At 42.5% G+C, this 56003-nt stretch carries 66 protein-coding genes and 1 pseudogene (2 of these 67 cut by a window edge); 15 read left to right on the forward strand and 52 right to left on the reverse strand.

Going from position 1 to position 56003, the window contains the following annotated elements; all coding sequences use genetic code 11:
• Together asnB and ACXAEY_RS14125 are read right to left on the reverse strand one after the other, a co-directional pair.
• Positions 1–952, reverse strand: partial view of an asparagine synthase (glutamine-hydrolyzing) gene (asnB, locus tag ACXAEY_RS14120; RefSeq protein ID WP_474812684.1) — the start only. Its footprint begins 962 nt before the window's first position; the window shows 952 of its 1914 coding nt (coding positions 1–952); it begins with the start codon at positions 950–952; the stop codon falls past the left edge of the window.
• A gap of 384 nt (positions 953–1336) precedes the next feature.
• On the reverse strand, positions 1337–1927 hold the full coding sequence (locus tag ACXAEY_RS14125; RefSeq protein ID WP_474812686.1) for a peroxiredoxin: 591 nt from the start codon (positions 1925–1927) through the stop codon (positions 1337–1339).
• A 181-nt stretch (positions 1928–2108) separates the two neighbouring features.
• Here ACXAEY_RS14125 and ACXAEY_RS14130 point away from each other — a divergent pair, with 181 nt between their 5' ends.
• Together ACXAEY_RS14130 and ACXAEY_RS14135 are read left to right on the forward strand one after the other, a co-directional pair.
• Entirely contained in the window at positions 2109–2387 is a 279-nt protein-coding gene (locus ACXAEY_RS14130) for a hypothetical protein (protein ID WP_270181399.1), read from the forward strand.
• 258 nt (positions 2388–2645) lie between these two features.
• Positions 2646–2822: a hypothetical protein gene (locus ACXAEY_RS14135; RefSeq protein WP_270181398.1), complete on the forward strand. Its 177-nt coding sequence runs from the start codon at positions 2646–2648 to the stop codon at positions 2820–2822.
• Positions 2823–2852: 30 nt separating this feature from the next.
• On the opposite strand, the gene ACXAEY_RS14140 is transcribed toward ACXAEY_RS14135, so the two are convergent.
• Both ACXAEY_RS14140 and ACXAEY_RS14145 read right to left on the reverse strand, forming a co-directional pair.
• Positions 2853–3068: a hypothetical protein gene (locus tag ACXAEY_RS14140; protein WP_474812688.1), complete on the reverse strand. Its 216-nt coding sequence runs from the start codon at positions 3066–3068 to the stop codon at positions 2853–2855.
• A 146-nt stretch (positions 3069–3214) separates the two neighbouring features.
• Positions 3215–4318, reverse strand: coding sequence for a histidine kinase N-terminal domain-containing protein (locus ACXAEY_RS14145; protein WP_474812690.1), 1104 nt, complete (start codon positions 4316–4318; stop codon positions 3215–3217).
• Positions 4319–4774: 456 nt separating this feature from the next.
• On the opposite strand from ACXAEY_RS14145, the gene ACXAEY_RS14150 reads away from it, so the two are divergent.
• Positions 4775–5179 carry a TipAS antibiotic-recognition domain-containing protein gene (locus ACXAEY_RS14150; RefSeq protein WP_474812692.1) on the forward strand — a complete coding sequence of 135 codons (405 nt, stop codon included), beginning with the start codon at positions 4775–4777 and terminating at the stop codon, positions 5177–5179.
• A 379-nt stretch (positions 5180–5558) separates the two neighbouring features.
• On the opposite strand, the pseudogene ACXAEY_RS14155 reads toward ACXAEY_RS14150, so the two are convergent.
• Positions 5559–6449: pseudogene (locus tag ACXAEY_RS14155) on the reverse strand (alpha/beta hydrolase); the annotation flags it as partial.
• A gap of 141 nt (positions 6450–6590) precedes the next feature.
• Entirely contained in the window at positions 6591–7016 is a 426-nt protein-coding gene (locus ACXAEY_RS14160) for a GNAT family N-acetyltransferase (protein WP_474812694.1), read from the reverse strand.
• 120 nt (positions 7017–7136) lie between these two features.
• Between ACXAEY_RS14160 and guaC the strand changes: the two genes are divergently transcribed.
• Positions 7137–8120: a GMP reductase gene (gene guaC / locus ACXAEY_RS14165; RefSeq protein ID WP_474812696.1), complete on the forward strand. Its 984-nt coding sequence runs from the start codon at positions 7137–7139 to the stop codon at positions 8118–8120.
• An 86-nt stretch (positions 8121–8206) separates the two neighbouring features.
• Here the strand turns inward: guaC and ACXAEY_RS14170 are convergent, their stop codons facing one another.
• Positions 8207–8671, reverse strand: a complete 465-nt coding sequence (locus ACXAEY_RS14170; RefSeq protein ID WP_474812697.1) for a hypothetical protein — start codon at positions 8669–8671, stop codon at positions 8207–8209.
• Between the two features lie 280 nt (positions 8672–8951).
• Between ACXAEY_RS14170 and ACXAEY_RS14175 the strand changes: the two genes are divergently transcribed.
• On the forward strand, positions 8952–10466 hold the full coding sequence (locus tag ACXAEY_RS14175) for an esterase/lipase family protein (protein ID WP_474812701.1): 1515 nt from the start codon (positions 8952–8954) through the stop codon (positions 10464–10466).
• A gap of 36 nt (positions 10467–10502) precedes the next feature.
• Here ACXAEY_RS14175 and ACXAEY_RS14180 read toward each other — a convergent pair whose 3' ends face one another.
• Complete coding sequence (locus ACXAEY_RS14180; protein ID WP_474812703.1) at positions 10503–10874, reverse strand: MarR family winged helix-turn-helix transcriptional regulator; 372 nt, start codon at positions 10872–10874, stop codon at positions 10503–10505.
• Between the two features lie 234 nt (positions 10875–11108).
• Here ACXAEY_RS14180 and ACXAEY_RS14185 point away from each other — a divergent pair, with 234 nt between their 5' ends.
• Positions 11109–11531, forward strand: a complete 423-nt coding sequence (locus tag ACXAEY_RS14185; RefSeq protein ID WP_474812705.1) for an organic hydroperoxide resistance protein — start codon at positions 11109–11111, stop codon at positions 11529–11531.
• A gap of 179 nt (positions 11532–11710) precedes the next feature.
• On the forward strand, positions 11711–13147 hold the full coding sequence (locus ACXAEY_RS14190; protein WP_474812707.1) for an MDR family MFS transporter: 1437 nt from the start codon (positions 11711–11713) through the stop codon (positions 13145–13147).
• Between the two features lie 28 nt (positions 13148–13175).
• On the opposite strand, the gene ACXAEY_RS14195 is transcribed toward ACXAEY_RS14190, so the two are convergent.
• Positions 13176–13568, reverse strand: a complete 393-nt coding sequence (locus ACXAEY_RS14195) for a VOC family protein (protein WP_474812709.1) — start codon at positions 13566–13568, stop codon at positions 13176–13178.
• Between the two features lie 14 nt (positions 13569–13582).
• Positions 13583–13966, reverse strand: a complete 384-nt coding sequence (locus ACXAEY_RS14200) for a VOC family protein (protein WP_474812711.1) — start codon at positions 13964–13966, stop codon at positions 13583–13585.
• Positions 13967–14129: 163 nt separating this feature from the next.
• Here ACXAEY_RS14200 and ACXAEY_RS14205 point away from each other — a divergent pair, with 163 nt between their 5' ends.
• Positions 14130–14339 carry a DUF2642 domain-containing protein gene (locus ACXAEY_RS14205; protein WP_474812713.1) on the forward strand — a complete coding sequence of 70 codons (210 nt, stop codon included), beginning with the start codon at positions 14130–14132 and terminating at the stop codon, positions 14337–14339.
• Positions 14340–14373: 34 nt separating this feature from the next.
• On the opposite strand, the gene ACXAEY_RS14210 is transcribed toward ACXAEY_RS14205, so the two are convergent.
• The 3 genes from ACXAEY_RS14210 to ACXAEY_RS14220 all read right to left on the reverse strand — a co-directional run bounded on the left by ACXAEY_RS14210 (position 14374) and on the right by ACXAEY_RS14220 (position 17297).
• Positions 14374–15576 carry an alanyl-tRNA editing protein gene (locus tag ACXAEY_RS14210; RefSeq protein WP_474812715.1) on the reverse strand — a complete coding sequence of 401 codons (1203 nt, stop codon included), beginning with the start codon at positions 15574–15576 and terminating at the stop codon, positions 14374–14376.
• Positions 15577–15862: 286 nt separating this feature from the next.
• Positions 15863–16057 (reverse strand): hypothetical protein, encoded by a 195-nt coding sequence (locus ACXAEY_RS14215; RefSeq protein ID WP_270181386.1) that lies wholly within the window; start codon positions 16055–16057, stop codon positions 15863–15865.
• A gap of 19 nt (positions 16058–16076) precedes the next feature.
• A complete protein-coding gene (locus ACXAEY_RS14220; protein ID WP_474812717.1) occupies positions 16077–17297 on the reverse strand; it encodes a GrpB family protein in 1221 nt (406 codons plus the stop codon).
• A 351-nt stretch (positions 17298–17648) separates the two neighbouring features.
• Between ACXAEY_RS14220 and ACXAEY_RS14225 the strand changes: the two genes are divergently transcribed.
• The gene (locus tag ACXAEY_RS14225) at positions 17649–18977 is read left to right on the forward strand and encodes a hypothetical protein (RefSeq protein ID WP_474812718.1); all 1329 of its coding nucleotides are present in this window, start codon (positions 17649–17651) and stop codon (positions 18975–18977) included.
• A gap of 161 nt (positions 18978–19138) precedes the next feature.
• Positions 19139–19750 (forward strand): acetate uptake transporter, encoded by a 612-nt coding sequence (locus tag ACXAEY_RS14230; RefSeq protein ID WP_442865184.1) that lies wholly within the window; start codon positions 19139–19141, stop codon positions 19748–19750.
• Positions 19751–19835: 85 nt separating this feature from the next.
• Here ACXAEY_RS14230 and ACXAEY_RS14235 read toward each other — a convergent pair whose 3' ends face one another.
• Together ACXAEY_RS14235 and ACXAEY_RS14240 are read right to left on the reverse strand one after the other, a co-directional pair.
• On the reverse strand, positions 19836–20798 hold the full coding sequence (locus ACXAEY_RS14235) for a ring-cleaving dioxygenase (RefSeq protein ID WP_474812720.1): 963 nt from the start codon (positions 20796–20798) through the stop codon (positions 19836–19838).
• 72 nt (positions 20799–20870) lie between these two features.
• Complete coding sequence (locus tag ACXAEY_RS14240; protein WP_474812722.1) at positions 20871–21650, reverse strand: GNAT family N-acetyltransferase; 780 nt, start codon at positions 21648–21650, stop codon at positions 20871–20873.
• A gap of 113 nt (positions 21651–21763) precedes the next feature.
• Here ACXAEY_RS14240 and ACXAEY_RS14245 point away from each other — a divergent pair, with 113 nt between their 5' ends.
• Both ACXAEY_RS14245 and ACXAEY_RS14250 read left to right on the forward strand, forming a co-directional pair.
• A complete protein-coding gene (locus tag ACXAEY_RS14245) occupies positions 21764–21967 on the forward strand; it encodes a hypothetical protein (protein WP_474812724.1) in 204 nt (67 codons plus the stop codon).
• A gap of 6 nt (positions 21968–21973) precedes the next feature.
• Positions 21974–22609, forward strand: coding sequence for an STAS domain-containing protein (locus tag ACXAEY_RS14250; protein ID WP_474814843.1), 636 nt, complete (start codon positions 21974–21976; stop codon positions 22607–22609).
• 32 nt (positions 22610–22641) lie between these two features.
• Here the strand turns inward: ACXAEY_RS14250 and ACXAEY_RS14255 are convergent, their stop codons facing one another.
• The 5 genes from ACXAEY_RS14255 to ACXAEY_RS14275 all read right to left on the reverse strand — a co-directional run bounded on the left by ACXAEY_RS14255 (position 22642) and on the right by ACXAEY_RS14275 (position 27701).
• Positions 22642–24558: an FtsX-like permease family protein gene (locus ACXAEY_RS14255; protein ID WP_474812725.1), complete on the reverse strand. Its 1917-nt coding sequence runs from the start codon at positions 24556–24558 to the stop codon at positions 22642–22644.
• Positions 24548–25309 carry an ABC transporter ATP-binding protein gene (locus tag ACXAEY_RS14260; RefSeq protein ID WP_474812727.1) on the reverse strand — a complete coding sequence of 254 codons (762 nt, stop codon included), beginning with the start codon at positions 25307–25309 and terminating at the stop codon, positions 24548–24550. Before ACXAEY_RS14260 ends, ACXAEY_RS14255 begins: the two co-directional genes overlap by 11 nt.
• A gap of 99 nt (positions 25310–25408) precedes the next feature.
• Positions 25409–26413, reverse strand: coding sequence for a sensor histidine kinase (locus tag ACXAEY_RS14265; RefSeq protein WP_474812729.1), 1005 nt, complete (start codon positions 26411–26413; stop codon positions 25409–25411).
• Positions 26413–27096, reverse strand: a complete 684-nt coding sequence (locus ACXAEY_RS14270; RefSeq protein WP_474812730.1) for a response regulator — start codon at positions 27094–27096, stop codon at positions 26413–26415. The genes ACXAEY_RS14265 and ACXAEY_RS14270 overlap by 1 nt, the downstream gene beginning before the upstream one ends.
• A 68-nt stretch (positions 27097–27164) precedes the next feature.
• Positions 27165–27701, reverse strand: a complete 537-nt coding sequence (locus ACXAEY_RS14275) for a DJ-1/PfpI family protein (protein ID WP_474812732.1) — start codon at positions 27699–27701, stop codon at positions 27165–27167.
• 214 nt (positions 27702–27915) lie between these two features.
• Between ACXAEY_RS14275 and ACXAEY_RS14280 the strand changes: the two genes are divergently transcribed.
• Entirely contained in the window at positions 27916–28599 is a 684-nt protein-coding gene (locus ACXAEY_RS14280; RefSeq protein WP_474812734.1) for a bacteriorhodopsin, read from the forward strand.
• A gap of 63 nt (positions 28600–28662) precedes the next feature.
• On the opposite strand, the gene ACXAEY_RS14285 is transcribed toward ACXAEY_RS14280, so the two are convergent.
• The 9 genes from ACXAEY_RS14285 to ACXAEY_RS14325 form a co-directional block, all read right to left on the reverse strand.
• Entirely contained in the window at positions 28663–29583 is a 921-nt protein-coding gene (locus ACXAEY_RS14285; protein ID WP_474812736.1) for a type II secretion system F family protein, read from the reverse strand.
• Between the two features lie 3 nt (positions 29584–29586).
• The gene (locus ACXAEY_RS14290) at positions 29587–30546 is read right to left on the reverse strand and encodes a type II secretion system F family protein (protein ID WP_474812738.1); all 960 of its coding nucleotides are present in this window, start codon (positions 30544–30546) and stop codon (positions 29587–29589) included.
• 1 nt (position 30547) lies between these two features.
• On the reverse strand, positions 30548–31879 hold the full coding sequence (locus ACXAEY_RS14295; RefSeq protein ID WP_474812740.1) for a CpaF family protein: 1332 nt from the start codon (positions 31877–31879) through the stop codon (positions 30548–30550).
• Positions 31880–31892: 13 nt separating this feature from the next.
• On the reverse strand, positions 31893–33089 hold the full coding sequence (locus ACXAEY_RS14300; RefSeq protein ID WP_474812741.1) for a CpaE/TadZ family protein: 1197 nt from the start codon (positions 33087–33089) through the stop codon (positions 31893–31895).
• On the reverse strand, positions 33086–33676 hold the full coding sequence (cpaB, locus tag ACXAEY_RS14305; protein WP_270181370.1) for a Flp pilus assembly protein CpaB: 591 nt from the start codon (positions 33674–33676) through the stop codon (positions 33086–33088). Before cpaB ends, ACXAEY_RS14300 begins: the two co-directional genes overlap by 4 nt.
• A gap of 26 nt (positions 33677–33702) precedes the next feature.
• Positions 33703–34602, reverse strand: coding sequence for a pilus assembly protein TadG-related protein (locus tag ACXAEY_RS14310; protein ID WP_474812743.1), 900 nt, complete (start codon positions 34600–34602; stop codon positions 33703–33705).
• Positions 34602–34976, reverse strand: a complete 375-nt coding sequence (locus ACXAEY_RS14315; protein ID WP_270181368.1) for a TadE family protein — start codon at positions 34974–34976, stop codon at positions 34602–34604. Before ACXAEY_RS14315 ends, ACXAEY_RS14310 begins: the two co-directional genes overlap by 1 nt.
• Entirely contained in the window at positions 34973–35470 is a 498-nt protein-coding gene (locus ACXAEY_RS14320) for an A24 family peptidase (RefSeq protein WP_474812745.1), read from the reverse strand. The genes ACXAEY_RS14315 and ACXAEY_RS14320 overlap by 4 nt, the downstream gene beginning before the upstream one ends.
• Before the next feature lie 72 nt (positions 35471–35542).
• The gene (locus tag ACXAEY_RS14325; RefSeq protein ID WP_474812747.1) at positions 35543–35707 is read right to left on the reverse strand and encodes a Flp family type IVb pilin; all 165 of its coding nucleotides are present in this window, start codon (positions 35705–35707) and stop codon (positions 35543–35545) included.
• A 483-nt stretch (positions 35708–36190) separates the two neighbouring features.
• Here ACXAEY_RS14325 and ACXAEY_RS14330 point away from each other — a divergent pair, with 483 nt between their 5' ends.
• Positions 36191–36442 (forward strand): DUF192 domain-containing protein, encoded by a 252-nt coding sequence (locus ACXAEY_RS14330; RefSeq protein WP_474814845.1) that lies wholly within the window; start codon positions 36191–36193, stop codon positions 36440–36442.
• 49 nt (positions 36443–36491) lie between these two features.
• Here ACXAEY_RS14330 and ACXAEY_RS14335 read toward each other — a convergent pair whose 3' ends face one another.
• From ACXAEY_RS14335 to ACXAEY_RS14415, 17 genes are all read right to left on the reverse strand, one after another.
• Complete coding sequence (locus ACXAEY_RS14335) at positions 36492–37571, reverse strand: AI-2E family transporter (protein WP_474812748.1); 1080 nt, start codon at positions 37569–37571, stop codon at positions 36492–36494.
• Positions 37572–37644: 73 nt separating this feature from the next.
• Positions 37645–38214 carry a nucleotidyltransferase family protein gene (locus tag ACXAEY_RS14340; protein ID WP_474812750.1) on the reverse strand — a complete coding sequence of 190 codons (570 nt, stop codon included), beginning with the start codon at positions 38212–38214 and terminating at the stop codon, positions 37645–37647.
• A gap of 115 nt (positions 38215–38329) precedes the next feature.
• Entirely contained in the window at positions 38330–39664 is a 1335-nt protein-coding gene (locus ACXAEY_RS14345) for an FAD-binding oxidoreductase (protein ID WP_474812753.1), read from the reverse strand.
• Between the two features lie 118 nt (positions 39665–39782).
• Positions 39783–40823, reverse strand: a complete 1041-nt coding sequence (locus tag ACXAEY_RS14350) for a zinc-binding dehydrogenase (RefSeq protein WP_474812755.1) — start codon at positions 40821–40823, stop codon at positions 39783–39785.
• 138 nt (positions 40824–40961) lie between these two features.
• Positions 40962–41519 carry an MEDS domain-containing protein gene (locus tag ACXAEY_RS14355; RefSeq protein WP_474812756.1) on the reverse strand — a complete coding sequence of 186 codons (558 nt, stop codon included), beginning with the start codon at positions 41517–41519 and terminating at the stop codon, positions 40962–40964.
• Positions 41520–41834: 315 nt separating this feature from the next.
• A complete protein-coding gene (locus ACXAEY_RS14360) occupies positions 41835–42542 on the reverse strand; it encodes an alpha/beta hydrolase (RefSeq protein WP_474812758.1) in 708 nt (235 codons plus the stop codon).
• Between the two features lie 59 nt (positions 42543–42601).
• Positions 42602–42802, reverse strand: coding sequence for a hypothetical protein (locus ACXAEY_RS14365; protein ID WP_474812760.1), 201 nt, complete (start codon positions 42800–42802; stop codon positions 42602–42604).
• A gap of 23 nt (positions 42803–42825) precedes the next feature.
• Entirely contained in the window at positions 42826–43401 is a 576-nt protein-coding gene (locus tag ACXAEY_RS14370; RefSeq protein ID WP_474812762.1) for a histidine phosphatase family protein, read from the reverse strand.
• A gap of 34 nt (positions 43402–43435) precedes the next feature.
• The gene (locus ACXAEY_RS14375; protein ID WP_474812763.1) at positions 43436–44449 is read right to left on the reverse strand and encodes a serine hydrolase domain-containing protein; all 1014 of its coding nucleotides are present in this window, start codon (positions 44447–44449) and stop codon (positions 43436–43438) included.
• Between the two features lie 140 nt (positions 44450–44589).
• Entirely contained in the window at positions 44590–45141 is a 552-nt protein-coding gene (locus ACXAEY_RS14380; RefSeq protein WP_474812765.1) for a DUF4269 domain-containing protein, read from the reverse strand.
• Positions 45134–45880, reverse strand: coding sequence for an SDR family NAD(P)-dependent oxidoreductase (locus tag ACXAEY_RS14385; RefSeq protein ID WP_474812767.1), 747 nt, complete (start codon positions 45878–45880; stop codon positions 45134–45136). The genes ACXAEY_RS14380 and ACXAEY_RS14385 overlap by 8 nt, the downstream gene beginning before the upstream one ends.
• 28 nt (positions 45881–45908) lie before the next feature.
• On the reverse strand, positions 45909–46490 hold the full coding sequence (locus ACXAEY_RS14390) for a sugar O-acetyltransferase (protein ID WP_270182027.1): 582 nt from the start codon (positions 46488–46490) through the stop codon (positions 45909–45911).
• 47 nt (positions 46491–46537) lie between these two features.
• A complete protein-coding gene (locus tag ACXAEY_RS14395; protein ID WP_474812769.1) occupies positions 46538–47281 on the reverse strand; it encodes an alpha/beta fold hydrolase in 744 nt (247 codons plus the stop codon).
• A gap of 117 nt (positions 47282–47398) precedes the next feature.
• On the reverse strand, positions 47399–47527 hold the full coding sequence (locus ACXAEY_RS14400) for a VOC family protein (RefSeq protein WP_270181351.1): 129 nt from the start codon (positions 47525–47527) through the stop codon (positions 47399–47401).
• Between the two features lie 134 nt (positions 47528–47661).
• Positions 47662–48006, reverse strand: coding sequence for a VOC family protein (locus ACXAEY_RS14405; RefSeq protein WP_474812771.1), 345 nt, complete (start codon positions 48004–48006; stop codon positions 47662–47664).
• Positions 48006–48815, reverse strand: coding sequence for an aminoglycoside adenylyltransferase domain-containing protein (locus tag ACXAEY_RS14410; protein WP_474812773.1), 810 nt, complete (start codon positions 48813–48815; stop codon positions 48006–48008). The genes ACXAEY_RS14405 and ACXAEY_RS14410 overlap by 1 nt, the downstream gene beginning before the upstream one ends.
• A 125-nt stretch (positions 48816–48940) precedes the next feature.
• On the reverse strand, positions 48941–49876 hold the full coding sequence (locus ACXAEY_RS14415; RefSeq protein ID WP_474812775.1) for a sigma-70 family RNA polymerase sigma factor: 936 nt from the start codon (positions 49874–49876) through the stop codon (positions 48941–48943).
• Between the two features lie 244 nt (positions 49877–50120).
• Here ACXAEY_RS14415 and ACXAEY_RS14420 point away from each other — a divergent pair, with 244 nt between their 5' ends.
• Complete coding sequence (locus tag ACXAEY_RS14420; protein WP_474812777.1) at positions 50121–51488, forward strand: AMP-binding protein; 1368 nt, start codon at positions 50121–50123, stop codon at positions 51486–51488.
• A 49-nt stretch (positions 51489–51537) separates the two neighbouring features.
• On the opposite strand, the gene ACXAEY_RS14425 is transcribed toward ACXAEY_RS14420, so the two are convergent.
• From ACXAEY_RS14425 to ACXAEY_RS14450, 6 genes are all read right to left on the reverse strand, one after another.
• A complete protein-coding gene (locus tag ACXAEY_RS14425) occupies positions 51538–51909 on the reverse strand; it encodes an iron chaperone (protein WP_270181346.1) in 372 nt (123 codons plus the stop codon).
• 28 nt (positions 51910–51937) lie between these two features.
• Positions 51938–52495: a DJ-1/PfpI family protein gene (locus ACXAEY_RS14430; protein WP_474812779.1), complete on the reverse strand. Its 558-nt coding sequence runs from the start codon at positions 52493–52495 to the stop codon at positions 51938–51940.
• Between the two features lie 4 nt (positions 52496–52499).
• On the reverse strand, positions 52500–53747 hold the full coding sequence (locus ACXAEY_RS14435) for a SecD/SecF family protein translocase subunit (protein ID WP_474812781.1): 1248 nt from the start codon (positions 53745–53747) through the stop codon (positions 52500–52502).
• 18 nt (positions 53748–53765) lie between these two features.
• Positions 53766–54581 (reverse strand): hypothetical protein, encoded by an 816-nt coding sequence (locus ACXAEY_RS14440; RefSeq protein WP_474812783.1) that lies wholly within the window; start codon positions 54579–54581, stop codon positions 53766–53768.
• Positions 54582–54946: 365 nt separating this feature from the next.
• On the reverse strand, positions 54947–55576 hold the full coding sequence (locus ACXAEY_RS14445; protein WP_474812785.1) for a DUF6944 family repetitive protein: 630 nt from the start codon (positions 55574–55576) through the stop codon (positions 54947–54949).
• A gap of 110 nt (positions 55577–55686) precedes the next feature.
• Positions 55687–56003, reverse strand: partial view of a glycine betaine ABC transporter substrate-binding protein gene (locus ACXAEY_RS14450; protein ID WP_474812787.1) — the 3' end only. It continues 592 nt past the right edge of the window; the window shows 317 of its 909 coding nt (coding positions 593–909); its start codon lies off the right edge, out of view; the stop codon is at positions 55687–55689.

Genomic DNA, 56003 nt, shown 5'->3' on the forward strand with positions numbered 1-56003 from the left:
TCATGTAGGAATAATTGTCTACATTCAACTTGTTTGCCGTTTCCTTCGCAACATCTACTTCTGAATACCCATCTCTTTCAAACCCAACAGAAAACGTCTTGATGTTCGGATTAACTCGTTTCGCCAGTGACACAATAATGGAAGAGTCGATACCACCAGAAAGGAACGAACCTACTGGCACATCACTTCTCATATGTACATTCACCGAATCGATGAGGACATCTTGAATACGTTTCGTCCACTCTTTCTCATCCGTGTTGAGAATTGGGTTGAATGTCGCATGAAAATAGCGATGAAACTGAAGAGGTCTATTCAATTCTTTTACGAAATAATGACCTGGCTCGACCTTCTTTATTCCGTCGGTGAGTGTCATTGGCTCCGGAGAGTACTGAAAACTTAAATAGTGTTGAAGTGCTATTGGATCCACTTCTTCAAATTCTTGAAGAAGCGTTATGCTTTTCTTTTCAGAAGCAAAGATTACATCATGATCCTTTTCTTTATAGTAAAGAGGTTTTATTCCAAACGGATCTCTGGCACCAAAAAGGGTATCTTCATGTTTGTCCCATATCAATATAGAGAACATTCCGCGCAAATCAGCGAACGAATCTACACCTTTTTCTGAGAATAACGCGATGATTACTTCTGTATCAGATTCCGTTTGAAACGTTTTGCCTTGCTTTTTTAACTGCTCACGAAGCTCTACATAGTTGTAGATCTCCCCGTTAAAAACCATCCAATACCGTTCGTTTTCGTAGTGATAAGGCTGATGTCCAGATTCAATATCGATGATGCTTAGTCTCCTGAACCCTAACGAAACATGGTCATCGGTATAATAGCCTTCATCATCAGGGCCTCTATGAGTAATGACCTGGTTCATTTTAACTAGATCAGATTGTGATTGATATTTTGATTTTTCTGGTTCCGTACGTAGAACACCTATAAAACCACACATAACTATAGCCACACTTTCTTTGGGATAGTAATACAATTGTAACATTTAAGTAATAGTTACGTAACAGTTGAGTGAATATTTTGGTAAAGCAGTTCTATTTATACTGTAGAATCGATTGCGTCATAACAGCACATAATCAAAGAGGTGTATGTAATAGAATAATCGTTGTTTGAAGATTGCTGCATCTTTCAATTCCAATTTCAGTAATGATTATCCATTGATATTCCAACTATTACTTCTATTAAAGCACATTCGAGCCGTAAATTGTCCCTACTTTTGACCCAAACCACAGTATTAGGAAGATAGTCTTATCTAATCCGTTCGATCTTTTCACACTCTCTTCACATAATAAAACGAAAAAAGCAGCAAAATAGTTCGCTACTTTTATTGTTGACCAATATTTTGTGTTGTGATCGTTATTCCCTCTTGACCAGGCGTCCAATTTGCAGGGACACCTTTTCCCGTTTTTTTATGGTACTGAAGAGCATGAATAAGTCTTACTAACTCGAATGAATTCCGGCCTACCTCTGGAGGATAGACCATTTTCGAACGAATCATACCAACAGGATCGATGATCACTGTTCCACGTAAAGCTGTTCCTGTCTGTTCTTCTAAAACGCGATATGATTTGCTTATTTGATGATTCCGGTCACTGACAAGGGGATATCGGACTTTTGCCGCTAAAGGAGAAACTTCTGTAAAAACTTTGTGAGAATAAACACTATCGGTACTAATTCCTAGTACATTCGTGTTGATCGCTTTTAATTCAGGATAACTAGCAGCGACCGCTGCTAACTCTGTTGGTCAAACAAATGTGAAATCACTGGGATAGAAAAATAGGATGACCCAGCTACCGCGATAATCTTCTAGACTAACCTGTACGATTTCTTTTTTGATGGGATCGTAAGCAGTTGCTCGAAATAATGGCGCAACATCGTTCGTTTGTGCGCAAAACGGCAGGCTCTCCTCTGACATATCCACTCTCCACCTCTTTTCACATGCCCTATATCATATGAGAACCTTACTTAAATCATTCGTTTCTTTGAATGATCAAAGAGATTGTGATTGACAATAATATCCTGCTTTTTTTAAGAGTAAAATCTTTTTCTCTGGTGATATTAAGAATCGATTCCATCAAATTTAAGGAGGAAAAGATATGAAGAAGAAAGCATTAGTATTAACGATGGTAGCTGCTCTTTCTACAGGCTCATTAGCAGCTTGTACGCCAGAGCAAGACGATATGAATCAACAGCCTGAAGATGTGAATTACGATCCAGTTCGTTACGACAACAACAGAGATGACGACATGGACAGACGCCACATTCGTCAGCCGGGCGAACGTGATACTCCAAACAATATGGATGAAGAAGAGCCAGATTTGGATGAAGAACCGTCCGAGCAAAGACGCCAGGACAGACGTGACCGTAACTACTAGAACTCACAGCAGCTTCTGTACATGAGTGCAGAAGCTTTTGCATGTTATTTTTCTACATAAAAAGCCCCTCTAAACGAGGGGGGAGAGAATAGGCTATTGTTCATTATATGATCGGTGTGATCTATGTATTCCTCTAAAAGATGCAAGCGCTATCTAACCTGTCATTATCAATAAAGGGTAATTTTCCCTGATTATTAGGAATGCGAAATAATTTATGTTATCATAGTATCTACTCTAAATGGAAAAGAGGGGTTTTACGTGGAGGTAGAGAACGATATTATACTCCCAGAAATCGGTAGTGACGTACAAATAGGTAGCCGTAAAGCTAAGGTTATCAGCATCTTAAACAACACGATCGTAGCCGAATGGCATGAAGTATCTGAAGACGAAGAAAAACGTGTTGTTGCGAAGCACGACGAATATACGATTCTCTAAATTCTAAAAGGACAGGCTCTGCCTGTCCTTTCAGTTTGTCCTGTCAGCGTCCTCTTTCAGCTCTTCATACGCTTTTTCAAATTCTAGATACGTACTCTTCCCATAGGCATTCTGGTCGTTATCGAACAGTTCCTTAAATGTGAATGCTTTTGCTTCGTCTATCGTGAACCCCCTGGCATTCATCACTAGGTTGAAATAAGATACGAAATAATGCTTTCTCATCTTTCCTGCATTTTTAGTGATCATCGTTTCCTCCGGTACCTTTACGATTAAATTCGAAGGGTTCGAATTTAATCCCCTCTTCTATAAATAAAATACCCGGTCATCCTTATCTCCACACGAAGAAAAGCCATTTACTTATCACCAGTAAATGACATCTTTTTCACGTTAGCTTAACAAAGAGGTAACGTAATGGTAAACGTTGTTTCATCTTGATCTGATTTACATGAGATCTGACCGTTATGGTTCTGAATGATCTTTTGACAAACATAGAGACCGATTCCTGTGCCAAGCTCCTTCGTCGTATAAAACGGCTCAAAGATCGTATCGAGTTTTTTCTCAGGGATCGCTGGTCCGTTGTTGGAAATATGAAGCTTCATCTCACCCTTTAGCTTCTCACCGAAAAGATTGATCTTCCGGTTTCTTTGGATTTCCTTAAGCGCATCGATTGAGTTCATTACGATATTTAAAAGAACTTGACGGATCTTATCTTTTTGCCCGAAAATCCGTAACCCTTTAGGTATGTTATTCGAAATGTGAACATCCACGTCCACTACGCTTGGGTAAATGAAGTCGATCATATCATTGAAGACTTCCCCCACTTCAAACTCTTCCTCTTCCACCCCATCGATTTCCTTCTTCGATACGTGGAGGAACTGAGAAATGCGAAAGTTCAGCTGTTTCAATTCATGCTCAATCACATCAAGATACTTCATTTCGGGATTTTCTTTCCTAAGGATGGCCACGAAACCCATGATCGCTGTTAATGGATTTCTAAATTCATGAACAAAACTTGAAGACATCTGTCCCAAAATCGATAGCTTTTCTTGATGAGTTTCATCTATGTATGAAATCTTCTCCTGTAACTCATCACTTTTGATCTTCGTATATTCCGTTACCGCATGATAGGCAAACGTGTCGAACAAGTCATTAAACGACTGAAGGATCGGCTGAAGATCATCAGAAGAAACTTCCGATCGCGTCATATGGTCAAATAACACACTTCTCCCTAAGTTTACATTATAAATAAAATCCCCGATGTTGATATTCGCTTCAACTCGTTCCCTCGCTATTTGCTTCGCAAGTTCAGCGATTTTATTTTCATCGATCGGATCAACGATATTGGTTCTAACAAGTTGATACATTAATTTTCCATTCGCGACTACCTTATCCTTATAAATATCATCGTCAGAGATTCTAACTCGACGTTTCCAGCTATTAAGATATTCGTCTAGGTTTTGGTCGAGGTAGTCTACTAATTGACTTTGTGCAATCATAACCTCATCCCTCATTTATTTATAGTAAAAGACGAAAATATACAGAACTTTCTTACTAGTATAACAATGATACCGAAATGTTGAAATGATCAACTCAACTTAGGCTTTTAATACGATCATGAACATCATTTTGTACACAAAAGCATTTTCGCCTCAGCTTACACGATACTCTTACTATTCGTAAAAGCTCATTCAACCCCAGACCATGTTTAGCCTAACACTTCTGTATACCATAACAATCGTCTGGAATAAAAAACGATGTCATTACTGAAGTTATTACAATCGACAAGCTATCATAATAAGTTTACATTAATTCTGAAAAGAAATCTGTGCATTTCCGAAAATTTTATTCGCGAACGTACCAGCCGTGATTCAGAAAGTCATACTCCCTGATTCCCTAGAATATATTTTAAAATAACATTCCCCTTCTCCTTAAGGATGGAAGGAGGTCGTATTATGGATAAAAAGGGAAGGTTTGAAGCGATTGCGTTCTTCCGCAGCCAGTATGCAAGCCAGAAGATGAGGAAAGCTCGCATGAGTCAGTTGAACCATTTATCAAATGAAGAAAAGAAAGAATTGCAAACTTCACTCGAAACCATTTACAGAAAGATCGCTAGTCTAACGTCGATTCCCCCACATTCGATCGAAACACAGAGCATCATCGATGAATGGTATCATTTCTTATGCGATTATTTTAACGGTTCGTATACTCTTGAGGAATTCTATCGACTTGGAGATCTTTATGTGAAGGACGCTCGATTCAAACGTAACATCGACAAATATGGAGCAGGCCTCGCTGAGTATATGCGTAAAGGGATCGCATGTTATATCGGCGTTGAACCAAATGAAACAACGGGATAATCCGTTGTTTCATTTTGCGTTATGGAATTTAAAGTGTGAGCAATGCATTCACAGGAATAGGATCTTTCGAACTGACGTGTATACGACTCTCCGTTCTCTTCCCTTTCTTAATGAGGAGATATTCCACATCTCGTAGCTCGTGAGGCACAAAGTTAACCGTGTACGTACGTAGAAACTCTTGAGAAACGACTAGGCAAGACATTTGTTTAATCCGAACGACGGACATATGGTGTTCGATCGACGTCGATGTGTCTGGCCTCAACAAATGACTAATGTGTTCAGTCTTCTCTTTCAGCTTAATGTGCCCTTTCCCTTTCAAGATGATCAGTGAATAATCATTGAAAGATGGATATGGCTTCTCTTCCCCACATGATCGTCCAAGTTTTTTTGCAAGAAGCGGCAAGCTCTTATACAGCACTTCGTTATGACTACCTTGAAAGATGTGTTTATCACCTTCGAGCGAAAACACGCTACTCAGCGTCGCATTTCCATCTCCAAGCTCTGTTTTCAACGAATTCGTCACTTCTCCATCTATCCAGATATCAGGTGAATCAGACGGTTCAACTTCCAAATACCGTATGGTTTCTTCACCGATGCCTCCGATCAGTGTGATTGGAATATGTCTTTTCTTCATCACTTCTCTCTTATTGTTTAAGCCATCAAGGAAGTTGTTCTTCGTATTCATCGTTTGATATGGGACGACACCAAATTCTCCATCGTTATTTTTCATAAAAAGGTAATTCCCGTAAGCAGCCCCTGGCGTAATATCTTTCAATCCTTTAAAAAATTCATGAATCGCATCAACTCTACTCATGTTGGTCACCCTCGGTAGAAGCCAGAGGTAAGCATCCATATAAAGGCGGACAAGGTTAACTTTCTCCCCTGATTCGCCAGGTAATGACCCACCGGTCCAATAACTAAAATTAGGAGGTGAGCCAGCATTCGGTGTACACATCATGATAAGCTGACTTACATCGAATTTGTAGTAGTTGCTTTCGACATAGGAGCGACTCACTAATCCGCCCATACTATGACTTATGATGACAACCTTTTTCTTGCCCGTTATTTTCTTCGCATGCTGGATCGTATCGTATAAATACCGCCTCGCTGAATGCTCGATCGGTTTCCGCCAATCGTAATAGGAGACGAAGAAATTTTCTCCTTCTTTTAGACCAAGTTCTCTTTCAAGTAACTTTACGAAAGGTTTGTACACAATTCCTGCGAGGCCAAAGTGCCAGTCTCCTGTGCCTGGAATGATCTCGTCACCCATCGAACCAAATAACCCAGGTACAAACACTACCGGAAAATCACCTATCGACTGCTGTTGAATAGCCGTCCTCTCCCTTCAAGCAGGACTCGTAGCGAATACTAGTAAACTATATTCGGTTTGGACGAGAATAATAACTTGCCTCTAGAGCTTTTTATAAAATCCCGTTGCACTTCCTACAAACCCACACCGCTCATAAAACGCATGAGCATCGATTCGTTCAGGACGGTTACCGCTATTCAACGTAACCAACGATGCTCCGTTCTCTTCCGCCCAAGATTCTGCAAAGTGTAGAAGGGATTTTCCGATACCTTTTCCTCGAGCATGTGAGTCCACGACAAAACCGTTTATCCTAATATACGAGTCGCTACTTTCATACCGATAGCAATGCATAAAACCGATCATCCCTACTACCACATCACCATCAACATAAACATAAGTCTGGTAGTACTGGTTCTCAAAGATAATGCACATTCTTTTTTCCATTTCCTCAACACTCGTCGGATACCCGAGTTCTCCCATCAAATGTGCGAGTCCTTTCACATCACGACTGTTTGCTTCTCTAATCACAATAATTCCTCCAATCGTTGAAATAAGTTTTGACATGGAAACCTTTGTCATGTACATTAAGTAATAGACGAACAATATTTTAACACTATCAAAGATTATTCGTATTTAGGGGTGTGTATTATGGAAAACGTGTTTGATTATGAAGATATTCAATTAATTCCTGCTAAATGTGTGGTTAACAGTCGCTCTGAATGTGACACAACGATCACACTAGGTGAGCATTCTTTTAAGCTTCCAGTCGTTCCTGCCAACATGCAGACGATCATAGATGAAAAAATCGCTACTTATTTAGCCACAAATGGCTATTTTTATATCATGCATCGCTTTCAACCGGAGCGACGCCTTTCCTTCGTGAGTGATATGAAGAAGCAAGGTCTTATCTCTTCGATCAGTATCGGAGTGAAAGAAGAAGAATACCGTTTTGTTGAGCAGCTTGCAGAAGAAAACCTGACCCCTGACTATATCACGATCGATATTGCACACGGACATTCTGAAGCCGTGATCGATATGATTAAACACATCAAAAAGAACTTGCCACACAGTTTCCTCATCGCTGGAAACGTTGGTACACCAGAAGCAGTCAGAGAGCTCGAGCATGCTGGTGCTGATGCAACGAAGGTAGGAATTGGACCAGGTAAAGTATGTATTACGAAAATCAAAACTGGATTTGGTACAGGCGGATGGCAACTAGCCGCTCTTCGCTGGTGTGCGAAAGCTGCAAGCAAACCGGTCATCGCTGACGGTGGAATCCGTACTCATGGTGATATTGCAAAATCCATTCGCTTTGGAGCATCGATGGTCATGATCGGCTCACTTTTCGCTGGACACGAAGAATCCCCTGGTGAAACGACAGAACGTGATGGAAAGCTCGTCAAAGAGTACTTTGGATCTGCATCTGAATTCCAAAAAGGTGAGAAGAAAAACGTTGAAGGCAAGAAAATGTTCGTAGAACATAAAGGTTCCCTTCAGGACACCCTCATTGAAATGGAACAAGATCTGCAGTCTGCGATCTCTTATGCAGGTGGTAAGAACCTTGATGCTCTCCGCCACGTTGATTATGTGGTTGTGAAGAACTCCATTTTTAATGGTGACAAAGTATACTAAACAGTGAAAGCCACACGATAAGGTGTGGCTTTTTTCATGTTTCAGATGAATGGTATCTTTATGCCGCTGGCTTCATCCTAACTTCCCTAAAACAAAAAAGGCGTTTCGTTCACCCAAATCTTCCATTCTTCATACTCTTCTAGTTCCGTGACAATTTGATAGTTGCTAGAGTCTTCGACGCTACTCTCGTCAATGTCACCTTTTACATAACCAACGCTATATCCATCGTCTTTGCTAAGAAACATTCTTTTAAACGTTCCTATGTCATCAGATGGTTCTTTCATATTCGTGATCGACCGTACGCTCCACAAATTTTTGTCATGAACAAAGTGAACTTCTGCAAGCCATATTGCTTCTTCTGTATACGTTCCTTTCAGAAAAACTAACGCTAGCTCGTCATTCACTTTATAGGTTTCATAAAAACGTTCATCTTCTATTCGGTCGTATGTTTTCACAGCTTCTTCAGGCGTATTCTGGCCTCCTTCTTCCCACTGAATGCAAGCAGGCAGCGTGAAAAGTACAACCGCAATAAGGATCATCCGAATATGCATGGTTGTGCCCTCCCCTTGTAGCATTTACTAAGGTATACGATTCCCGCTCCCATAAAGTTCCATTTATTCTAAAAGGAGCTCTTTAGTTAGTGCAATATACCCACCTTTCTCAATACCATTTTCATTCATTCTCACATCTTCTAGATATATGTCGATATACCGGTCATTTCAATCCAATAGACCTATCAAAAACTTTTTTAAACTAGTGATATCGTTTCTTGTTGTATTGATGGAATATTCATACAGTTAGAATATGAAATAAAGTAATTAGGAGGGTTTTATGAAAAAAAGACTGATTCCGTTACTTGTTTTCCTTCTCTTTTTTGCCCCGCCCCTCGCAAACGATGCATACGCAGGAATTCTTGGGAAAGGTGATGCTACTGGGACACCTGGTGAATGGTACATAGGAGATGAGCCACTTTCAACGCGGTCAGGGTCGCTTCCAATCGTGTTCGTACATGGGTTGAACAGCTCTTCTAACACATGGATCGACGAGAACGATATGGATGAAATAACATACAACAAGAACTATCAAACCGCATTCATCGACCTTTACCCGACGAAAAACATGTGGGACAACGGTCAGCTCCTTTCCACTAAACTATCAGAGATGTACACCTATTTTGGTAAAGAAATGATTCTCGTCACTCATAGTAAAGGCGGCATCGATGCACAGTCCGCGCTCGTTCATTCTAATGCACATCAGTATGTTGATAAGGTCATCACGCTTTCAACCCCACACCATGGCTCACAACTCGCAGACCTTGCCTACAGCAGTTGGGCCGGATGGCTATCTGCAATCATCGGTACCAAAAACGATGCAACCTATTCTCTTCAAACCGGATATATGAGCTACTTTCGTTCGATCACAGATTCAAATTCAAAAACAATGCTAACGCCCTACTACACATTCGGTGGTACAGATTGGGGTAGCTTCGGTGGCTCGCTTTACTGGGGTGGTCTTTACTTAAGACAATACGGAGCAAATGATGGAGCAGTTACGGTCAAAAGTTCTAGACTGCCATATGGAAATGAAATTCGAGTTGGGGAGTGGGATCACGGAACAATAAAGAACGGAAACGCTACATTCAACTTGTTCGAGCCTTACCTCACTCAGTCTGTTCCTGCCTTTACATCACACCGATCGTTCAATGGTACTAATGAAGAAACTGAAACAGGGAATGTACTAGTTAGGGGCGGCGAATTTACAGGAACAAAGGTTGAAACCTTCGAAGTTGAACAAGGAGTTAAGAGCATTGCGTTCGATTGGATGAGTCAAAACAAAGACTCTGACGTCATCATTGAAAGTCCTGAAGGCAAAAGATTTACAACCTTGAAAGCAACCAAAGACAACGGAATCTTTCAAGGTGCCTATCACCATCAAGTAAAAGTAGAGTCACCACGTTCAGGTGAATGGAAGGCCATCGTTAAACAGCGGATGAAGGAAAGCTATTTGATGCAAGTAACCTACGATAGTGAGCTTAATGATGGTATTACAGTCGATGAACAGAAATCTAGCGAAGTAAAATTAGTAGTTGATTCTTCTGCAATCAAGACAGAATCTCTAAAAGGAGACATCGTGATTCAATATAGTAAAAATGGCAAAGTAAAACAAAAGAAGATCAGCTCAAAGAAATTTCATGCACTAGAATCTTTCCCTATTAAAAAGGCGGGTGAAGGAATCTATCACATCATGATCGATGTTGAGGGTGATACTAAGAAAGGAAAACAATTCGAGCGAACCATTCTTTATACGATCTATGTTGATAAAAACGGGAAGGTTTATAGGCCATAGTGAAAAGACCCGAAGCGATGTGCTTCGGGTCTTTTCTTATTTCTTATCATTAATAGAATGAATGTGATCGAGTAGCTGTTGAAAACCAGTCAACGCTTTCTTAAACTCCTCTTTTGACAAACCGCTGTTAGCAGCCATCGCATCCGGAATAATCGAAGCTTCTTCCCTTAGTTCTTCTCCTTTGGTTGTTAACCTTACCATCACTCTTCGTTCGTCCTCTTTAGAGCGTTCGCGCTTAACAAGGTCTGCCTCTTCCATCCTTTTAAGCAGTGGCGTCAACGTTCCAGAATCCAAATAAAGTTCTGCACCTAGAGCTGTGACGGTTGTTTCGTGATGTTCCCACAGAACGAGTAACACAAGGTATTGAGGATACGTAATTCCAAGCTTATCTAAGTATGGACGATACATCTTTGTAATTTCTCTTGAACAGGCATAAACAGAAAAACAAAGCTGATTTTCTAATTTTAATTGATCATTTTGTTCGATCTTTAACACCTTCTTTTACAAAAGTTGTGCACAATCAATTTATCTTGAAGAGCCAAGGAAGTCAACTTTAAATCGTTGACAAAGTGAAAGATGTGCCGTATATTATATTTTGTAAAATTAAATTGTGCACAACTTAAATAACAGGAGGAGATTAGAATGAAACCATTATACACAGCAAAAGCATTCGCTCACGGTGGTCGTCAAGGGAAGGTTGAGTCCTCAGACGGTGTGATCAATATGGCTCTTCGTATGCCTAAGGAGCTTGGTGGACAAGGTGGAGAAGCTACGAACCCAGAGCAGCTTTTTGCAGCTGGCTATGCAGCATGTTTCGATAGCGCACTCAATATGGTCGCAAGAATGAAGCGAGTTAAACTAAACGATACCTCTGTTGAAGCCCATGTCTCCATCGGAAAAGAAGAAGATGGTGCATTTGGACTCAGTGCGAAATTAACGGTTACGATTCCAGACATCGACCAACAAACTGCAGAAGAATTAGTAAAAGCCGCTCACGAAACATGCCCTTATTCAAGAGCAACTCGCGGCAATATGGAAGTTGAACTAAATACGATTACGAAATAGATGGACGATAGAGCTGCCGATTCGGCGGCTCTTTTTTGGGGTGAAAAATTCTACTATTCTATCGATCAGAGTGTTTGTCACGAGGTTGAATAAGGAGTATAATTTGATAATTGATTGCAGTTAAACTAGTAAACGAAACTCTTAAATTAACAACGGTCTACTAGAAAGGAGGAGTTTAAATGACGACCACTCAACCTTATAATAAATTACTGATCGCTGCCTTATTACTCGCAGGATCGTTTATTACGATATTGAACCAAACCCTTATGATCACTGCCATTCCGCCTATTATGGAAGAAATGAATATCACAGCCAATACCGGTCAATGGCTGACGACCGTTTTTATGCTAGTGAATGGAATTATGATTCCAGTTAGTGCTTTTTTACTCGAACGATTTACGACTAGACAGCTATTTATTACCGCGATGGGAATCTTCTCAGTCGGAACCGTTGTCGGTGGATTAGCTCCTAACTTTGGCATGTTGCTGATGGGCAGGGTGATTCAATCCGCTGGTGCGGGTGTGATGCTCCCATTGATGCAAACTGTCTTCTTAATGATTTTTCCAGTTAATAAACGAGGGACCGCAATGGGATATATCGGGCTCGTCATTTCGTTCGCTCCGGCGATCGGGCCAGCACTTTCCGGATGGTTGACGGCTAACTATTCGTGGCGCTTATTATTCTGGTCGATCTTACCACTCTCCATCATGATCATCATCATCGCATACTTCATCATGAAGAATGTGACAGAGCTTTCACGTCCTAAGGTGGATCCAGTTTCAATCACCTTATCTTCCATCGGTTTCGGTGGTTTACTTTATGCATTCACAAGCGCAGGAAACAATGGATGGGATAGCCCAATTACGCTTATCGTCCTAGCGATCGGTGTCGTTACGCTCGCGATCTTCATCACCAGACAGTTACGCATGTCTCATCCGATGCTAGAATTCAGAGTGTTTAAAGATAAAATTTTCACCATCACAACCATAATCGGAATGATCATGTTCCTTGGCTTGATCGGTGCAGAAACCTTAATTCCACTCTACATGCAGAACATGAGAGACTTTACAGCTTTTGAATCAGGATTAGTCCTTTTACCTGGAGCGGTCATCGTTGCGTTCATGTCTCCGATCACTGGTCGAATCTTTGATAAGTTCGGTGCGAGATTACTTGCTATTGTGGGGCTAACGATCGTTACCGCTTCAACAGTCGGTTTTGTATTCATCGATCCAACGACTACCATCACCTACCTTACCGTTATGTATGCGATCCGCATGTTCGGGCTTTCCATGGTGATGATGCCTGTTACGACCGCAGGACTCAATCAGATGCCAAAACGACTCATCCCGCATGGTGCAGCGATGAATAATACGATGCGGCAGATCGCAGCGTCTGTTGGAACAGCCATCCTCGTAACGGTCATGACGACAACAGCACAAACCGCACAGCAAGGTTCTACTGCTAACCCAGATATTTATGGTGTAAAAGTCGCGTTCATCGTCATTGTCGCACTCACCTTTATTGGGCTCTTGCTCTCTTTCTTTATCAACAAGAAAAGCCCTGAAGAAATGGCCAAAGAGCAAGAAGCAGCGGAACCAAAATCAGTGAATATGTAAAAACTCGTCCACATCGGACGAGTTTTCTTTATGATTTGCGTAATTCGCTCCACACATCGAACACGTTTCCGTCAGGGTCTTTGAACACAAAGTTATTACCTGCATGCCCGCGATCTTCCACTTCCCCTACATTCACACCGGTTTCATGTAATTCAGCGCGCAGATCTCGCAGTGAGTTCACACCATCCACTTCAAACGTTACACAAAAATGCTGATTTCCTTTATAATCGATAAACCCTAATCGTTCCCCTTCTTTCGCTCTTACGAGAAAAAAGCTTTGGTCAGCAAAATCGATGATCGCTTTGTCATGATCCACATAATTTACAACAGCACCTAGAACATTTTGGTACCATTTTGAAGAATCCTTAGGATTTGCAACTGGAATATAGGTCGTGCCGACTCGCTTTAATAAAGAACTCAACCTGCTCCCTCCTGTTATCCCAAAATCGTTCGCATTAGTTCCGCTTCCATCTCTTTGTTCAGGTACTCGTAAAACCCTAGGCGATTTCCCCATGGATCCGTGAAGGTCCCCCATTTTACTGGAACTTTTTCTCTCGAGTGTATTTCGAAATGAGCAACGTTTAGTTTCTTCATAACTCTTTCTCGCTCTGCTGAAATGTCTTCTACCCCTAATCTTAGCGGACCTCTTCCTTCCGTCGGTGTTCCTTCAGCAAGCTGCAGCCAACTTCCGGGCAGCATCTCCCATTCAACGAAACCTTCGTGAGGAACAAAATCAGGATCACGCTGAAAAAGTTCTTTGTACCAAGCCAAACCTTCTTCCATATCAGATACACGTAGTTGAATCGTCATTTCAAACATTGCTCGATCGCCTCCTAAATTATGTATTCAAAACTCTCTTTTATCTTACCAGAACATTTGTTCCTTCGATAGTTATTTTTTAATTATTCAGTTTACTTCAGATCAAAATAATCCATTAGTGCATACGATGAGTTCGAATGCTTCCGTGTAAGGGGATGAAAGTATGAACTGTAAAAACCGATTTGCTTGTGTTGACCCATATCTTCTGAACCGCTTATACGCTACCCTAGGAAAAGCGTTACTCATCCAAACGAGGAAAGACACGCTTCGAGGAAGTCTTATTCACGTTCAGCCTGATCACATCGTGCTCTATGAATCTGGGTGTGAAAAGATCGTACACACTGAACAAATCGTTTTGATTATGCCAGAATAAAAAAAGGAAGCACGTTACGTGCTTCCCCTCTTAACTAAACCTCGACAGTACATTGCGAGATCAACTCTTTTAAAACATCCTCTGCAGATCGAATCGCTTCTCCTCCACCTTGCGCAAAATCTTTCTTTCCGCCGCCTTTCCCGTTGATCACAGGTAAGACTTCCTTTAGGACAAGGTTCATATCCACGTTAACCTCTGCCCCTCTACCACAGACGATTTGAATTTTCTCTCCTACCTCGCTAACGAGGAGTACGATAACGGAAGAGTTTTCATTCAGCATCATCTTCGCGAGCTTCTGAAGCTCCTTCATTCCATATTCATTTGTGATGAGCTGAACTACGTTATAATCTCCAACAGGAAGTGGCGAATTCACGAGCGCTTCAGCTTCAAAAGCTAAGAGCTTTTCACGTAAATCGTCCATCGCTTTCTCCTGCTCTTTCGTTTGTTGAACCAAACGCTGTGCCGCTTCCGCTACGTTTTCTTGAGGAACGCTAAGCGTTTTCGTCAACCTCTCCATCACTTTTTGCTTTTGATAAAGCTCATCGATGATTCTCTTCCCACATACGAACGTTACTCTAACAAGCTTCTTCTGTTTTTCCCATTTTAAAATGCTGATGCCGCCTACTTCCCCAGTAGAAGCGGGGTGCGTTCCACCACATCCGCTGTAATCAACATCTGGAATCATGACGAGACGAATGTTCTCCGTAACAGAAAGCTTCTTTCTGAGTGGAAACTGTTTAGCTTCATCTGGAGCTACCCATTTTGCAACGATCTCTTTGTTTGTTAGGATCACATTGTTCGAAAAATCCTCAGCACGCTTCGCTTCCTCTTCAACGAGGTTTGAAATGTCGAGATCGATCGTACATGTATCCTTTCCAAGGTGAAAGCTGATCGTTTTATACCCGAACAGATCTTCAAACGCTGCAGACAAGATATGCTGGCCAGCGTGCTGCTGCATGTGATCGAAGCGACGGTTCCAATCAACTTCACCTCTCACTTTCTCTTGGCCACTGAGAGGTGATTCAAGATAGTGACGAACTTCTCCATCCACTTCTTCAACATTTTTTACAACAACACCATCGATCGTTCCCACATCATGAGGCTGCCCGCCTCCTGTCGGATAAAAGGCTGTTGATGTCAGAACAACATAGTTACCGTTCTCCTCCGTTTGCTCTTTTTCTACCGTTGATTCAAACGTGCGTATGTATGGATCTTCATAATAATATTTTTCCGTCAATCGATACCCTTCTTTCTACATAATAGTTTTATCGTATCACGTCCAGTGCACGCCCTGCACCTTTTCTCTCCAAACAAAAAGCTTGAGGCAACGAATCCTCAAGCCTTTCCCTCACTTCTTCTTTGTAAACTTTGAAAGCAAAATGGCAATTATCAAAAACAAAATTCCAAACGCCATGATGTTATCTGAAATAATATCCATAGTGTACAACTACCTTTCACAATTTGTTACCGATAGTAAAAGGATACCACATCAAAGAAAGGTACCGATAATCCTCACTCAATCTTCAACCGGAATAATGGCTGTCCTTTTCGCCTTTCTTAAATTGCCAGAGGATGATATACATGATCAAACTACCGATACAAAATAACGTGATGAAAGGCCAGCTTATTCGCTCACCTTTCAGTAGATCCACTAAAGAGATCGCTACGATACATCCGATCGCAAACGGAACCCAATGCCTCAATAAATATGCGATCACCTTTCATCACCTACCCGCCTCATTTTCTTCGTAACGTATAGACCTTATTTCTCGATATTTCACGACAGCCGTTCGCTTTAAACGTTTGTATCATTGGAATGTTTCGAAGACTCGTATTTCCTACATAAGATTTGGCACCAAAATCGTCTCGAAGAAAGCGCAAGCCTTGTATATGAATCTCTTTACTTTTTCCTTTAGCTCTCTCAGAAGGTACTAATCCAAAATAAAACAGCCTTCCTTCTGTTTCTGTTCCGGGTTCGATATGAGGCATCATGACGCCGATTGCTTTTTCACCTTCGTAAACGGTCAGGCAGCTCTTTCTCCATCCCTCTCCAAGCTCACATTCAACGCTTTTCAGATGATCCTCGATCGTAAGAGAAGACTTGGAATTGAATGAACCAGACATCGCATTAGCCCATACATCTTTGAATACATCTTCTTCTCCGTCGTATAGCGAGACGAACGTAAAAGGGGATGATTCTGCAATTTCCATCTGAAGATCATGTGTCACCTGGACCGTCTCATCATGTAGAACAAATCCCTCCTCCACGAGGAAACTGCATATCTCTTCTCCGCTGCATACAATGTTCAGCGTTTCTTTTTCTTTAAAAGCAGGATCGCTCAGGACATTTGCAACAAGCTCTTCCACCTCATTTTCGGATGCGTGATCAAGCTCCTCGATCGTTACAAACTTCTCACCTGTTACAATTTTCACCTTCTCATAAAGATCATACCTTCGTGAAAGAGCCAGATAGCCAGGTGACCGGAGTACCTCCGCCATAAACAATGCTTTTTCATTACGATATGCTTCCATCTCTTTCCCATGAAAAGTAGATTTTAATGAATTATATTTCGTCGTTAGACTCGGGTTTTCCTTGAAATAACCAGTGACTTTCAAAAAGTGATCGACCTCAGAATGCTTCAGCGTCAATTGTAGCCCGAGCGGTAACACTTCATCATTCTTTTCATAAGCTCCAAAAAATGATGTTTGACTACTTCCTTCATTCAGAGCGTATGCTTTGTCTAAGAACGTCCTCGCATGTTCAAATCCAGTTTCATCTACACGAACCTGGAGATCCACATCACCTTTCGTTAAAGATCCTTTTACGGCTGTACTGCCAACATGATAAACTTCAGCACCCGGAATCGCTCGTGTGATGATCTCTTTATGTTTGCGATAGACGTTCTCTGCGCTCTCCCGTAAAGTTTCCTCATATACAAATTCAACGATTTCTCTCATACCGATACTCCTCATCTGTTTCTCTCACTTGTACCCTTCATAGGTACCATCCTTAATCTAGCATTTACATTCGTCCTACTATCTTCCATTCAAAGTGGGAGAAACCCTTTCCAAAAATACTTTAAAAAGACATGGAGGTTTTTGTCGGCTTCAATGTACGCTTACCGTTCAAGACTTTCCACCAAAATCATTCGACTTCCTGCAATCATTTCCCTGGAAATCTCCTATAAGCAGACATTGGAATTCTGCTAGATTAGACAGTAAAAATTTTTCCGACTCGACACCGATAGCCCTTTCTTTTACTAGGGTTTATGTATAATAAGTCCAAATCTATTGTTCGGGAGGAATCTTATGCGACCTTTGCGCCTCATGTTCTTATTCCTTTCTCTCATGCTAACCGCTTCTTGTAACCTTCTTCCTGGAAAGGATGCCTCGAAGGAAAGTGAAGCTGAAAAGCCAACTGAAGCAGTAGAAGTCGGTACAACACCATCTTGGACAGAGGGAACGTACAAGTGGGAAGAAAACGGAAATATCATGGGAACTCTTGATATTACTGATCCAAGCGGAGATTCGTTTGCCTTTTCGTTATTTGCATACGATGGACAAGATGTCGGTGAATTAGCTGGGAATTCGAGCGGAAATGATCAAGGAGTCTATACACACCCTGATAATGAAGAATGTACGGTCACGTTCACGAAGGAAAAAGAAGCGGTCGCAGTAGCAGCAACGGAGGGATGTCAAAACGTCGCTGATGTATCGTTTAACGGTATTTATACGTTTATTCCTATTGGTACAGAAACAACAGAAGAGTCTTCATCTTCTGAAGAAGCTTCATCTGAAGAAGAACCTTCAGATGATGCAGAAGCCACGACCGAAGAAGCTGACGAACAAGAGGACATCTCACACTGGAAAGAAGCCCTTTACATCGATGGGAGCTTCGACACCGGTAACTTAAGCGTGTATAACGTAACACCTGATTCATTTATGTTCTCATTTGACGTAAGCAACGGAGCACATGTTGGACAGCTTACTGGAAAGGCGAAAGCAAACGGAAACAAAGCGATCTTCCAGGATAATGATCAACAAGAATGCAAAGGAACGTTCGAAATAAATGACAACGTCATCACCTTTAAAGAAGAGTCATGCCTTTATTATCACGGTGCTGCCGTTGAATTCTCTGGTGACTTCACTATGACTGATGATCCTCCAAAACTTCCAACAGCAAAAGCAGATAAGAGCTGTTCATCTGAACCATTTCATTCTGGACTCTTATCCTTTGCAGAGAAAGGACACTTAAAGAACGCTACAATCTTTCTCGGAATGACGGAAGACGAATTAAAAGCTTCAAATCCTTCCCTTCAATATGATGATTGGTATTTTGAAGGAATTCCTGCTTTCTTTGATAATACGTATGCCTACATGACGGTAGACGATAAAGTCTTCAATATGCGCTACAACGCATTATCTGAAGGTCCTGCGATCCCTTATGAACTGTTGACCTGTCAGTTCGGTGAGCCAGATGAAGTTTTCTTAAACGAGCTTAGAGGAGAATATTACCATGTGTATCATGCAGGCGATAATATGATTTCTTTCATTTCAACAGAAGAAAATGGCTCGATCAGCGCTGTCGAACTAGAGTCTCAGGATGATAAGCTGCAAGAGCATAAAGATTCCCATTAACAGTGACCCCCGGCGCACATTGTGCACGGGGGTTCTTGACGGATAATAGCTACTGACCCCTTCATTCGGTGCTAAAAAAAGAATACGCTTCCACATAATTTCCTATTGCATACAAGGCTTTTATTGTGTAAAGTGGTCAAGTATGTTTTATAGGAGGTTACATCATGAATCAAACACAGCAAGTTCAAATTAAAGTAGCTGACCCTTCCGCAATCGGGTTATTTGGATTAGCGATGGTGACACTCGTCGCTTCATCCGCAAAACTCGGATTGACGGACGGCGTTTCGTTCATATTACCATGGGCAATCTTTCTTGGAGGAATCGCACAACTTTTCGCTAGCGTGTTAGACGCAAAGCACAACAATACGTTTGGCACAACTGCTTTTGGCGCATTCGGACTTTTTTGGATGGGTGTCGGCACTTCGTGGTTGATCCAATTTGGAGTCTTTGGAGATGCGGCTGCAAGCGCAGTTGATCCGAACCAGCTAGGAATCGCCTACATCGGGTACTTGATCTTCAGCTTATTCATGACGATCGGTGCCATGGAAACACATAAAGTGCTATTCATCATTTTCGTTCTCATCGATTTTCTTTTCATCGGACTATCTCTATCAACGCTAGGAATCGCTCCTGAAGCGATGCACTTAGTCGCAGCGATTGCTGAGTTCCTCATCGCGATCTTTAGTTTCTATGGATCTGCTGCAAGTGTGCTCAACACGCATTTCGGAAAAGTAACGATACCAGTAGGAAAGCCATTTGGGGTATTTAAATAGCATGACAGAGGGACCTTTTAGGTCTCTTTTTTTTCGCAAAGCCACACAAAAAAAAGAAGGACCTCTAGAGAGGTCCTTCTGTGTATTAAAACTCAAGTGGTCTTAACTTCTCTTCGATTTCAGCACGCTTTGGCTCAAGAAATGGCGGAAGAGCTAACACTTCACCCATCGTCTCTAACGGTTCATCCGTCGCAAATCCAGGTCCATCAGTGGATAACTCAAATAAAATGCCATTCGGCTCCCTAAAGTAAAGCGCTTTGAAATAATATCGCTCAACCTTACCAGAGTTTGGTAATCTAAATTGATTCAAGCGATCAGCCCATTTATCGTACTCTTTTTCATTTGGAACACGAAATGCTACGTGGTGGACGCCACCTCTTCCAAGTCGAGCTTTAGGAAGATCAGGGCGAACTTCGATATGGACTTCAGCTCCACTTCCACCTTCCCCCGTTGAATAAACGAGAATATCTTTCTTATTTTCTGGTGCGGGATACGTTCCATCTTCTCTAAAACCCATCACTTCTGTTAACACTTGTACTGTAGGTTTAGGATCGTCAACTGTTAATGTCACAGGTCCGAGTCCTACAATGCTGTGTTCTGTTGGAATATCCTCCCGCTCCCAAGGCGTTCCGGCTCTTACACCTTCTTCACCATCGTCAGCAACAAGAATCAGTCTCGTGCCATCAAAGTCTTCAAAACCGAGCGATTGACGACCTGCTCGCTTCTGTATGTCTTCATGCTTCACATTGTAAGTTTCAAAACGCTCTTTCCAGAAGTGAAGTGCTTCCGTAGTTTTTACTCGCAATGAAACATACGAAATATCTGATGTTCCTCTATATGATTTCCCTAACCCTGGAATATCGAAAAATGTAATGTCTGTACCCGGTGTACCTTTCCCATCCGCATAAAATAGATGGTAAGATTCTGTATTGTCTTGATTCACTGTTTTTTTAACTAATCTCATACCAAGAATCTTTGTGAAAAACTCATAATTTCGTTCTGCTTTTCCAGTCAAAATGGACACGTGATGTAGTCCTAATAAGTGCATCGTGATCCCTCCTTTGTGTTCACCACTAGTATAAACCAAAATTATCTCGAATTCAATATACTTGATTTCGAACTAACTGTTACATCCCCATCCATATACTTTCATTTCTCCAATCACTTTGAAGCCAGCACTTTCGTAAATACCAAATCCGTCCGGGGATGCTTGCAAGAAACAGGCGTCCTTCTCGTACTTACTTGCTTCAGAAAGCAGATAACGAAACATGGCAGTACCGTACCCTTTTCCACGTTCTTCAACCGATGTTCTCATATCATAAATGCCAACACTATCTGAGCTAACGATTATTGAACCGGTCGTGACGGGTTTTCCTCCTGCTATCCCTATGTACAACGTCAAATCCGAAGACTTCATGCTGAGAGAAGCGACGTCATCGTAATATGACTTGACCGCTTTCCCTTCTAGTGATTCTCCAAAAAATGAAGAAATCAACGCTCCGAACAAGACGATGTCTTCAGGTGACTCATTTCTTTTAATCTCAAAACCTTTTGGAAGTACCGGTTCATTCTCGGTATCATCCATTTCCTTAACCATTGCAACATTGGTCTCTGTCTCAACCAATCCAAGTTTTTTAAAATCGTTCTTACGTGTACTTTCCTCATTCCAACACCATACGCTCAAAGGATACTCTTTCTTTTTAAACCTAGATATTGCTTCTAAGAAGACTTCTTCTGAGAGAGTTTGACGAATCGCAATAACATTAAACGTATCTGAAGGGTAACCAGAGTCAACAATCGTCGCGTGACTGGTTTCGATCACTTCCATCGTTTTTAGGCGTTTCGCAAAGTAAGAAACTTTATTAACAAAATTATCTACTAACCGTGTTTTGTATGTCAAAACGTTCCCCCTCTTCTCTATTGGATATAAATCCGCGTCAGCGTTAGTGATACCCTTTTCTCCAAACTATGTTACGATAAAATTATACAGTAATCTGAAGAAGGGAGCGAAAGATGAAGATGACGCAAACCCCTGCATACAATAGCATTCATGACGCAGCAAAAGATGTACTAGATCTAATCAGCAAGTTTATCGACGTGAATACGTTTTTCGTCGCTAGAAACGATAAACAAGACGTTGATATCCTCGAAGCGTTTAATCGAAATGAAATTCTACTCGAATCAGGTTTCGAAACGTTATATCGTGATTCTTACTGACAATTCATCGTACGAGCTGGTCGTGAACCGCTCATCATTGAAGATCTAACGACAAATGATTTTACAAAAGAAATGGATGTTACAAAAAGTCTTGGTGGAGGCTCATTGATCGGAGTACCGATCAATTTTAGAAGCGGCGAAAACTTCGGAACACTTTGCGGGATGGACAGTCGTCCTCATCATTTTAGCGAAGACCATGTTGCGCTTATGAAATCGATGGCAAATTTATTAGGAAACGTATTAGAACTAGATCGCGCACAGACGAACATCGAAACGCTATCTGTACCGCTCGTTCCCATCTCAAGTGAAGTAGCGATTCTACCGATAATCGGAGACGTCGATAACGAACGCACAGAGCGAATTATCGAAACTACCTTAGCACACAGTGTGAAGAAAAATCTCGAATACATATTACTCGACCTCTCGGGTCTTATTGATATTGATGAGAGCAATATGAGCAACCTATTGAAAATCAGCAAGTCCCTCGACCTTGTGGGTGTTCATATGATCATAACCGGCATTCGGCCTCAGCTTGCCTTGAGAGCCATTCAATCGGATAGTGATCTTGAAGACATTACTGTACGATCTAACTTGGAGCAAGCCTTAGATTATATCGGATACAAACTCGTAAAAGAAACTTAAACAGACCAGGGACGCTCCTGGTCTGTTTTTGATTACAGCGCTTCTTTAATAACCTGTTTATAGTACTTAATCGAAAGCAGCCCAAAGACCGAATAGAGTATCGTGTATATCACCATCACGATGATCATCGGAGTCCATAATTCGGTTCCAAACAAGAACCAACCAGATCGAACAGCGAAATAGCTATGCAGCAAGCCAACGATAAGCGGGATACCAAAGTTAAACACCTGCTTACCAGCAACCCCTCTTACTAAATCACGTTTCGAATATCCTAGCTTCCGTAAAATACGATAGCTAGGCTTTTCTTCCTCACTTTCATCCATCTGTTTAAAGTAAAGGATGCAGCCGGATGTTATGAGGAAAGTGAGACCAAGGTAACCAACGATAAACATCACCAAGCCCATGTTTTGCTTTTGGTTAGTCTTAACATACAGTTGTGATTGGTGCGTTTCTTGAAGACCGAGATCAAGAAAGACCTGATCTGCCTTCTTTAGATTACCTTCTTCTACATTGATGCCTATATAGAAATCGTTCGATTCCTCACTCAAAAGCTTATTGAAGTGTTCTTCGTCTATAACCGCCGTTGGTAATCCTCCACCTGATACACGCGCACTAACAATCGATTCGTCTCTCAACCCAATATAGTTCAGTTCAAGGGGAGAACTCTCACCATGTATGACTAGTTTCCCTTTTTCCTTAAGAGGCATGATTTTCTCTACCATTCTGCTATATCCTGTGAAAAGGATTTCGTTTTTCTCGACTGAGATTCCTTCAACATCTTTCTCGTTTGTGATGAGCATGGAGACATTCTCAAGGTCCAGCGTAACTTCCTCGAGAGAAGGATCCATAACAGATGAAAGGTCTACCTCTTCTCTAAAAGTTTCGATCTTCTTTTCTTCATACGAGATCGCTTTCTGACTCATCGCTTCCATAAACCGATCCGCATCAGTTTCATCTGTAAAGGCAAAATGATCAGGAATATTTAGTTCAGCGTTTTTCTCTGCTGAATAATAGGAGATATAGCTCAAGGATAATAGCCCGATTGCGACTGCTGAAACCGTTGTGATCACCGTTAACATGAATGCATTCGATTTCATCCGAAACATGATTGATGAAAGAGACAGCACTGCATTGATATCGAGGTATCCATTTTTCTTTCGTCTGATCAGATTCGTAATGAACCGAACAGATCCTTTATAAAAAAGATACGTTCCAGTAATAACAGATGCTAGGATTGAAATCATGGCGATCATCATCTGAGTGAGAGAGGTGAAATCCCCATCAAATAGTTTAGAAGATACGTAGTATCCGATAAGAATCAGAACGATTCCGGAGATTCCCATGATGATTTCCCACACAGAAATACTTTTTACTCGATCTTCTGTCGTTGTTGAAACGCTAAATAACATTAAGATCGTTCTTCTCTTAACGAATACATAGTTCCGTACTGTGATAAGAAGGTAGATAACCCCAAACACCAAAACCGTTAACCAAAAAGCTTCCACGGAAAAGTAGAGACTAGCCGTCTTCTCTATACCAACTATTTTGAAAAAAAACATTAGGATCAGCTTGGATAGCGCAAATCCAACGAATGTTCCGAGCATGACGGAAACGAGAAACACGATCGCATTCTCTATGCTAACAATAGAAAAGATGCGATTCTTCGTCATCCCGATCAGCTGAAATAGCCCGATTTCCTTGCTTTTTCGTTTGATGAAGATGTTATTCGCATATAGAAGAAAGACGCCTATAATGACGATCAAAAAGATCGATGTTGTTCGGATAGCTGCTGTTGCATTGATCGAACTGTCATTGCTAAGGGCCGGGGCAAATTGCAAAGTAACAAACGTAAAGTAAAGCGAGACAGTGAAGACGAGTGCAAAAATGTAGAGATAATAGTTTCTTACGTTCTTCTGAAGGTTACGGAATATGAGCTGTTTAGTACTCATACGTCACACCGCCAAGCACACCTTGCGTTTTCATGATGTCCTTTAGAAATGCCTGTCTCGACTGCTCTCCTTTATTCAACTGGGTGTAGATGCTTCCATCTTTAATAAAGATTACCCGTGAGCTGAAACTTGCCGTCACAGGATCATGCGTGACCATCATGATCGTTGCTTTTCGTTTCTCATTCATATCACTCAATTTGGTTAACAGGTCTGAAGCAGATTTCGAATCAAGGGCACCTGTTGGTTCATCAGCAAATATGATACTCGGTTCATGGATGAATGCACGTGCTGCAGATGTGCGTTGCTTTTGTCCTCCAGAGATTTCATTTGGGTAGCTATCACTGATACTCTCGATGTTCAATTCTCCCGCAACTTCTTTAAACTTTTCATTCGCTTCTTTTTTCGATACCTTCTTGATTGATAGCGGCAGAAGAATGTTCTCTTTCACTGTAAGGGTATCGAGCAGGTTATACTCCTGAAAGATAAAGCCCAGCTCATGCTTTCGATAGTTTGCTAGCTCCTTTTCTTTTAATTTTGATATTTCTTTTCCTTGTACCTTAATCGATCCATGACTGATTCGATCGATTGATGAGAGAACGTTTAACAACGTTGTTTTACCAGACCCAGATGCCCCCATGATACTGACGAACTCCCCTTGCTCGATCTGTAAATCGATCCCTTTTAACACTTCATGTTTTGTGAACTTATTTCCATAGCTTTTATGTAATTTTGCTGCTTCTAATACGATCATGTGAAGACCTCCCCTTACTTGATGTCTTAAGTGTAAATGAGGTGAGAACGGGTTTCCTTTCAATCACCTAACAAAACACAAAAGCATGTGACACTTTTGTCACACGCCTCTTAACGATTCAACTTTATTCGCATTTGGGAAGATCACCTTAACAGTCGTCCCAACACCAGCCTCTGACTCCACTTCTAGTTTACTATGTAGCGCATCTGCAACTTTCCTCGCAAGGTAAAGACCCATTCCAGTCGCAGCATGATCGGAATGCCTCGTTGTCGAGGTGAACCCTTTATCGAAAATACGAGGCAAGTCTTGCGAGTCGATTCCTCGTCCATAGTCAGTAATAATAAGAACAGCTTGATCCTGAATCATCGTACTCGTAATATTCAAATCGGATGAATCACTATATTTCACAGCATTCGATAATAGCTGTCTTATGATAAAAGCAAGCCACTTCGCATCACTCAACACTTCCTCTACATCAAGATCGATTTCAAATCCGATTCCTTTTCGGATACACCACGATCGCAGTGTTTTAATTTCACCGAAAAGAATTGACTCAAGATTTACCCGCTCGATGTACACGTCGGTTTCAATAAATGAAATGCGCTTTTGATGAAGCTGTTGATCTAATAAAAGGTGAATCCGAAGCCACTCGTAGGTTAACTGAGCTTTTGCCTCTTTATCCTCGAGGCGCTCGATCATTAACGACATGACAGTAAGAGGTGTTTTCACTTCATGAATCCACGAGAGCATATCATCCTTTTCTTGTTCGATCGCCACCTGTTTTCTTGATACTTCTTCTTGAAGCTTTTCGATTTCTGAAACTAAATTACGTTCAACAATTTGCTCAAAGGGACTGTTTGCCTCAGGAACACTCCATCTTTCAAGGTCGTTTTCCCTCTGTTCTAATTCTCCGTAAAATGTTGTTTCGTTTCGATATCTCATGACAAGAAAAATCGTCATGATGAGCGTAGAAAGAAAGACAACGTACAGAATCGACGAGAACGAAATCGACTGATCAACGTACGAGGTTAGGAGCAGCAAAAACTGCAGAAAAAGAAAGAGACCGATCCAACTTCTTCGTTCGATAAGAAAGGCTTTAATCATTACACGCGCTCCACAGCCATGTATCCCTGACCGACCTTCGTGACGATCGAATCTCCAAGTCCAAGCTCCGTTAGCTTCTTTCGTAATCGGTTCACATTGACCGTTAGCGTATTGTCACTCACAAACCGTTCATCTTCCCATAGCACCGTGATGATTTCATCCCGACTAATGATCTTATTCTTCTGCTCGATCAAGATTTTTAGAATATAGATTTCGTTTTTTGTTAAATCGATCGTGCCCTGTTCATTCGATAAGCGATTCCGCTCATAATCTACCGTCGCTCCAAGCCACGTCTTCACGCCAGTCTCTTCGGTGTTGTAATTGTATACACGTCTTAAGATCGCTTGAATCTTAGCAACGAGAACATCAAAATGAAACGGCTTTTGAATGAAATCATCTGCCCCAAGATTCATGGACATCACCATATCTGTCGGATGGTCTCGAGACGATAAGAAGATGATCGGAACGTTTGAATGTTCTCGAATCATCCGGCACCAGTGAAAGCCATCAAACTTAGGAAGCTGGATATCGATGATCACTAACTCCGGCTTCAGCTCCAAAAATTCCTTAAAAACATGATTAAAATCACTCACCCCATGTACATCATACGACCACTGGGTTAAGCGTTTTTTCATCTCACTAAACAGTGACTGATCATCTTCGATCAGAAAAACCTTAAACACAATACTTCACCACGCTCATCTGTCATTTTTACCCAACTACTATCCTACCACACATTCGCTCGACTCCTCTATCTTCCATACCAGCTTCGATCGAATGAAAGCCCTAACGATTCACCGTACTGAAAAGCAAAGTCAACATAAGATGAACCCCTTGCTGTAATAATCTGCCCATCTACCAGTAGCGGTTTATCACAGAAATAGTCTTCATCGAAGGTTGCTAGAAACATGCGCTGCTCGCGCGTCAGGCCCGTCGTGTATCGTTTGTTCTCCAACAATCCACTCATCGCTAAGAAATATGGAGCACTTGAAATCGCCCCGATCAACAAATCTTCTTCCTTCAAGCTCTTTAAGAATGCTTTTAATTCATCGTGCTCAACAAGATGTTCGAAATCATCAACCCCAGGAAGAACGAGACTATCTACCTTTGATCGGTCGACCTGATTGATACTAAACTGTGGATAACAAGGCATCCCAGCTTCTCCTGAAACAAGTCCGTGATCGAGTCCTATAAAAACGACCGGCTTCTTTCCTTGCTTAAGCACAGAAACAAGAACCGATAATTCATACTCACTGAATCCATGGTATAAGAGAATACCCGTATACATGACTCACGCTCCTTCATTTTAATGACAATGTAGAAAAGAGACACGAAACTATTTTTGGTTCAACTTTCCCAAACACTAGTATCTTTTCTGCAACGTTATCACGTTTTCCTTTCTTCTTACCTTCAAATGGAGCACCTTCTACTAGAATAGGATTAATAGAACTGAGTTTTGTCTATACTGGATACCACTAAGAATTCGTATAGGGGAGAACGATATGTCTAATTTGGATATTACATTACACATCATTTATTTTATTTTAATGATCGCTGCCGCTATCTACTTCTTCATCCTAAGTCGGAAGCCAAAGAACGTGCCGCTTTATGAATACGTCATCCCAATCATCATCACCGCCTGGTCTGGGACAGCTTACCTCTCGATCGCTTTAGGACAAGGCGTTGTTGAACGTGCGGATCGAACGATCTATTTCGCACGTTACCTTGACTGGGTTGTCACGACCCCGCTGCTCCTATTATCGCTCGCCTTGACCGCTATGTTTTATGAGAGAAAGAAAAACAAAGGACTTCTCATCGGCTTAGTTTCTGCTGACGTGTTTATGATTTTAACCGGGCTGATCGCTGACTTTTCTCCTGAAAGAACCAAATACATCTGGTATGCGTTCGGAATCATTGCACTCGTCATCGTCTTATTCATCCTATGGATGCCTTTACGAAAACTAGCGCGAGCTGGTGGTAAGCGACTTTACCGCCATTACAACATAACCGCTCTTTACTTAACATCCTTCTGGGTGCTCTATCCAACAGCATGGCTGCTTGGCTCCACAGGCTTAAATATAACCCAGGAAATGGTCAGTGCCCTTTCCTTTATCATCCTGCCCCTGTTCTCAAAAATAGGATTTGGTATGATCGACTTGCACGGATTGAGGAGACTTCATCAATAGAAAAAACCAGTATCTATGCAGACGATACTGGTTTTTTCTATGTATGTTCTCTCTCCACGATTCTTACCCCAATCCTTCCATAAATACCTTAACGACTAAAGGACCTAAGATGACGATAAATATTGGAGGGAAGATAAATAAAATCATCGGTATAAGCATCTTCACAGGTGCTTTCATCGCTTGTTCCCTTGCGATCTCACGTCTCTGCTCTCTTAACCTCGTCGTTAAACTCACGATAACTCTAGTCATTCCCACGCCTAGGTGATCAGCTTGAATAATCGATGTCATCACGCTTCTAAAACTATCAGAAGGCACCCTTCTTTTCATATCGTAGAAAGCTTCACGCCTCGATTTCCCTCGTTTCATCTCATCTAACGTTTTCTTAAATTCAGAAGATAGCGGTCCTTTCATACGGTCACATACATCCGTGATCGCTCCTTCTAGACCAACACCAGCTTCTAGTAGTAAGCTCACCATATCGAAAAAGTCAGAAAGTTCTCTGTTAATAAGCTTTATCCGTTGCGTTCTCTTCTTAGCTATATAAAAGATGGGATAGCGATAAAACAAGAAAGATACTGCGATCGCAAAAAATAAAGTAGATAGGCCATCAGAGGTCGGTCCAATCAGCAATAGCGTAAGAAAACCACCGGTAACACACGCAAGAATTTGGATCAGACGAAATTCGATAGGTGATAGTTTTTCATAGCCACTTTCCCGAATCATCAGCTCTAGCTTTCGATGATCCTTTCGCTCAAGCAACCTTCCTAGACGCGCAACACTTATATTCCACAATTTACGAAATAGCGTTTGAGTAATTCCATTCGATGTCTTTTTGGTCCGTTTCTCACCACCTTCAGATTTACCAAAATAGACATCTGCACGGGATTCAATCGCTAGATCTCGTTGATAAATTGTAGAAAACACCGCAGTGAAAAAGAGCATGAAGAAAACGACGGAAGAGATCACAAACAACATGCTGATCATATGCTACACCTCAATTCGTACGATCTTTTGAATGATGAACCACCCAAGCATAAGGGAAATTGAACCTATGCCAAGCAATACCCACCCTATTGGATAATCGATCATCGGTTGAAAGTAGTCAGGGCTTACAAAATAAAGGTACAACGTTAAAACGATTGGTAGTGCTGTAATGACCCACGATGATAGCTTCCCTTGTGCAGTTAATGTATTGAGCTCTTCTAGTATCCGGATTCTTCCCCGAACGGTCTCCTCCATATTATCCATGAGCTTTGCTAGATTTCCTCCGCTCTTACGCTGTGCTAAAATCGCTTGGATGACAACTTCAAGTTCTTTATTTGGAACACGAGCGATCAGGCTTTCAAACACTTCTTCCATCGGAATCCCCATCCCAATTTCCCTAACCGCACGCTCGAACTCAGGACCGATTGGATCTGGCATTTCTTTTCCGATCAATTTCATCGTTTGAACAAAGCTAAACCCTGCTCTAAGAGAGTTCGACATTGTTGCTAAGGCTTCTACTAGCTGGTAAGACAGCTGTTTGTTTCGTTTTCTTGCTTTATTGACCATATATCGTTCAGGCAGAATATACCCGATTCCAATCGCTAAAAGACAGAAGTACCATGGAACCGTGAGAAGAAAAAGTGCGATAGGAGTTGCAGCAGCGACAAGAAGTCGTACGACAAAAAACTCCTCGACCTTTAATGTACTTCCTGCCTGCTGAAGCTTTATTTCCGTATCCTTGCTAAACTTCACTCCATTAAAAAGGTTGGAAAGTTTAATGATCAGTGGCCTCAGTAGTTCCTTCTTATCCTCGCTCTTCTTTTCAACGACCGACGGACCAGCTGGTACGAACTCTTTGATTCTCGTATTGGCCTTCTTCCTTTTCTTCCAACTCATCGTAATGAAGTAAAATGTCAAAGAGAAAGCCAAAAATATCAGTATCAATAGAACGATCTCATTCATCTCACCACTCCTCTTTGAACCATGAAGCTGGAATCGTAAATTCATTTTGTTTGAGCACTTCGGCAAACCCTGGTCTTACCCCAGTCGATACGAAGCGACCCTCGATTTTCCCTTTGCTATTACGCCCATCTTCTTTAAAAACGAATAGATCTTGAAGTACGATCGTTTCTCCTTCCATACCAAGAACTTCAGTGATCTTTACCATCTTTCTTGAACCATCCTTCAAGCGAACTTGATGAACGATAAGATCGAGTGCATTTGCAATCTGCTCACGAATCGCACGAAGCGGCAGATCGAACCCTGCCATTAAGACCATCGTTTCCAAACGAGACAGCATATCACGAGGAGAATTGGCGTGTCCTGAACTTAAGCTTCCATCGTGACCCGTATTCATCGCCTGTAGCATGTCGAGCGCTTCTGCACCACGAACCTCCCCTACGACGATACGATCTGGACGCATACGTAGGGCATTTCTAACGAGGTCACGAATGGTGATCGCTCCTGTTCCTTCTATATTGGAGGGACGCGATTCGAGTGCAACGATGTGATCCTGCGAAAGCTGAAGTTCGGCAGCATCTTCGATCGTTACGATTCGCTCATCGTTTGGAATGAACGATGATAATACGTTCAACGAGGATGTCTTCCCTGAACCTGTTCCGCCACTAATGAAGATGTTTAACCGTGATTTAACACACATACTTAGGAAATCTGCCATTTCGGTACTGAGCGTATTGTAATCGATCAAATCATAGATTTGGAAAGGAGTCGCTGAGAATTTTCGAATCGTTAAAGACGGACCCCGGAGTGCTAGAGGAGGAATAACCGCATTGACACGAGAGCCATCTGGTAATCTCGCATCTACCATCGGCGAACTCTCATCGATTCGACGCCCAAGGGGTGATACGATCCGCTCGATTACACGCTCAACATGTGCATCATCACGAAACGATGATTCACTTTTTAAGATTTTCCCTTGATGTTCGTAATAAATATCGAATGGGCCATTCACCATGATCTCAGAAACCGTAGAGTCTTCTAGTAGAGGAGTGATGGGTCCATACCCTAAAAGCTCATGCTCGACCGTTCCAAGGAGACTCTTCTTCTCTTCGAACGTTAACCGCTCACCTTCTTTGTCGATGAACGCCTTACCAAGTTCACGAATCTTTCTCGTTTCTTCATCACGATCAAACTGCTTTTTCTTTAATTCTTCTAATAAATAGTTTTGGAGTTTTGTTTCCATCACAATGTATTCATTCGTCTTAACAGGAACTTTTACCTTGCCTTCGCCAGCATCTACAGGTTGAACATCTACATAACGTTTGAAAAGAGACACTCGATTCCCTCCCTTACCTACTCAATAAAGGCCAGCGCATAGACTTGATCGATTTTAATCCAGATTGAACGGACTCCTCTTCTTCCGGCAACAGTTGCTTTGAAAGCGAAAAGATCGCTTTTGATAGAGCGTTTTTCGCATCTTTTAATACGAGCGGATACCCTTCGTTTATTGAAGTTGCAACAGGTCCTGGTTGGTCTGGAAGCATAGAGATGATCGATTTCTGAAGAATCTCTTCTAAACGCTTCTGATCGATCGTCGTTTTTCTAGAATCTCTGTTCAAAATAACGCTTACCTTCTCGATTAACTTCAGTGGTTCAAGCGTTTCCATGTAGAGCTTCGTATTACGCACAGCAGGTATGTCGCTCGTCATCAGCAATAAGATATCATCAGAAAGAACGAGGCTCTTCAGATGGATTTCTGAAATCGTAGAAGTTGTATCAACTAAAATCACATCGTAATCTTTCCTAAGTTCGGTGATCGCCATCTCGATGTGATGCTCGGTAATGATCTCAAAAAACTCTGGTCGAGGTGGTGGAGCTAGAATCGCAACACCAGAATCGTGTTTTGTTAAATAATGCGTGACTGAAAATCTCCCTTTGTCGTACCCTTCCTTCACCCATTCATAAATCGTATTTTTCGGTTTCACGTCAAAGTACATTGTGACGTCTCCGAATTGAATGTTCGTGTCGAGCACAGCGACCATTTTTCCTTCTCTAGCGAAGCTCGCAGCTAAATTCACGGTAGTTACCGTTCGTCCTATTCCACCGCGAGGACTACAAACGGAAATCACACGACTGTCGTTCTTTGGTTCATGATTCTCTTTTACACCTTGCTGTTCAGCGCGATAATTCATGTAACGGTGAGCTTGTGTCACAACATCGACGAGCTCTTCTGTTTTAATCGGGAGTGTCAATAAGTTCGATGCACCAGAATGCATCGCTTTCTTTGTATTTTCATTCGTTTCTTCAGAGATGATGATGATGTAGATATGTGGGTGCTTGATCGAAATCTCTTCGCTAAGTTCATAGACATTGTAAACATTGTTTGGCTGTAAAAAGAGAGTAGCATTAGAGGTATCCTCAAGACGTGACTGCAGGTCTGTAAGAGTTTGAAAACACGTTAAATGTTGTCCTCTCTTCAAAAGGAACGTCTCAATTTTTTCTGCTCGGCCGTTTGAGTCGCAATAAAAGTACCACTCTACACTCATTTCGCAACAACTCCTTCAACAACCTGTCTTGTTTCTTTCAGTTCTGCCTTCTCGATCGCTTTGTCGGTTTCATTTCGTAACATTAAGTAAAAACCGTTCGCATCCGTTGAAGCTAGACTTATTTGAACACCTTGTTTTGCATCTACTTCTAATGTGACAGTTTCATACAGAAGTGACTCTTCACCAGCATCCGAAGCTTTTCCGGAGCCTAGGACTTTAACATTTTGGAGAACAACCTTCGCTGATCGAAGCTCTTCTTTCTTTTCTTCGTTCACAGATGTCTCAAACGCCACAACATCTACGAATGATCCTGGTACAACATAACCCGATACCCCTTGTTCAAGCGTTACTTTTATTGAAATGGCTCGCTTTCCTTCACTGACCTCGAGCATTTCATTGCTCATTTCCCTTTCGATGACCGTCGGGGCAGCTTCTGCGACCTCAACAACCTCTGGCATCTCTTCCACATCTGAGTCAGAACCTGTTGAGGCAACGATCCCTATGTTTGAGAAAAGTGCTACGTAGACGATACACGTTGCAATCACTCCGAAGACGAGAGACCACATCCAGATTCGCTTCGTTTTCATATGCTCCTCCTTACCTTTTCCTGTCTTTACTTGATAAGTTTCACGCCGTAAACGTTCCCAGTTTGTGACCCATCGATTTCCCCAGATGTGATCATCTTCTTGAACTTTCCAACAATACGCTTTGGTTCGTCGATGCGATCGACCCAGTAAGAAGCAAATCCTACAATTTCAACCGTCGATTTCCCATTCACTCCGTCCCAAGACTTGATTAACGGGATAATGATCATCCGATCGCACGATGCGTCTGCTGATGTCGCACTTTGACAATGAGCTTTTCCTGCGTCGTTATTGATTAGCGTCTGAAACGCACTCTTAACCGGTCCCCACTTTTGCCCTGGCTCAGTTTGTACGGTTTTAGTACCTTTTGGTATCTCTACACCGTTTATAATGTTGTTCGCAAGTCCCTTTGCACCATTGCTGCCAATATCAAGATAGCCGCAGTTTCCGTTTTTTTCACCTGGGTTGCTACACTTCAATTCCGTTTGATGTGGTACTGCTGTATACTCTAGTGCAATTGGCGTGATCCCCTTTGTTGGCCAAACAGGTCCAACTTTTGCTTTTGCAGAGGCACTTACCTTCGCATCCTTAATGCCGAGTACTTTCGCAAACGTCATCGGCACATTTGTAGCCTGAGAAACATGAATCGTGTCAGCTCCTGTCCGTACATCGCAGTAAGAAACCGGATAACCATTTTTATTCGCATAGCTTCCAGCAACCAGCGTTGCTTTACTTCTGCTAGTGAGCAGCTCTTGAGCCCCTGCAAGGGCTGCTGCATCAACTGCGTTCTGCAATGTACTCTTTTCATGATAGAGGCGCCCTACGTCAACTACCATCGCCGCTGCACCGAGTAAAACTGTAATACTGACCGCAACCATCACCATGGTACCGCCGCTTTCATTTAATAGTAGCTTAACTATTCTTTTCATCACTCCACCCTCATCGCCGTTGTACTCGTCAGATCGATCGGACCAGTTAATGAGGCGATCACAGGAGTGAGGAAATCAATGTTGTGACTGATGGTGATCCTAACTTCGCTGCCTGATGTTTTCTTTCCACCAGGAGAGATCGATACTTGAGAGCCAGAAAGATTGATACTCGTTGCATTATCAACTGCTACTGCCCGAATCGTCGCATCGTCTTCTCCAACGCTTGCTGAACGAGCAGCTTCTCGACTTGCATGATCGATGGTGAGGTAGGCATGGAAGATTCGCCCAAAATCAACGATCCCGAACAATAATACAATGAGCACAGGAAGAACCAATGCAAATTCAACCATCGATTGACCTTTTTCAGATTTCACATCATCCCTCCTAAGAAAGACGCACACAACGTCCCAACTGTAATGGCTACTCCATATGGAAAGGTGATTTTGGATTTATCGTTTTGAGATGAAGTGCTTTTTATTGAAAAAAAGAAAGAAAATAGATAGAGGGGAGAAAGTCGTTTGAGTTCTACTTTTCTTATAAGTAAGATAAGCCCGATCAATCCACCAATTAGTACCGTGTAGATAAATGACTGAAAGACGAAGGTTACGCCTGTAAGGGCTCCTATTGCTCCAAGTAGCTTCACGTCACCCGCTCCCATTCCTCCTAATAAGTAAGGAATGAAAAGGAGCAATAAACCTACTAATAAACCAGCTCCACTGAATAACAATCCATCAAGCCCTTGTGTCACCGTATGGTAAACCAGACCAACCAGCATGGCTGGGAATGTGACGATGTTCAAGATCTTCCTACTTCTTATATCCGTATAGAAAGATAGGAGTAACGTAACGACCAAGATACTAAAAATCATCCCTATGCATCTCCTTTTAAAATTAGCCCCACCTATGAAAGTGGGGCTAGAGAAAGAAGGTATTCGTTCGGATTATTTAAGTTTAGCTGTTACCTTATCGATCAACGTATCAACCTGACCACCAAGAAGATTAAACGCTCCTACTGCTACAACAGCAACACCAGCAAGAATCAACCCATACTCCGCCATACCTTGACCTTCTTCTTCTCGAACGAACGATGCCATCTTCTTTAACATTTCATTTCCTCCCTATTTGGATGTTTTTATTTAGTGAGATACTTATGGCTACAAATGAAACGGATTTCAGTAAGTATGCTTTAGAGACCTTGAAAGAAAGTAATAACATAGCAAGACGAAACAGTTACGCTATCCTCATTTCAAACCCCCTTTTACTAGTGAACGTCAGTATACGTTTACGATCGTTCATTATAGTGTTCGATTCTGAGTTTTTGTTCTTTTTAAAGAACTATCTGTACTTTTATTGTAGTTCTCAATAACGAATTTGTAAACCTATTTTTTTATTTTAATTGTAAATGTTTGAGAATAATAGAAAGTCGTTACATACAGTTGTGAATGTTAATCCCTTGTTATATAGTAAATACAACGATATCACTAGGAGGTATGAAGAACATGAGAGAACCCTCTGGATGTATGATATATAGAACACTCCCTCATTCGATTACGTTCGCTGACTCATTCGCAACACGGTTTAGAGGATTGATGTTTCGTAAAAGACCCCTCGACTTAGAAGGACTGCTGATCACACCCTGTAACGCCATCCATATGTGCTTCATGACCTTTTCCATCGATGCTGTTTTCCTTAACAGCGAAAATAAAGTGATTAAACTTATACCTAATTTAACTCCGTGGCGTTTTACGATGCCGGTTAAAGAAGCACGCTCAGTTCTTGAACTTCCCGCAGGATCCATATCAAAGTATAAACTCAAGGTGAACGATCATCTTAAGTTCTAGTTTAACGATAAAAAGATCGGTATAGCGCTCTGCACTACACCGATCTTCCTCACTCACTAATCTCTCGCATCTGCCTCAGACGATACAACTCATATATGTTTTTGATGATTACTTTTAAGACAGAGTAAAACGGAATCGCAATCAGCATTCCGATAAATCCATAAAGCGCTCCCGCCACGATCAATAGCAGAATGATGGTTAATGGATGGATGTTCAACCTGCTGCCTAATACGAGCGGTGCGACTAAGTTCCCTTCAAGCTGCTGCACGATAACGAGTGCCACGAGCACTGAAAAAGCCATCATCGGGTCTTGTGTTAGAGCGATAACAAGTGCCGGGATAACGCCAATGATCGGCCCGAAGAATGGCACGACTGCTGTAAGCGTAACAAACATTCCAAGTATAAGCGCATAAGGAAGCCCGAGTATGAGATAGGCGATATACATAAGTACACCATCGACGACTGCCACGATCACTTGACCTGTAATGTAAGCTGCCACCGTATCATCGATGTTCTGTAAAATTTTCTTCCCTTCTTCTTGGTGATGGCCAGGAACAAACTTCAATAAGTATGGAATCAACTTATGATCATCTTTTAGAAAATAAAAGAGAACGAAAGGTACGACGATCAGTACTGTTGTCGCACTAGTAAGAGTCGAAACGATTTGCGTGATGTTATCTCCGAAATTTTGTGTAACGTCTCCTAGAAAACTTGTTGCTTTATGCCTCAGGTTTCCAACTGAAACCATGCCCATATCGTTTTTCTCAATTGCTTTTTGTGCCTCTTCAGCTGATTTCTCAAGCTTCTTCGGAAGATCCTTCATAATACTAGTCGCCTGATCCGCAATCGTTTGAGCTAAGAGCTTGAATCCGATATATAAAAGCCCTCCGATCGACGCAAAGACGATCAGGATCGCCGCAAGATTTGGAACGAACGGGATCTTTCGAACAAGTCGAACGACCGGTTTAAGAATGTAATAGAAAAATCCTGCGATCAGCACTGGGTAAAAAAGCGTGCTGATGATTGTGATGACCGGTTTTACAAATTCTAATTCAGCAAGAAAAAAGAATAAGATAAGTACGAGTATCGCACCAGTCATATATTTAAAAAAATTGTGTTTCATCCACATCGTCATAACTCCTCTACGTAAAAGTGATAGCTTTTACTATATTCCACAACAAGGAGTCTTCATAACAGGGAATTTAAATTTTTCCATAAGTAACGTCTAGAAGAGGCCATTTAGAAATCCAGTTTTTCTTACGGAGTCGTTCTTCATAAATCCAACTACGCTCGTTATTTAAGAAAGCTGGAGTTGGACGCAGCTTCATTTGAAGGACATCATCTAGCCCATGAGGGGCAGCAATGATTAAGCGGTCTTGTTCGTCTAGCTTTACCCCAAGCGAAGTAGCTGTCTCAGGAAATTTTGAGATGGCATCCACTGAAGAATGGTAGGGTGCCATGTCGTTTAACACGTGCATTCTTGCTTGGTTTTTCACCGACCAAGGCATGTCTTTAAAGACCTTGTAAAGCTGTTTTTCTAGCATTACTTCTTCACCCTCGTCGATAAGATCCTTGTCAAAATAAATGACGTCCACATCTGGCAACTTCGTAGGTTTTTCATAGCCGTGCTGAACATCCCAAATTTTTGACCGCACAAACCCAGCACATACCCACCAATCTGGAAGGTTTAGTGACTTTGCTGCTCTCAAAATTTCCATCATCTTAGAGTCTTTTGTTACACTAGTCAGCAAGTCTTCTTCAGTATGTAACATCTTGATTCCCCTCTCGCTAATTGCAGCCTGTCTTTTTTGCTAAACCAATTATTTCAAAACATGGAAGGAACCACAATCGAAAATAAAAAGCACTCTCAAACGAGAGTGCGTAAGTTTAATATGGTGGAACGCTTTGTTGAAAGCGAAACACGTTTAAAGGATCCACTTCTGTCTTGATCTTTCGTAACCTGTGAACGTTTTCCCCATAGTAAGCCTGTTGCCAATCCCTAATCGTTTCATCTGGCCAGTTTACATAGTCACCTTCCGTAAAGCGTCTCATTTGTTTCCTTAACGCGACTACCCATTGAACGTTATCCCTAGCTTCTTCTTCATTCGTCCACGTTGTGTTATATTCTTGTGCGATCTTCGCATCACGGTGAAAAAAAGCAGTGTCTGAAGGCGGAACTTCAGAAACAGCGCCACCTAGTGACTGGTGCCAGATCACCGCATCTTCATTCGGCGCGTGTTCGAGGAATCGTTTCATAATCGAAATGCCTCGCTCCGGAATAGGCTTATACACGAAAGACCCAGACCTTTTAAAGAATGACGGCTTATTTCCTGAAGGCTCATTGAAATAATTGAACGCCTTATTAAAAGGAAGGGATCCAACCTGGACTTTACTTGGCTTATTGTCCTTTAGCAACGGTTTGATCAGTTCGATCAATCGTTTCTTCGACCCCAAGAACTGACCTTCAGAGCGGATGATGTTCTTACTTTTCGCATGAAGTTCTAGCGTCGAGGTAAGCTTATGATCAGTGAACGGAGCCCAGTTTTGCCACGTTTCGAATACATCTTCGAGCTGATCGAACTCCCACTCGATATTGAAAACGGAGACGTTGTCGATTTGATGTGTTCGAAAAGTAAACGATGTAACGACACCGAAATTCCCGCCGCCTCCACCGCAGCAAGCCCAGAACAAATCGCTATTTTCATCTTTCGTTGCCTCAATGATTCCGGCACCTTTCTCACCTTTTGGGACGACGATTCTCATGCTTTGAACATGGTCACACGTTAATCCGAATTCTCTCGACAAATACCCGATGCCGCCACCTAGCGTTACACCCGAGACACCTACACTGAACTCTGTTCCTCCAGGTAGTGCGAGGCCATATTTCCATAGCGTGTTATACACTTTTCCTAAATCCGCTCCAGCACATACCTTCGCTGTCTTGGTTGGCACAGATACCGATATCTCGTTCATCTCACTAATGTCGATCACTAATCCTCCATCTAGGTTCGAAAAGTTTTGATAGCTATGTCTTCCGCTCCTCACTCGAAAAGGAAGACCTTTTTCACGAGCAAATGTTAAGGCATGTAAGACATCCTTCTCCTCCTGACAAAATACGATCGCTCCAGGAAACTTCGATTGATACAGATTCAGATTTTCCCTTGCTTTGTCATACGCTGGATCACCAGGTAACACGACCCGTCCGGTTAATTCAGTCGCCATCCTCTCGCCCACCTTTTCTTATTCATACAGCAGTGTATGTGGGCGGAGGACGTTGGGTAGCTTCTGTATATAAAAAAGTGATAAAAAAAGACCCGCCTATTCGGACGGGTCTTAACGTTTATTCCTCTGGCAGTAGAACGATCTTCCCTAACTTACCAGCATTCTTAAAGTACGTCTGTGCTTCTCTCGCTGCATCAAGTGGGAACGTTCGATCGATGACAGGTTGGACCTTCCCTTCTGAAATGGCAGTTAACATCTTCTCAAACTCAGCGCGCGTTCCGAGTACAGATCCGTAAAGAGTAATATGTTTTAAATAGAGCGTACGAAAATCGAGCTCAGTCTTCTGTCCACCAGCAGAACCTGACGTACAAAACTTTCCGCCTTTTTTCAATACTTGTAAAGAGGTTGCGAAGAGCGCGTCTCCAACAACGTCTAGAACAGCGTCGATCGGGCCGCCATTCGCATCGAGAATGTCTTGTGCAAGGGTTTCAGACTTATAAGAAAGCACGTGCGTCGCTCCAAGCTCCTTCATGCGTTCTTCTAGTTCAAGATCACCGACGATCGCTACGACATTTGCACCAAATACGTTCGCTGCAATCTGCACGTTTAACGATCCTACTCCACCGTTCGCACCTGTAACCATGATCGTCTCGCCAGGCTTCGGCTGGATTTGTTCAACCATGTGCCACGCGGTCATCCCACTTACGGAGAACACGGCACTTTCAATATAGTTCGATAGCGGCATATCAAAACAAAGATCTGCTGGCCAAACAACGTATTCCGCATAGCCGCCATCGTATCCCGATCCGATGAAGGACATGTCTTCAGAAATATGTTCAGCGCCTTCTTCCCCACTCGAGGTAAAAGGAAAGAGAACGACGTTCCTACCTTTCATCGCCCCATCGACACTCGCTCCAACTTTTACAACCTGACCCGTAATATCCGACCCTGGCGTACGCGGGAATTGTACCCCTTCAGGACGCCAGCCGGACTTTGATCCCGTTCCATATGCACCTTCTCGCATCCAGATCTCTGTATTGTTGATCGCGCAAGCTTTTACTTTTACTAACACTTCATGATCCTTTGGTTCTGGGATCGGTACCTCCGCAACCTGTAGCTTATCAACATCACCGTACCCTGTTACTTGAACAGCTTTCATTTCTTCCTCACCTTTCGCGTTATGTAGTCTTGTTACAAATAAAAAAAGAGCCTTAGCTCTTCATAGTCTTTCACAGTGTGAATCATTATATCATTCGTTTTCTTTATTAACACGAAAGTTGCTTTAAGCAGACAAATGTTAAGCCTGGTATTGCTTCGACGTTATAAATTCTTCTTCCATCAGCACGTACGGGTGGGTTTCCATGAGAATATCGATGAGATAATCTGGCATCCGTTCATCTTCATATGCACAGATGAGCGGAAACGAATATTCATGAACGGCGCGATCAACAATTCTCTCGAAATCTTCTATAATATGCAGCGGTTCGTCCATCGAGGCCCATTCGACATGCGCCCAAGACCTGAACGAAACATTATTCTCTACAAAAGGTTCCACGGATTTTTGAAAATGCTCTACAATCGCTGGAGGATGATAGCTGCCGCTTGAAAAGTAAAAATCAAAGTTGTTGATCCGGTGGACGTATGATCTATCTTCTTCTGTTAACAGTCTGGAAAGTTCTTTCTCGATAAGACGATAAACAGGCTCGTTTTCAATCAGGATTACATGTTCACCCGCTTTGATACCATCTTGGATAAAACCGAGCACTTGTTTAACATAATTCGATCTTCCCTGGTAGGCATAGAGCACATGAACGCACCGTTTGTCCTCAAACAACCGATTCATTTCACTTTTCAATACATCACCCCTCTAGTTTATTTAAGACTTTCTTACTACGAGGACGTTGCTCACTTAAAGTATTAGACAAAAAAAGAGCGAATCCTTTATTTGATTTGCTCTTTTCCTAAATTGCTACCTTTTAACTATGCAATTTGCCTTTTTCGCATGACGTTAATCGTCATAAATGCAAACACGAGCCCAAGAACACACATCCACAAAATGGCGGCGAACGGATAGAGAATGGGTTGTCCAAAGGCATTGATCGCATTGAATTTTTTTATATCCAAGGCATAAAAAAGGAACTCCCTTTAAGAAGTTTCGTTAACCAATTTCTTAAGAAAGCTTATGTAACCACGCTAACACATCGTTAACCATTTCACCCGTGAATTCATGACCAACACCAGGGTAGCGGCGGAATTCTGCATGACTTCGATTCTCTTCCATCACTTTGCGAAAGTAATCTTCCTGCCCACATATCGGAACGATCACATCGCATTCACCATGAAGAAGTAGCGTAGGCGTTAACGAGCACGACTGCTCAACAGGATCATAATTTTTCAACCCTTTTAAAAGGTTATTCGGGATCTCTCCTCGGCGATCACGCTTTCGGAATAAGGTTTCAGACCGTACGAATGAACCTGAGCTATTCACACTTATTAGCCCTCCTACCGAGTGCTTACTTGCAATCCCATTCGCAATAAAGCCACCCATCGAACTTCCAAGGAGAACGACGTCTTCCATTTTTTCATCGATCGACTGAAGAAGCTTTGGAAATTCGTCAATGCTATGGAAGATCGTTTTCCAAAAGTACGACTGCATGATGTCCGGTTGAAAATGATTGGCAAAGGGTCCTCGAGAATCGTGGTAGATCAACTCCGGAATCACGACTGAAAAGCCTTCCTCAAAAAGGGTTTCTGCTACATCCAGCGAGCCTTCCACCTTGCTCCCCCAGCCGTGATACAAGACGATTGTTTTGGAAGCTTTCGATTTTATAGTTGCTATATGATAAGGCAAATGTATAGTCTCAATGCGTTTCACCATATTTTCACTCCATTATGCAAAAACGACGCTGAACATATAGATCACCTGATTTTAAACGGTCACTCTTGCTTGCTTTCAAACATTTTAATGATCGAACGATTTTGGATGGAATAAACCATTAGGGATACAATTACCCCAATAACTAGAGCTTTTCCTACATGGCCGAAAATTGATGGAATAGATCGGCTGCCGTAATCTCCGAATAGTAGAGATAAAATAAACGGATAGCCGAACCACTTACTAGAAAGAATTTTTCTCAAAAACTCCCCTCCAGAATTGAACACTATGATAAGTGCTTGATGCAATTGAATAGTGGGTTGTGCCAACCTTGACCCGCTCTTTCGATGATTGAAAGTGACGTGTTGTCGATCAACGCATGAGTGTACTCTTCAGGAAATAAATGTTCGAGCGTGATTCCGATCCAAGCCCCGTGGCTCACGACGAGAACTCTTTTTCCTTGATGATCCTTCGCTACCTCTTCTAAAAATGCGTTACCTCTGATCGCTACATCAGATCGCTCTTCCATTCCGAGGTCATGATCACGCCAATTCTCACCCCATTTTTCCACCCTTTCATCCTCTGTCGTTCCTTCGATATCACCACAATTTATTTCTCGAATCCACTCTTGCTCGATCAGTGGCGTGTTCAGCTTCGAAGCGATTATCTCCGCCGTTTCCTTCGCCCTCATAAGGTCACTCGTGATGATAACATCCCATGGTTCTTCCTGTGAGAGTCTCTCAGCGAGCGCTAATGCCTGCTTTCTTCCTTCCTCGTTCAAAGGCACATTCGCATGGCCTTGTGCTTTTCCTAACGTATTCCATTCTGTAACGCCGTGTCTTACTAGTCCTACTGTCGGCATAGTATCCCCTATCCTTTCTGTTTATGTATCCCCTTTATCTATTAAACGCATCTGCTACAAGATTACTAAACTCTTTTAAATAGTATAAGTAGTTTTCACCACCATAGTTATACCGCTTGTTGTACATCTTCGCGACAACGACATCGTATTCAGGAATGACGAGAAGCGTCGGTCCTGTTACACCAAGAATTTGATAAGACCCGCTAGGAACACGACTGCCAAGCTCACTCCGTTCACGCGGAACGTCTTGAACATACCAGAAGAAGCCGTTCTGCGGTAGCTCCTTATCAGCGTAAGGTAGATTTTGAATCGTCGTTACCAGATCAATTACCTCTTCTGGAACGATTTGTTTCCCATTTGCCTTTCCCCTGTTTAGAAAAAGATTACCCCACTCTGCAAACTCTCTTGTATTTACGAAGAGATTTTTATCTAGACCATCTTCAACTGTTCCTAATGCACGTTCCCCTTCTTGATTAGGATCTACGCTCACCCTGACGAGGTCCTCTGCATCCGAAACCTCCCACCATGACTTCGTAAAATTAAGTGGTTCAAAGACTCGTTCTTTTAAAAGTTCAGGGAAGGATCTACCGTAAAGACGATGGATGAGCTTTGTCATCATGACAACATTGATGTTTCGATAAGCCCAGTTTTCTCCAGGTTCGAACTCTCTGTATACGTTACCATCTGCGTCCTCATCTAGGCCATGTGAATGTGTAACGAGATGCCGAATGGTTGTCGCCCCGAGCAACTCAGGATCTATTTCTGAGAAGTAATCGCTCGCAAGATCATCTAAACTCGTAATCTTTCCTTCATAGACAGCAAACGCAACAGCAAGACCAAGATAGCTTTTCCTTGCAGATGCGACGTTGAACCGTGAATGCTGATCGACCTTACGAGCACCCTTCGTGTTATTGTGTGTGCCACTATAATGTTCGAATAGAATATCGTTGTTTTTCATAATAAGAAGTGAAGCAGCTGAACTAGCATTTTTGTTCTTAATGTCTTCTACCCATGAAAGAAGCTCATTCATGGTACCTGTCTCGTTCATGGTACCTGTCACCACCCGTTTTTTACGATATATTGTCGAAGAATCCCCACCATAAGTTTAGCATAAAATTCCAAATGCAACTCTCGATTCTCAAAGAAAAGAAGGAGGTATCTTCCCTCCTTCTTGCTTAAAGCGATCGTTTAGATTAATTCAAACTCTTTACCATATTGGATCAGCCCTTCGTACGGATCACCTTCAATTCCAAGCAACCTACAAAAAGCTGGTTCTGTTTTGTGTCCTTGTTTTTTAAGTTCGACCACACGTTCCTTCAAACCCGGTTGTTTCTTCATGAGCTCATACTCGATCACCATGTGAAGAAACGCATACTGGTTATGAACTGGTTCCGCTTGTCCGAACAGTTCAAATTCAAACCCTTGAAACCAAAAATTAGCTTTAATGATGGTTCTCCCTCTGATCATCGTTCTCTTTAATCTGAACTCATCTTTCGTCCCATATAATTCTGTAACCTTCCGATCAAACTCTTCAGCATCGTTCACTTCCATCACGATATCAAGATCTGAACTATCGAGATCGATCCCGATTGGAATGGTTCCGCAAAGTACTGGATGATACGTTTTTAGATCCTTCATAATCCCTAATACATCGATTGCACGATAAGCGCTCTTTTGCTTCTCACTGCCAAATTTCATCGAGGAAAAAAAGCTGCGGCCGATCGATTCTGGACTACACATTCGCAGATCCTAGCGTCATGCCCCCATCCACCACAATTTCAGTTCCTGTGCAATAAGAGCTTTCATCTGAAGCAAGGAAGGCAACAGCTCTTGCGATCTCGATCGGCTGGCCGATTCGACCGAGAGGAACCGATTCATAGAAAGATGGTACACCTTGCCCCTGTGTTGCCATTTCGGTCTCCACTCCACCTGGGTGGATCATGTTCACCCGAATTCCTTTAGGTCCCACTTCGATGGCTGCTGCTTTTGACATGGCTACAACAGCCGCTTTTGTCGCAGCATAGGCAGTGGACTTCCCGATCGGTGCAAACGCAGAGATCGAGACGTTGTTGATGATCGATCCTTTCTGCTGTTTTTCCATCAAAGGTAGAACTGCCTGCATGCCGAGGAATACACCGAGCTGGTTTACGTTGATGAGCTCCTGGTAGTCTTCAACGGTTATTTCTTGAAACGCTTTTCGTTTTAGGACGCCAGCATTGTTCACGAGAGCATCTAACTTCCCGAACTTCTCTTCTAACTCAGCTATAGCCTTCTGCCATTGTTGTTCACTCGTAACATCTAGCTGCATCGGGTAAGCTCGTTCGTCACCTAGCTCATCACAAACGGCCACTGCACTTTCAAAGTTTCGGGCTGCGACAACAACTGTTGCTCCGAGCGTGACGAGGTGCTCCGCAATCGCTCGCCCCTGACCTCTGTTAGCGCCGGTGATAAGTATAATTTGGTTCTTTAAATCTGGCATAGTACCCCTCTTTCTTTCATGGTGCCTGTCACCGCCCGCTATTTGTCGAACGGTGTGGCACCTCTCTTATCTTCTTCGCTGGATTGCCTCCAACGACTACGTTATCTGGTATACTCTTTGTGACAACTGCTCCGGAAGCGATGACAACATTATCTCCAACCGTCACTCCTGGATTAATGATTGCACCTCCTCCAATCCACACGTTATCACCGAAGATGATTGGTTTCCCGTATTCTTTTCCAGAATTACGTTCAACTGGATCTAGAGGGTGCGTCGCACCATAAATATGAACCCCTGGACCTAACATACAATTATCCCCAAAACGCACCTCACAAATATCGAGGATCACACAATCAAAGTTCATAAAGAAGTTTTCTCCAACGTGTATATTGTACCCATAATCACATTTAAACGTTGGTTCGATGCCCACGTTTTCCTTCGTAGAACCAAATAGTTCTTTTATTAACCGTGATCGCTCTTTGTGATCTGTTTCGATCGTTTGATTATACAATCTCGTCATTCGTCGAGCACGAAGGCGATCAATGATTAGTTCTTCGTCACCTGGATTATACAGTTCTCCGTCTAGCATCTTTTGTTTTTCGGTTTTCATCATTTTTCATCCCCATTCATCAAACGAATACAATGGGAGCTTACCACTCAACTGGTAGACTCCAACAGATTGCGATTCTTTTTATCTACTCGATCCAAAAATGCTGTTAACATCTCTGTATACAAGGAAGGTTGCTCACTATGGACAAGGTGAGAAGCAAACGGCAGGACACTAACATGAACATTTTCATGCATCCGCTGGTATTTTGAAGCAGATTTCACTTCATCATGATTTCCTTCACCGACCATAAACAATACAGGTACATGGACACCATCGATATCTGAAGTAAGTTCAAACGGATACCAATTCACATCGCGAGCCATATAGATAAACTGCTTCCAATCACCACTATGAAGCTGATCAAGTTGAGCAACAACTTCCTGGTTTTGAAGAAGTTCTGTTTGAAACGTCACTTCTTTTGCATGAGATTCGTTCCAATGATCCGGTCGATCAGCTGTTATCCCTGATAACGTTACACTCAGCAGTCGATTCGAAAACGTTTTGGCAAATAGCAAAGCAACTAGTCCACCTAACGAACAACCGACTAAGTGAATCTGATTTAGATGCAAATGGTCTATCGTATCTCTCAAATCCTCTGCAGCGTCTTTGAAATAATTGGAAAAATCATCATTCACTGATTTCCCATGGCCTCTTAGATCCGGCACTATAACCTTTCTGCTTTGCTGTAATGAATTTCTTTGTTCGATGAAGTCAGTTTCTCCATTTTGTAATCCTGAGTGCAATAAAACAACAGGTTCGCCTTCTCCGTATGTTTTTGTATGTAAAATCATTTCATCTCCTCCTGTTGATCTCATTCATTAGCATGACAAAGAATATTGAGCATCTTTCCAAAAGGATCTCTTACGAAAAAACGCCTGACTCCCCATGGCTCATCTATTGGACCATGCTCAAACTCTCGCTTCTTTCATCACCCAAAGCGCTTCCTCTAGATCATCCACTTCAATAGAAAGATCAGGAGTAGGAATATTGGAACCTCCATCTATAGCTGCATTGATTTGCGCCGTCCGCTGAACCATACGTCGCGATCCAACTAAGATTCATCAATTCTTCAATGCCAAATATATCTGTAAAGCGCCTTTGCTTTCGCCAAATCATCCGCTTCAATGTTGGCTACAATCTCCGTTTAACTTTCATTTCCCCCTACTCCTTTTTACTCCCAGAAACAAACCTGCATTCGATTTCCATCAATGTCATAAAGGTCGAAGAACGTATTCACGTCATCACGCTGCAGCTCGCTTACCTCAACACCACGGCTCTTAAACGTCTCATAAGTCTCAGCAATCGCTGATGTGAAGAAGATCGGATAGTTCTGGTGCTTAGATTTAGATGGTTCACCTTCCTCAATCGTGATTGGAACGCTACTATCACCCACACTTAAAATGCGATACCCATCATCACGAAAGGTCTCTTTCAAACCTAGATTCTTTTGATACCACTCACTCGCTCGCTCAACATCACGCACTCTTAAACAAAACGTATCGATTCGTTCGAGCATCACATGCCCTCCTTATAGTTAATCAAACTCTTAACTCTTGGTCGAAAATATTCTCTCACTGCTGAAAGTTCGCTTTTCTCAAACGAACGCTCTTTCATACCTGCATAATTTTCGTAAGCCTTTTCGATCGTTTTACCAATTACTCCAGTAAACTCTTTCCTGCCCCAGTCCCCTGCTTCTTGTTTTGATGAAATCACTCCATCGAGTAAGTACAGATAAACGCGTACGATGTTTAGCACACAGTACACTGGATTCTCCTCTATATCATCTAGACAGTCATCATAATCATATAGAATAGAAGCAACATAGTCTTTGTACGGAATCATAGGGAAAAGCTCTTTGATCGGAGGTCCCTCAATGCAGACCCCTCTAGAGTTTAAGATTGTGAGGTGTGCTGCGAGATCAGGGTCTTCTCCTTTCAAATCTGCGATGTACTGGATATCTTCATTTTGTATTGCAAGCTCATATCGCTCACGCCAGTCTTCACTATAGTGAAACTCATAAAAACACGGATGCTTCCATGCTTGTAAATGCTCTAGTGTGAGAATACTAATTTCAATTGGATATGGGTTGTTTGAAGCCTTAAGGAGGTATGTTGCCAGCTTCTCGTTCTCCTCACTCGTTAACTCCCTTTTGGCTACAACGATCATGTCGATATCACTTCTCGAAGGATTAAATCCACCCATCGAAAGAGACCCATGAAGATAAAAGCCAACAAAACCTTCCTTCAGAATGGCTTTCATCTCGTCTACTGCATTTTGTACAAACTCTTTTATTTCGTTTGAACAGTTATACCAGCTACTACTCATGACACAACTCCTATTTCATTACTCATTTCCTCACCTATATCACGTTCAACATAATCACCAAAAAACCTGCCCGCTCTCGTTCGACAAACATCGAGCAAAAACGGGCGGTACCAGGCACCTTCTCTTTACCAATCGGCAGCGGGCTTATTCACCTGTGGCTGAAACCCTAGCTCCTTCGCTGCAGCAAAAATCATTTCCTTCCTGAAGTAGAAGCTACGATGGTAGACGACCTTATTATTTTCAACTTCTTGATACTGGATATCATGAATCTTTGCTCCTTCTTCATCTTCATAAAAGACCACGATAACCGGCTTCTCCCAAAGCACCAACGGCTCCGCTCGGAAGCCAGGTAACCCAAACTGCATAGACCCGGAACGCATCTCGTTCTTTGAATATTCTTGAAACCCTAGACCTACATCGTTTTGCGCCTCTTCACTAAAGAGGCTTAATACAGCATCCACGTCTCCATCGCTTAACGCCTTCAAGTATTTCTTAATTACTGGATTGTTATGGTCAACGCTTTCCTTACTGCGCTCTTCTAAGCTGGTTTCACGCAGCTTTTCTTTCATCCGTCTTACGCTCGCATACACAGCTCCTGGCGTTGTGCGAACGATCCCCGCAACTTCTTTCGCGCTGAAAGAGAAAACTTCTTTTAGTAAGAAGGTAGCAGACTCTCTTGGTGTGAATAGATTTGCTAGATGCGTCAACGCCTCTTCTGCATCTAATCGATCTGAAAACTCCTCAGTAGGCATGTCCCCTTCTTCTAACGTTCCGACGATCCGCTTTTGCTTCCGACAGTGGTCGATCCAGGTGGTTGTTGCGACACGGTAAAGGTATGACTTAGGATTTGTCGGATGCCATCTTTGATAAAGTCCACCGAACGCCTTCAGAATGGTTTCTTGAAATAAATCTTCTCCATCCCACGGTGACCCTGTGATATAACGGCAGTAGTTCCATAGATCTTGTTTGTACTCTTCGATCAATCCATCGAATTCAGACTTTAAATCACGGTTCTTCTCAGTAAAGGTCTGTAGATCCTTTTCCTTCTGATACCTCTCCATCGAATCCTCCTTAGAATGTTTTCATTATGTATAACGTATGAGCACACGAAAATTATACAGAAATCTGTGCCTGGTACCGCCCGGAATTTGTCGAATGCATGAAGACAACGACTTTCGAACTATTTCCAATTAATTGGTGTCTAAATTTTCAAAATAAATTGACAGCGCTTCCATAAAGGACTACTTTAAATATAACGCGTAATACATAAACCGTGAAAAAAATCTCATATAAGGAGATGGGGAAATGGCTACTTACTCAGAGTGTGAAGGTTGGAATCCTAGTGAAATGAAAAAACATCAGCTAAAAGGATTACAGAACACCGTAAAGCGTGCATTTCAAAACGTCCCGTTTTACCGCGATTCATTCATGGAAGCTCATATCACCCCAGAAGAGATCAACACCTTAGACGATCTCCGCCGACTCCCATTCACGCAAAAACATCACCTTAGAGAAAACTATCCTTTTAATCTACTAGCAAGTCCGATGGAAGACATCATCCGAATTCATGCTTCTTCAGGCACAAGTGGTAAGCCGACCGTTGTCGCTTATACGAAGAACGATCTAGAGAGCTGGGGCGAAATCGTCGCTCGAGCAATCGCGTTAGCAGGCGGTCGAAAAGGCGATATTCTTCATAATGCTTATGGGTATGGACTCTTTACGGGTGGCCTCGGATTGCATGTCGGATCAGAAAAACTAGGCTGTGCGACCGTTCCCGTATCTGGTGGAAACACCGTAAAGCAGATCTCCCTCATACAGGACTTTAAACCGAGGATCATATGTTGTACGCCATCCTATTTATTAAGTATCGGAGAAGCAATGATCCAACAAGGAATCGACCCTGCTTCAACTTCGCTAGAAATCGCAATACTAGGGGCCGAACCCTGGTCAGAAGGGATGAGGAGTCAGATCGAGCGGATGTTCGACCTTAAAGCGACCGACATTTATGGTCTCAGTGAAGTGATCGGTCCAGGCGTTGCACAAGAATGCGTAGATTGTCAGGATGGTCTTCACATCGCTGATGACCACTTTCTCGTTGAAGTGATCGACCCTAATACGCTTGAGCCTGTTGAAGACGGACAAGACGGTGAGCTTGTGTTTACCAGCCTTACAAAAGAAGCGTTACCCACTATCCGTTACCGGACAGGAGATATCGCTTCGATAACCCGTGAGCCTTGTGAATGTGGTAGGAAGACGACGAGAATGAGCCGGGTAAAAGGCAGGATCGATGACATGCTGATCATCCGTGGGGTGAACGTGTTTCCTTCTGAAATCGAACGATTCATCTGCAACTTAGATGAACTGGTACCTCATTATCAAATCCACCTTCATAAGAAAGGCCCTATGGATCACGTGGAACTCCATGTGGAGGTATCAGAAGAATTTTATAAGTCTCTTAATGATCAAACCTTCAGCCATCCAGCTGCACAGGAGCTAACGTCAAGAATCGCGTTGATGGTGAAAACCGAAGCACTCGTCTCGATGGAAGTCTTCTTAAAAGAACCGTCCGCCCTTCCCCGCTCTGAAGGAAAAGCAAAGCGAGTCTTTGACCACCGCACCGCTACGGTGACAGGTACCACCCGGATTAGCTCGAAAGCTGTCGAACAGAACTAGGTACACAAAAAGACGTCTGCTCATAAAGCAGGCGTCTTTTGCAACACAGTCACTTCCTCCAAAAACTCGTATATTCCGCTTTATCCCGAATATTAAACGAGATCATCTTCTCAAGCAGCCCATAATTCACCGGTTTGTTCCACGGAATTCGCACGAGCTCTTTTGTGGCATCATATCCAGCTGCATCGATATCATCAGCGAAACGCTCCATCACGACCCGCTCTGGTGCGACCGACATGTGCTTCTTCGCCTTACTAAAAGCGATAATAAATGTGCCATGATCGGTATACATCGGTTGGTTCCATGCAATCCTTCGCTCTAAGTTTGGATACTTCTCCTCAACCCAATCGAACACTTCCTCCATTCGAGCGCGGTGCTCAGGCTCTTCGATTTTGCTAAGATAGTCTTCAAACGTTTCCACTCCATTCCCTCCTCTACTAAGCACAGTCCTAGCCTCTCAGCTGATTCTTAAAGAACAGAACTGTTTCCAATTCATCTTCACGGTTCTCAAACAGATCTAGCTGTTTTGCGACTGCTACCGCAAATTCTATGTACGCATTTCCTTCAGCGGTAATCAAGTTTTCACAAACCGTTACGTCCGCTTTGCTTTTGTTTGCAACCTCAAAGATCGTCGGAAACTCTTCTGTTTCAATTGAAGTCGAATACTCCCTTTCACCTAATACTGAACTCGCGGCGAGGAATGTTGAAGCTCCACATATCGCCGCGATCCACTTCTTTTTCTCATCAAAACTCTGGATAAGGTTCAAAAACTTCTCTTCCTCTAATAGTAGCTCTGGGTCACCACCCGGGATAACTAAAATATTATAGTCGTCTGGTGAACACTCGCTCACGGTCTTGCTCACACGTATATTGAACTTCCCGCTATTCGTCACTTCACGGTATAGAGCGGTGGTCTCGATATCGACGTCCGTTTCACTAAAAATATAGCTAAGCGTACTGATTTCCCATTCTACATAGCCGTCATACAGTAAAAATAATGCCTTCATCCCTTCAATCCTTTCTATTTCTTCTCTCATACCACTCTACGATTCTCGCCTCACCAATCATGTAGAGTAGCAGTCTTAACAATGCATAACAGGTTAAGAACCCAGTAACAATTGAAATGAATAGCATGACAGCAAACCCTTTTACTGCGCCAACGCCAAAGATAAACAGTCCACAAGCAGCAATTGCGGTCGTTATTTGTGCATCCCCAATCGTTATAAACGAACGGTTAGAGGCTTCCATCACGAGCGTTTCGAACGAAGCTCCCCTTCTCTTGATTTCCCGCAAACGCTCAAACGTTAGGATCGACGCATCGACCGCCATCCCGAGGCCAAGAATAAACGCTGCCAATCCTGTTAGCGTGAGCACACCTTCTAAGAATACAAAGATGGCGAACGTCAAATAGAGGTAGCATACCATGCAAAGAACCGAAATCATCCCCAGATAACGGTAATTCCAAACCATATACAAAAAGATCAATAGTATCGCGATTCCGCATGACAACATCGTATTGTTCAGTGCCTTCTCACCGAGCTGACTTCCAACTGAGCGCGAGTAAATCTCTTCGATCGGAGCAGGTAAGTCACCCGTACTAAGTACTTTCGCAAGTTTATTCGCCTCTTCGTTCGTAAAATCACTTGAGAGCGCTACCCCGTCGTAAGACCACGTCATCGACACAGGACCATCAAAAATAACGTTAGGGTGAGACGCGCTGTAAGATTCTCCTTTTACATAATCGAGCCAAAGGACAAGCGTCTCGCCCAGGTACTTCTCTGTAATGCGCTGCATATCTACATCTTCACGAAACTCGATGGTGACCTGAGGTGGTGCACCCCCTGGTACCTCTACGATTTTAATAGAAGAAAACTCTTCTGAAGATAAGATAAGATCGTTATCCGTATCCCGTATCGTGATGTTCCCTCCGATCGATAAGATATCACGCGCCTCGTTCTGATCCTGCACGCCAGGGAGCTGAACGCGAATGCGTTCTTCATCTTCGACTTGGATTATCGGTTCACTTATCCCTAATAGATTGATGCGATCTCGCATGATCGATGCGGTCTGCTTTACTAGTTTCTCTTTTTCAATGCCTCTTCCTTCATACGGGTCTTGAACTTCATAAAGAATTTCAAATCCACCTTGCAGATCGAGGCCAAGTTTCAGTTCTTCTGCGATCGGTTTCCAAGTAGCAAGAATGGATGAGAAGATCAGGACAATAGTAAGACACGTTGAGATCACCCAGCTTTTCTTCATTTAAATAGCCGCTCCATACTATCGTCCCTTAAAACTCCGCTCCATAAAAATAAAGCCTATGAAGCTAAGCAGGCGGACTTTATCTCTTTCAGATAGCCGATTTGAAACCTCAACGATATCATTGTCCATATCTTTAAAAATCTTTGTATACTCATGCGGAAATCGCCCATTGTAAAAATATGCCCACCGATGTCCATCCTCATCTTTTAAATGAAAATCTCCAGAGAACCCAGCAACTTTCACCGGTAAAATGACTGATCCATTCTCATCCTTTAATTCTCCGTTCAGATTAACCAAACTCTTAAACTCTTCTTGTTCATATGTACCGATCACCTGATCTTCATGATCATAAATCGTGACCTTTGTTTTCTTGAATCCTTCCCGCCTGAAAGAGAATACCTTTTTACCTTCGTTCGATAAAAAAGCGACCCGATGCGGAATGAGAGAAAGCATAGAAGACTGAAAAAGAGCGATGGGGTAAAGCCACCACTTAACATCGACCAACTGATACCTTCCAACAAAACTTCCATCTTTCTCAAACGAAAGAAGCCTAGGCATCATAGCAGCATCTTGTTTTAGAATAAGGTGATCACACGCGAGAAGGGATGAATGCGATTGAGGAAAATCAACTCCTTTCACCTCGTTATATTTCTTACGACTGATTAATGCGATGAAGGCGAGAAATAGAATCGGAAGCAGCAGCACGATCATTTCTGCCCACTCACCGTTTGTCTTTGGCAAATTAAAAGCAAGAAAAACACCGCTAAAAACGGTGACGACAATCAAACCTAAATACGCGTATTTTTCTCTACGCTTAAACATCTCTGCAATCAATAAAACACCTCCGGTCACAGCTTTCTGTTGATCAACACATACACGCTCGTTAAGAGAAGCACCTTCGCACTTCCAATCACAATCCCCTCATAAGGATAGTCTATAAAACTATGTAAAATGAAGATGAGACCTATCGGGAGAAGTAACCATCCTCCTACTACCATTCCTAGCAGCGACTTGTCCCTTATGTGTTTTTCGTTAAACCCTGAAGGTATGTTTGCTTCTTCACTCCGACCAAATTTGAAAAGAATAAAAAGCCTAATCCGATCACGAGCAGCTCCACTAAACCACCTCCAAAAGTAGCGCTACTACTATGTACGAATTTGAAAAGCATGAAGTTCCATTTTTTCTCATAAAGGCATTACCTACAAATAATAATATCCGCTATTCCAATCATGGAATAACCGCGGTCGGTTGTACTCTTTCGTATACCCGATTGCAGAAAGCGCGGCACCAGCTGTTTGTCCATAGCTTCCGATCGCGATCAGCTGCTGTCCTACCTTATCTTTTCCTTTCGTTATATACACGAGGCCAATCGCCTCGATCGCAACAGAGATCGATTGCACCCTCTGGCCTGCTGCAATCAGAGCCGCATAATCTGAATCTAGCAGACTAGAACTTTGAGCTTCGAAGCTCGCACCGATCGATTGGATGACGTCACCAAGAATATCAATGCTCAGTCCTTCCTCCACATCGTCATTGAGTACGATCGTTCCGCCGACTACGTTTGCAATATTCCCAGCAGCCTGAAACCAGTCTCCTACAATCCCGAGCGTTTCTTCTTCACTTTCCTGAATTTTCGTTTGACCGACCGCTTGGAGGGAATTTCCCGTCGCTTCGACTGCGTTACCTAGGATATAAAGTTCGCTGCTGACTCGTTCATCTTCTTCGCTTCTATCCATAGCAGCAATCGTGTTCCCGATCGCAGCCACCGCTGCCCCGATCGTTTGAATCCATGCTCCTGAGACGATTAATCCTTCGCCGTTCCCCTCCATTCTACACACGCTCCTCACCTTCTTTATCTTATTCTAGAAAAACGAACGCGTAACAGCTTTCCCCCATCTCATAAAAAAGGTGACAGACGCTGATGTCTGCCACCTTCTCCCTATTCCTCTAACAATCCATTTTCCACAAGCCAATCGTGCGCAACGATCGAAACAGGGTTTCCTTCAATATCCACTTTGTAGTTCAACTCACGCATGATATCGCTGTTTAATTCTTCAGCTAGTGGTGCAGTAATTTCCTCGATCTCTGGGTATTTTTCATAGATTTCTTTATTGATCGTTAGAGCTGCTCGGTACGGCGGGAAGAAGTTCTTATCATCTTCTAATGTAACCAAGCCGTATTTTACGATCGTTGGATCCGTTTCATAAGCAACCGAGAGATCAACCTGACCATTATCCAGCGCTCGTTGCGTTAATC

It is taken from the genome of Anaerobacillus sp. ABA4_114 (genome assembly GCF_056159065.1).

What these genes read in the sequence shown, in the direction of transcription:
- cpaB (WP_270181370.1), bottom strand. Translation starts at nt 33,676, where the DNA reads ATGAAAACGAAGCGAATCTGGATGTGGTCTCTCGTCTTCGGAGTGATT.
- ACXAEY_RS14405 (WP_474812771.1), bottom strand. Translation starts at nt 48,006, where the DNA reads ATGCTCGAACGAATCGATACGTTTTGTTTAAGAGTGCGTGATGTTGAG.
- ACXAEY_RS14325 (WP_474812747.1), bottom strand. Translation starts at nt 35,707, where the DNA reads ATGTTAAAGAAGATGGCATCGTTCGTTCGAGAAGAAGAAGGTCAAGGT.
- ACXAEY_RS14395 (WP_474812769.1), bottom strand. Translation starts at nt 47,281, where the DNA reads ATGATTTTACATACAAAAACATACGGAGAAGGCGAACCTGTTGTTTTA.
- ACXAEY_RS14180 (WP_474812703.1), bottom strand. Translation starts at nt 10,874, where the DNA reads ATGTATCGTCCATACTTAGATAAGCTTGGAATTACGTATCCTCAATAC.
- ACXAEY_RS14130 (WP_270181399.1), top strand. Translation starts at nt 2,109, where the DNA reads ATGAAGAAGAAAGCATTAGTATTAACGATGGTAGCTGCTCTTTCTACA.
- ACXAEY_RS14310 (WP_474812743.1), bottom strand. Translation starts at nt 34,602, where the DNA reads ATGAAAAGAATAGTTAAGCTACTATTAAATGAAAGCGGCGGTACCATG.
- ACXAEY_RS14235 (WP_474812720.1), bottom strand. Translation starts at nt 20,798, where the DNA reads ATGCACTTATTAGGACTACATCACGTGTCCATTTTGACTGGAAAAGCA.
- ACXAEY_RS14445 (WP_474812785.1), bottom strand. Translation starts at nt 55,576, where the DNA reads ATGGAGGGGAACGGCGAAGGATTAATCGTCTCAGGAGCATGGATTCAA.
- ACXAEY_RS14225 (WP_474812718.1), top strand. Translation starts at nt 17,649, where the DNA reads ATGCGACCTTTGCGCCTCATGTTCTTATTCCTTTCTCTCATGCTAACC.
- ACXAEY_RS14435 (WP_474812781.1), bottom strand. Translation starts at nt 53,747, where the DNA reads ATGAAGAAAAGCTGGGTGATCTCAACGTGTCTTACTATTGTCCTGATC.
- ACXAEY_RS14375 (WP_474812763.1), bottom strand. Translation starts at nt 44,449, where the DNA reads ATGAACGAGACAGGTACCATGAATGAGCTTCTTTCATGGGTAGAAGAC.
- ACXAEY_RS14280 (WP_474812734.1), top strand. Translation starts at nt 27,916, where the DNA reads ATGTCTAATTTGGATATTACATTACACATCATTTATTTTATTTTAATG.
- ACXAEY_RS14275 (WP_474812732.1), bottom strand. Translation starts at nt 27,701, where the DNA reads ATGTATACGGGTATTCTCTTATACCATGGATTCAGTGAGTATGAATTA.
- ACXAEY_RS14190 (WP_474812707.1), top strand. Translation starts at nt 11,711, where the DNA reads ATGACGACCACTCAACCTTATAATAAATTACTGATCGCTGCCTTATTA.
- ACXAEY_RS14255 (WP_474812725.1), bottom strand. Translation starts at nt 24,558, where the DNA reads ATGAGTACTAAACAGCTCATATTCCGTAACCTTCAGAAGAACGTAAGA.
- ACXAEY_RS14370 (WP_474812762.1), bottom strand. Translation starts at nt 43,401, where the DNA reads ATGCCGACAGTAGGACTAGTAAGACACGGCGTTACAGAATGGAATACG.
- ACXAEY_RS14360 (WP_474812758.1), bottom strand. Translation starts at nt 42,542, where the DNA reads ATGGTGAAACGCATTGAGACTATACATTTGCCTTATCATATAGCAACT.
- ACXAEY_RS14205 (WP_474812713.1), top strand. Translation starts at nt 14,130, where the DNA reads ATGAACTGTAAAAACCGATTTGCTTGTGTTGACCCATATCTTCTGAAC.
- ACXAEY_RS14330 (WP_474814845.1), top strand. Translation starts at nt 36,191, where the DNA reads ATGTTTCGTAAAAGACCCCTCGACTTAGAAGGACTGCTGATCACACCC.
- ACXAEY_RS14245 (WP_474812724.1), top strand. Translation starts at nt 21,764, where the DNA reads ATGAAGATGACGCAAACCCCTGCATACAATAGCATTCATGACGCAGCA.
- ACXAEY_RS14220 (WP_474812717.1), bottom strand. Translation starts at nt 17,297, where the DNA reads ATGAGAGAAATCGTTGAATTTGTATATGAGGAAACTTTACGGGAGAGC.
- ACXAEY_RS14150 (WP_474812692.1), top strand. Translation starts at nt 4,775, where the DNA reads ATGGATAAAAAGGGAAGGTTTGAAGCGATTGCGTTCTTCCGCAGCCAG.
- ACXAEY_RS14345 (WP_474812753.1), bottom strand. Translation starts at nt 39,664, where the DNA reads ATGGCGACTGAATTAACCGGACGGGTCGTGTTACCTGGTGATCCAGCG.
- ACXAEY_RS14400 (WP_270181351.1), bottom strand. Translation starts at nt 47,527, where the DNA reads ATGGTTCAGCGGACGGCGCAAATCAATGCAGCTATAGATGGAGGTTCC.
- ACXAEY_RS14170 (WP_474812697.1), bottom strand. Translation starts at nt 8,671, where the DNA reads ATGCATATTCGGATGATCCTTATTGCGGTTGTACTTTTCACGCTGCCT.
- ACXAEY_RS14380 (WP_474812765.1), bottom strand. Translation starts at nt 45,141, where the DNA reads ATGTGTAGTCCAGAATCGATCGGCCGCAGCTTTTTTTCCTCGATGAAA.
- ACXAEY_RS14410 (WP_474812773.1), bottom strand. Translation starts at nt 48,815, where the DNA reads ATGAGTAGTAGCTGGTATAACTGTTCAAACGAAATAAAAGAGTTTGTA.
- ACXAEY_RS14430 (WP_474812779.1), bottom strand. Translation starts at nt 52,495, where the DNA reads ATGAAGGCATTATTTTTACTGTATGACGGCTATGTAGAATGGGAAATC.
- ACXAEY_RS14420 (WP_474812777.1), top strand. Translation starts at nt 50,121, where the DNA reads ATGGCTACTTACTCAGAGTGTGAAGGTTGGAATCCTAGTGAAATGAAA.
- ACXAEY_RS14300 (WP_474812741.1), bottom strand. Translation starts at nt 33,089, where the DNA reads ATGAGTGTAGAGTGGTACTTTTATTGCGACTCAAACGGCCGAGCAGAA.
- ACXAEY_RS14175 (WP_474812701.1), top strand. Translation starts at nt 8,952, where the DNA reads ATGAAAAAAAGACTGATTCCGTTACTTGTTTTCCTTCTCTTTTTTGCC.
- ACXAEY_RS14350 (WP_474812755.1), bottom strand. Translation starts at nt 40,823, where the DNA reads ATGAAAGCTGTTCAAGTAACAGGGTACGGTGATGTTGATAAGCTACAG.
- ACXAEY_RS14320 (WP_474812745.1), bottom strand. Translation starts at nt 35,470, where the DNA reads ATGATTTTTAGTATCTTGGTCGTTACGTTACTCCTATCTTTCTATACG.
- ACXAEY_RS14415 (WP_474812775.1), bottom strand. Translation starts at nt 49,876, where the DNA reads ATGGAGAGGTATCAGAAGGAAAAGGATCTACAGACCTTTACTGAGAAG.
- ACXAEY_RS14390 (WP_270182027.1), bottom strand. Translation starts at nt 46,490, where the DNA reads ATGAAAACCGAAAAACAAAAGATGCTAGACGGAGAACTGTATAATCCA.
- ACXAEY_RS14290 (WP_474812738.1), bottom strand. Translation starts at nt 30,546, where the DNA reads ATGAATGAGATCGTTCTATTGATACTGATATTTTTGGCTTTCTCTTTG.
- ACXAEY_RS14140 (WP_474812688.1), bottom strand. Translation starts at nt 3,068, where the DNA reads ATGATCACTAAAAATGCAGGAAAGATGAGAAAGCATTATTTCGTATCT.
- ACXAEY_RS14335 (WP_474812748.1), bottom strand. Translation starts at nt 37,571, where the DNA reads ATGTGGATGAAACACAATTTTTTTAAATATATGACTGGTGCGATACTC.
- ACXAEY_RS14340 (WP_474812750.1), bottom strand. Translation starts at nt 38,214, where the DNA reads ATGTTACATACTGAAGAAGACTTGCTGACTAGTGTAACAAAAGACTCT.
- ACXAEY_RS14200 (WP_474812711.1), bottom strand. Translation starts at nt 13,966, where the DNA reads ATGTTTGAAATGACGATTCAACTACGTGTATCTGATATGGAAGAAGGT.
- ACXAEY_RS14265 (WP_474812729.1), bottom strand. Translation starts at nt 26,413, where the DNA reads ATGATTAAAGCCTTTCTTATCGAACGAAGAAGTTGGATCGGTCTCTTT.
- ACXAEY_RS14260 (WP_474812727.1), bottom strand. Translation starts at nt 25,309, where the DNA reads ATGATCGTATTAGAAGCAGCAAAATTACATAAAAGCTATGGAAATAAG.
- ACXAEY_RS14385 (WP_474812767.1), bottom strand. Translation starts at nt 45,880, where the DNA reads ATGCCAGATTTAAAGAACCAAATTATACTTATCACCGGCGCTAACAGA.
- guaC (WP_474812696.1), top strand. Translation starts at nt 7,137, where the DNA reads ATGGAAAACGTGTTTGATTATGAAGATATTCAATTAATTCCTGCTAAA.
- ACXAEY_RS14185 (WP_474812705.1), top strand. Translation starts at nt 11,109, where the DNA reads ATGAAACCATTATACACAGCAAAAGCATTCGCTCACGGTGGTCGTCAA.
- ACXAEY_RS14145 (WP_474812690.1), bottom strand. Translation starts at nt 4,318, where the DNA reads ATGATTGCACAAAGTCAATTAGTAGACTACCTCGACCAAAACCTAGAC.
- ACXAEY_RS14285 (WP_474812736.1), bottom strand. Translation starts at nt 29,583, where the DNA reads ATGATCAGCATGTTGTTTGTGATCTCTTCCGTCGTTTTCTTCATGCTC.